Consider the following 57,671-nt stretch of genomic DNA (forward strand, 5'->3'; position numbering starts at 1 on the left):
GATAATCCAGCAAACGCTTTACTCCCATTACACCTTCATTGGCAATCACATTATTAATGTCTAATGATTTTCCGCCTTCAAAAAGCAACATTTTGATATTGGCTTTCTCACAGGTATTCCTAAACGAGCCATTGATATTTTTAGAATATAAAGTAAACGGAGCATTAAAAACATCTGCTAAAACTTTCAATTCGGGATTGTTTTCTGTAATTCTGATTTGCGGCGCATTAAATCTACTTGCACCTCCGGCATGAAAATCGACTGCATAATCTATAATTGGCAAAACTTCGGCCACGATATGATATGCAAAACGACTGGCGAGAGAACCTTTTTTACTTCCCGGGAAAACACGATTCAAATCGCGTCCGTCCGGAAACTCACGGGATTTATTCACAAAACCGTACATATTGATAATCGGAATGCAAATAATAGTTCCTTTTGCAGGACGATTGATCTTTTTGCTAATGATCTGACGAACGACTTCAACTCCGTTTATTTCGTCGCCATGAATTCCGGCTGAGAATAAAACTACCGGACCTTCAATCTTTGACCGACGCACAATAACCGGAATATTAAGTTTTGTGGTTGTGTGCAACCTCGCAATTTCGACGTTTATTGTTTTGTTTTCTCCCGGCAAAATCGATTCGCCAAAAATAACCAAGGGTGTACTATTTTTCATGTAGAATTATAAAATCTAAATATAGAAATTATTCTTTTGATTTCGTAAATTTGAAACTAAATCAGTGTTAAGCTTTTTTTTAGAATCTAAATCACTTTTAAAAAAGCTTTTCAGGTACTTCAGAAACAAAACAGAATGCAAAATCCATCTTTAGATCTTCAAATCCAAACTTTACCGGACAATCCCGGCGTGTATCAATATTATGATAAAGAGGGAAAGATCTTATATGTGGGAAAAGCCAAAAATTTAAAAAAAAGGGTTTCTTCCTATTTCAATAAAATACACGATACGGCCAAAACAAATGTATTGGTAAAAAAAATTGTAACCATCAAACACATCGTTGTTCCTACTGAAACCGATGCACTTTTGTTAGAAAACAATTTAATAAAAACCCTGCAGCCACGTTATAATGTGTTGCTTCGTGATGATAAAAGCTATCCCTGGATTTGTATTAAAAGAGAACCTTTTTCAAGAATATTTTCGACCCGCCGTATGGTCAAAGACGGCTCAGAATATTTTGGTCCCTATACCAGTTTCAAAACCGTACATACGATTCTGGAGTTAATCAAAGAATTGTATCCATTACGTACGTGCAATTATGATTTAAGCAAATCAAATATCGATTCAGGCAAATTCAAAGTTTGTCTGGAATATCATATTGGCAATTGCAAAGGTCCTTGCGAAGGTTTAGAACCACTTGAAGAATACCAAAGACAAGTTGATGCGATCCGCGAAATCCTGAAAGGGAATTTTAAAGAAAGTATGAAAGATTTCAAGCGATTGATGAACCAGTATGCGCAGGATTTACGTTTTGAAGAAGCACAAAAAATCAAAGAAAAAATAGAAGTTCTCGAGAATTACCAATCGAGATCGACGATTGTAAACCCGAAGATTACCAACATTGATGTCTTTTCGATTGTATCAGACGAAAGTGCAGCTTATGTCAACTTTCTTCAGATCTCCCACGGATCGATTATTCGTTCGCATACTTTAGAGATGAAGAAAAAACTGGACGAAACTGATGAGGAATTATTAGAATTGGCGATCATCGAACTTCGGGAACGTTTTCAGTTATTATCAAAAGAAATTATTGTTCCGTTTGAAATGAATTTGGGCGAGAATATCAAAACAACAGTTCCGCAACTCGGTGATAAAAAACAAATTTTAGATTTATCGATTCGAAACGCTAAGTTTTACCGAATCGAACAATTGAAACAATTGCAAATTGTTGATCCTGACCGACACACAAATCGTATCATGGCACAAATGCAAAAAGATTTACGTTTACCGACTGAGCCACGCCATATAGAATGTTTTGATAACTCGAATATTCAGGGAACAAATCCTGTTGCGGCATGTGTGGTTTTTAAAGATGGAAAAGCAAGCAAAAAAGATTACCGACATTTTAATGTAAAAACGGTTGAAGGTCCTGACGATTTTGCTTCGATGACAGAAATTGTCTATCGCCGTTACAAAAGATTATTAGACGAGAATCAACCTTTGCCACAACTTATTATTATTGATGGTGGAAAAGGACAACTTTCTGCAGCATTAAAAAGTATAGACGCACTAGAATTACGTGGAAAAATTGCCATTATAGGCATCGCAAAACGTCTTGAGGAATTGTTTTATCCCGGAGATTCTATTCCGTTATATCTGGATAAAAAATCGGAGACATTAAAAGTCATCCAGCAATTGCGAAACGAAGCGCATCGATTCGGGATCACCTTTCATCGTGACAAACGCAGCAAAGCAGCACTTAATTCATCGGTAGAAAGCATTCCCGGCATTGGCGAAAAAACAATGCTAACGTTAATACAACATTTTAAAAGTGTTAAAAGATTGAAACTGGCAACTGAAAAAGAAATATCTGATGTCATTGGTGTATCAAAAGCCAAAAAAATTGTCGACTTTTACAAAACCAACTAGTTATTTTGTATGCACCCAATCCAGCTGTTCATTTCAAACACTCGGTCAAAACGATTTCTTTCTACTTTAAAAAAAGGAGCTTCTAAAGCCGCTCTTTTTTCAAAAGAAAAAATATCGATTTGTCACTCGCAGTTTTCCATTTCCATCTGGGGTGCACAGTTGGTTCTTTTCACGCTTTTATTTTTCAATTCACAAAATACATTTTCACAAGAAAACACCGAAAAAGCAAAACAAGACGAAGCCAGAAGACCTAAAATTGGATTGGTTTTAAGTGGTGGCGGCGCAAAAGGATTTGCACATATCGGAGTCCTGAAAGTTCTGGAAGAAGCCGGAATAAAAATCGATTATATTGGCGGAACAAGTATGGGGTCTATCATTGGCGGTCTTTATGCTTCCGGTTACAATGCATCACAAATTGATTCAATTTTTAAAAGAACCAATTTCGACGAACTTATCAATGACTACATTCCGCGTTCATCAAAAAACTTTTATGGTAAAAAAAATGATGAATTGTATGCCATCGTTTTACCATTTAGCAAGTTTAAAGTCGGAATTCCTGAAGCACTTTCAAAAGGAATGTACAATTATAATTTATTGAGCAGCCTTACCCGAAACGTGCGTCATGTTCGCGATTTCAACAAACTGCCAACTCCGTTTTTATGTATTGGTACTAATATCGAAACCGGCGAAGAAGTTTTACTAAACAAAGGCAATCTCGTTCAGGCAATGATGGCAAGTGCCGCATTTCCCTCGTTATTTACACCAGTTGAGATAGACGGCAATTTATTGGTCGACGGTGGCGTTGTCAACAATTATCCTATAAAAGAAGTTCGCAATCTTGGCGCTGACATTATTATTGGTGTTGACGTCCAGGACGATTTACTGAGTCGAAAAAGCCTGAAAAATGCCACCCGAATATTAGTTCAGATTACCAATCTCCAGTCGATTGATAAAATGAAAAGCAAAATAAAAGACACTGATGTTTATATCAAACCAGACATTCGTGATTATGGCGTTATCTCCTTTGACAAAGGCGAAGAAATCATCAGAAAAGGTGAAGAAGCTGCTTTTGCCGTCTATGAAAAAATCAAAACACTATCAAACGAAAGCAATTTTTATAAAAAACCAAAACTTAAAATTGCAACTGATACTCTAGAAATCAAAAAAATAAACAGTGAGATCCTGGACAACTATACCAGAGAATACATTCGGGGAAAACTACGTTTTAAACCCGGAAGTACCATTACCTACGCTGACCTTAAAACAGGAATCAATAACCTGAATGCGACGCAAAACTTCAGCACTATCTCCTATTGCTTAGAACCGGACGGTAAAGAAGATGATCTGGATCTTGTACTAAAAGAAAACCCAACACAGACGTACTTAAAACTTGGTTTACATTACGACGGACTTTACAAAAGTGCGATTTTGTTGAATCTGACTCATAAAAAAACATTCCTAAAAAATGATATTACATCATTGGATATTATTCTGGGAGATAACTTTAGATATGATTTTAACTATTATGTCGAGAATGGTTTTAATATTAGTTTCGGTTTCAGGTCCCGATTAAATCAATTCAATCGTAATGTTACCACCAGTATCAGCAATTTATTTCAGGAAAATCAAAATGTAAATTTGATCAATGTCGACTTTATGGACATTACCAATCAGGCCTATTTTCAAACCATTTTTGTTCAGAAATTTTTAATGGGCGGTGGTGTTGAATATAAATATTTAAAAATAAACTCACCAACTCTTTCTAATACAGAAAATATTATTGAGAAAAGTAACTACGTGAGTCTGTTTGGCTATTTGAAATATGATTCTTTTGATAATAAATATTACCCACATTCAGGATTGTATTTTTCCGGAGACGTACAAACTTACTTAGCATCGTCAGATTACACCAAACAATTCAAGCCTTTCTCAATCGCAAAGGCCGAAATTGCTTTTGCAAAAACACTATTCAGAAAAGCAACTATTAAAATTGGAGCCGATGCCGGATTTAATATTGGCAGCGACAGCGTTCCCTTTTTTGACTTTATATTAGGAGGTTACGGCTATAGCAAAATAAACAATTTTAATTATTTCTACGGATATGACTTTTTAAGTATTGCAGGAAACAGCTTCATAAAAGCTGACATATCTTTAGATTACGAAATTTTCAAAAAAAACCACATTAACCTCTCTGCTAATTTCGCCAACTTAGGAGACGATATTTTTGCATCAGTCGACTGGGTATCAATGCCTAAATACTCCGGATATGCTGTTGGTTACGGATTAGAAACCATCATTGGCCCAATTGAGATTAAACAATCATGGTCTCCTGAAATGTCTAAAAGTTATACATGGTTTAGTATTGGATTCCAATTCTAATGTAAATCCTTTAAAATATTGCTTTAATAAGATTCCTATATTTTATACTTAAAAATATCTTTCGCATTTTTTTAACGTTAATAATTGATATAATATATAATTTAAATCAATAAAAATTACGACATTTGTTATAATGAAAACAAAATGGACAGGTTTATTAGAGTATCTTCAATTCCTTATCAAGAGAAATCCTGAGTAAAACTACCGAATTGAGATAATTAGTCAATTACAATATTGATGTAATTATCTGCTCACACAATTCAAATTTTTCGAATTATCTAATTTACAAATTATCTAATTGAAAAGCCATGCCATTATATCACAAACTTGGAAACTTTCCTCAAAAAAGACACACCCAATTCGAAAAACCTAACGGAGGTTTCTATTACGAACAACTCTTTGGTACCGAAGGTTTTCACGGACACTCGTCACTCTCTTATCATGTTCACAGACCAACACAGGTTAAAGAAATTTTAAATTCCTATTCCGTTGAACCAAAAATTGCAATCGGAAAAAACATAAAATCATTACTTTTTAAAGGTTTTGAATTAAAACCTGAAAATGACTTTTTAGACAGCCGCAAAGCCATGCTGGTCAACAAAGACTGCATCATTGGTCTGGCAGCTCCTAAAGAATCACTGACAAAATATTTCTATAAAAATGCCGATGCTGATGAAATGCTTTTCATCCATAAAGGAAAAGGAAAATTAAGAACCATGTTAGGGAATATTCCTTTTGAATATGGCGATTACCTGATTATTCCTAGAGGTATTATTTATCAAATAGAATTTGAGACTTCGGAAAACCGACTTTTCTATGTTGAATCTCACTCTCCTTTTTACACTCCAAAACGTTATAAAAACCAATCAGGTCAGCATTTAGAACATTCGCCATTTTGCGAACGCGATTTTATTTTGCCAAACGAATTGGAAACACACGACGAAAAAGGTGATTTTTTAATTAAAATCAAAAAAGAAGGCATGATTCACGAAGTGGTTTATGCCACACATCCTTTTGACGTTGTGGGTTGGGACGGATACAATTTTCCATACGGATTTTCTATTCACAATTTCGAACCTATAACAGGACGTGTTCACCAACCGCCACCAGTACATCAAACTTTCGAAACAGCCACTTTTGTCGTTTGTTCATTCTGCCCAAGACTTTATGATTATCACCCAAAAGCAATTCCGGCGCCATACAATCACAGCAATATAGATTCAGACGAAGTACTGTATTATGTAGACGGAGATTTTATGAGCCGCAATAATATTGAGCAGGGTCATATCACTTTACACCCAAAAGGAATTCCGCACGGTCCCGCACCTGGCGCAATGGAACGCAGCATTGGTCATAAAGAAACCCACGAATTAGCCGTAATGGTTGATACTTTCAGGCCACTTATGGTTACAGAAGAAGCAATGGGTCTTGATGATGGGCAATACTATAAATCCTGGACGGAAGCCCCCTAACCCCCGAAGGGGGAATTAAGAATTCTCAATACCTGATCTTTTACAATATTATTTAACTAAAATCCTATTTACCCCTAATAGGAATTCCCCCTTCGGGGGCTAGGGGGCTTATCATGAGTAAAGAACTTAAATCAGTAGAATACGGATTAGAAAAAATCTTTGAAGGAGCACAAGATTTCCTTCCTTTATTAGGAACAGATTATGTAGAATTCTACGTAGGGAACGCAAAACAATCGGCACATTATTACAAAACCGCTTTTGGTTATCAATCATTGGCTTATGCCGGATTAGAAACGGGAGTGAGAGACAAAGCTTCTTATGTTTTGAAACAGGATAAAATCAGAATCGTTTTAACGACTCCTTTAAATGCTGATTCCCCAATAAACGAACATTTAAAAAAGCATGGTGACGGAGTAAAAGTTGCTGCTCTTTGGGTTGAAGATGCCAGAAGTGCTTATGAAGAAACCATGAAACGTGGCGCGCGCTCGTTTATGGAACCAACAGTAGAATCTGATGAATTTGGAGAAGTTGTTCGTTCGGGAATTTACACATACGGAGAAACTGTTCACATTTTTGTAGAAAGAAAAAACTACAACGGTGTTTTCTTACCGGGTTACAAAGAATGGAAATCAGATTATAATCCAGCACCAACCGGATTAAAATATATTGATCATATGGTTGGAAATGTGGGTTGGAATGAAATGAATACCTGGGTAAAATTCTACGAAGATGTTATGGGATTCGTGAATTTCTTATCCTTTGACGACAAACAAATCAATACTGAATATTCAGCATTGATGAGTAAAGTAATGTCAAACGGAAACGGAAGAATTAAATTTCCAATTAATGAACCGGCAGAGGGAAAGAAAAAATCACAAATCGAAGAATATTTAGATTTCTATGGCGGACCCGGAATTCAACATATTGCCATCGCAACAGATGACATTATAAAAACGGTTTCTGATTTGAAATCAAGAGGTGTTGAATTTTTATCTGCTCCGCCACACACCTATTATCAGGCAATTCCTGAAAGATTGGGCGCACATATGGGCATGATGAAAGAAGATATAAATGAAATTGAAAAATTAGCCATTATGGTAGATGCGGATGAAGATGGATACTTGTTACAAATCTTTACTAAACCTGTTCAGGACAGACCAACGCTATTTTTTGAAATTATTCAAAGAATGGGAGCAAAAGGATTTGGCGCAGGGAACTTTAAAGCCCTTTTTGAGTCTATCGAAAGAGAACAAGAATTAAGAGGTACATTGTAAAATCGCAATATTTTTGCATTATGCAGAAAAATTCTCTATAAAACGATGGTTTTTATGCAAATGTTATGTTAAACTAGAATTTTACGATTTATTTTCTAAACTTTAAACATACCTTTGCACTCGCAAATCAAGAAGGGGTGGTTTCCTTCTGAATTGATATAAATTTCATAATTTATAGTTTTTTGGTTAGTTAATAGCATAAAAACTCAGTCATTCCTTGACTGAGTTTTTTTGTTTTGGTACATTTGGAATAGAATTTGCATTTCTTTATCTTTATAATGAAATGTAAAAATTGTACTATGAAAAAATTAATCCTCATCATATTAATTCTCACGACCCTCAGTTTCGACACTCAGAAAGAGGACGCTTTCGATACTGGAGAATACTTTAAATTCCGAATTCACTACGGAATTATAAATGCCGGATATGCCACACTCGAAATAAAAGACGCTACCGTAAACAATAAAAAAGTGTTTCATGCTATAGGTAAAGGGTACACAACCGGAATGTCAAAATTTTTCTTTAAGGTCGAAGACTTATACGAAAGCTATTTTGACAAACAAACCGGAAGTCCGTATCGTTACGTTCGAAAAATTAATGAAGGCGGCTACACAAAAGACCAGGAAGGCCTTTTTGACCAAAACGCTAACAAGGTTTTAGTAAAAGACTACAAGCGTAAAACCGAAAAAACCATTATGATTACGGATAATGTTCAGGATATTATTTCCTCTTTTTATTATCTGAGAAATCATCCTACTATCGACAAACTTAAACCAGGCGAAGCAATAACAATTGATATGTTTTTTGACGACGAAATCACAAAATTTAAGTTAAAATATGTAGGCCGTCAAGATATTACAACTAAATTTGGAACCGTTTCTACTATGATGTTCAAACCTCTGGTACAAGCAGGAAGAGTTTTTAAAGAAAAAGAAAGCGTAACACTCTGGATCACAGATGACGACAACAAAGTTCCGGTTAGAATAAAAGCAGATCTGGCAGTGGGATCACTCAAAGCAGATCTTGACGAATATAAAGGATTAAAAAATCCATTTAAAGTAAAAAAATAATGAACCTTACTGATCATTCAGAATCAATTTTAAAAGAAATTGACCTTAAATTCCAAGCTATAAATCAAAAAACTGAGGTTCAATTAGAAGGATTACTTTGGTCAAAACCAATTACTTATTGGGATTACATTCAAACTGATGCGCTATTAAGTTTACAAACACAACGCACCACACTTCCTGACGAAATGGTTTTTATCATGTATCATCAGGTAAATGAATTGATTTTTAAAATGATCTTATGGGAAATTGATCAAATTGCAGATACCCAAAATATTCAGGTAGCTTTTTTTAGCGAGAGATTATCAAGAATCACACGATATTTTGATATGCTGACAAATTCTTTCAGTATTATGGAAAACGGAATGGATGTTGACCAATACATGAAATTCAGAAATACTCTAACTCCCGCAAGTGGTTTTCAGAGCGCACAATATAGATTGATAGAATTTGCTTCGACAGACGTTATCAATCTAACAGATCGCAGATACAAGGAAAATTTTAACGAAAATACCGATTTAGAAACCAGCTTTGAACATTTATACTGGCAGGCTGCCGGAAAAGATTATCAGACAGGTGAAAAATCATATTTACTTCAGGAATTTGAGAAAAAATATAAAGGTCAGTTTTTGAGACAAATGTCGGAGTTTAAAACTAAAAACATCTGGCAAAAATTTACACAATTACCTATCGAAGACCAGCAAAGCCCAGAATTAATTGACGCCATGCGTCATTATGATAAAACTGTGAACATCACTTGGGTAATGCAACATTTAAACACAGCAAGAAAATACATTCTGGAAAGTGGCAAAGGCAATGGTGAGGCCACAGGAGGCAGTGATTGGCAAAAATATATGCACCCAAAATACCAAAGACGCATCTTTTTTCCTAAATTGTGGGCCGAAGAAGAATTGTCCAATTGGGGAAACGAAACAACCATATAATTTCCTGAAAAAAATTTTAAAGTTTGAAAAAAGCATTCGTCCTTATAATCCTGTTATTCTCAATATTTTCATGTAATAAAACTGCAGAAAAAGTTGAAATTAAAGTCACAAAACCGAAAACAAAAAAAGTAGAATTTGGCTTTAATTATGCTGATTTTAATGTTCTTCATGATACTATAAAAAAAGGAGACTCTTTTGGCTCTATTATACAGCGCCAGAATATTGGCGACAAAAAAATCTATGACGTTGTCGAACAGATTAAAGATTCTTTTAATGTAAGATCGATTCGATACCACAAACCTTACACTATTCTTCGCTCAAAAAACAAAACAAACAAACTTCAGGTTTTTATTTATCAGCCGGATGCCTTGACATATTATGTGGTTGACTTTAGGGACAGTATTGCAAAAGCCTACAAAAAAGTAAAACCTGTTACACTAAAACGTAAAATTATTGGCGGAGTTTTAAAAAGTTCATTATCTGAAACTTTAGGAAACGAAAGCGTAGAAGCAGCATTGGCAAGCAGAATTACAAAAGTATTCTCATGGTCTATTGACTTCTTTAAACTTAAAAAAGGAGATCGTTACGGGTTAATTTTCACAGAACGCTTTATAAATGGCAAAACTTATGATGGTGTCGAAGACCTCGAAGCTGCTTTTTTTGAGTACAAAGGAAAAATAATATATGCTTTTCCGTTTAAAAAAGACACGCTTTCAGGAAAGGTCGAATATTATGATGATCAGGGAAAAACCCTGAAAAACTTCTTTCTAAAAACACCTATCAAGTTTAGCCGAATTACTTCCCGATTTACTGCAAACAGATTCCATCCGGTACAACATACCTGGAAAGCGCACAAAGGAACTGATTATGCTGCACCAACCGGAACACCTATTTCAACAACAGCATCCGGAGTTGTAGAAGCAACAGGATATACAGCAGGAAACGGAAACTTTGTAAAAGTAAAACACAACGGAACTTACTCTACTCAATATCTACACATGTCGAGGATTTTAGTAAAACGAGGACAGAGAGTTACGCAAGGTCAAACTATTGGATTAGTAGGAAGCACAGGATTAGCAACAGGACCACATGTTTGTTACCGTTTCTGGCAAAACGGCGTTCAGGTAGACGCACTGAGACTGAACTTGCCAACCGGAGAATCTTTGACAGGAAATGACAGAACCCGTTTCATGGCGCAAATAGAACCATTGAAAAGAGAATTGGACAGTATTGGGAATTTGTAATCCTTTTATTAAAAATCAGTTCTAAAAATAGAAGGATCATGAAAAACACACGTCTTAAAGCAATTTATAATGAAACTTTTTCTGGTTTAAAACTATTTTACAGAGACACTACTCTTTCTGATGATTTAATTTCAAATTATAAAATTGGACAAATAATTCAGGAAAAAGGCTTTACTGACATGACTTCTATGGGCGGTGGACTTTCCGGTAATTTAAGGTATTTAATTGCAAGTGCCCATCCAAAAGATCTATCGAAATTCAATCCTGATTCAGCAAAAAACGGTCACTTTCTTTTAGATTCCATTGCTTATTTTAAAGTATTGGACGTTTATAAAATCAAAGACAAAACGCAGGTTTTTTTATTAAACATTCCGGACAATTCCATAACACTACTAAAAAACTCAACTTCGAACTTAGAGGAAGAGATTATAGAAAAAGCCCGAAAAAAATTTTCAGATAAAATTAATTTACCTTTAGTTCCTGAGCTGCAAACTGAAAAGTGGCAAGAAAGAACTAAATCCCCGATTGGAATAGATGAAAATGGCAAACTGTTTTTTGATGATTCTAAAATCAAAACCGAAGAAACAAAAAGAATAGAAATCGATATTACCAAGAAAACAATTGAGGTTAATAAAAAGCCCTGGTGGAAGATTTGGTAAAAAAAACTCGCTACTTCAAAATAACATTCAACAAATTCCCATTAATGAAACGAGCTTTATTACTATTTTTTTCAACAATAATAATTGCATGCTCTAAACCAAAGGCTTTTATTCTAAATGACACGAAAGAAAACAAATATTTCGTATTAGAATCAGTCAACAATGCCTTTGAAAAAAAACAAATTGACAAATCGCCTTTGATTGTAATAAATGGAATTCCTTTTAAATACGACAAAGAACAGGACACAATTATACTACCTCTAAAAAGAAGTGAAATACTAAGTTTAGATTTTTTAAACATAAACAGTAGCCGTATTGTATATAACGACAAAGAAAATGATGGCGCTGTTATCATAACCACAAAATCCAAAACTAAAAGTCGATAAATCGTTTTCGTAACTATTTGTTATATAATTGTGAACCCGTACCCTATTAAAACTAATTTCAGTATTTTTGTTTTTTATAACCACATTCTCAATTAAACAAATAAAATGGCTTTAAACACAACAAACCCAACCGGGACTGAAGCGTGGAAAAATCTGCAAAACCACTATAACGCAATTCACGAAACTACAATACAAGAATTATTTCAACAAGATAATAGTCGCGTTGAAAAATTCAATTTACAATGGAATGACTTTTTAGTTGATTATTCTAAAAATAATATCAATCAGGAAACGATCTCTCTTTTAGTAGAATTAGCCAATTCAATTGGATTAAAAGAAGCAATCGCTCAATACTTTGGTGGAGACATTATCAACCAGACAGAAAACAGAGCAGTTCTGCATACAGCATTACGCGCACCGGAATCTGCAGTTATAAAAGTTGATGGAGAAAATGTAATTCCTGAAGTTTATGAAGTAAAAAATAAAATCAAAAATTTCAGCCACGAAGTTATTTCTGGCGAAAGAAAAGGTTTTACAGGAAAAGCTTTTACTGACGTTGTAAATATTGGAATTGGTGGTTCTGACCTTGGACCAGTTATGGCAGTTGAAGCTTTGCAATTTTATAAAAATCACCTGAACCTTCATTTCGTATCGAATGTTGACGGCGATCACGTAAACGAAGTAATCAAAAAACTAAATCCTGAAACTACTTTATTTTTAATTGTTTCTAAAACTTTTACAACACAGGAAACATTATCAAACTCAGAAACTATTAAAGAATGGTTTTTGAAATCAGCTTCTCAGGAAGATATTGCTAAACATTTTGTGGCAGTTTCTACTAATATCCAGAAAGTAACTGAATTTGGAATCAATCCTGACAATGTTTTCCCAATGTGGGATTGGGTTGGAGGAAGATTTTCTTTATGGAGCGCTGTTGGATTAAGTATTAGCTTAGCCATTGGCTTTGATAATTATAACGATTTATTGAAAGGTGCTAATGAAATGGACGACCATTTTAAAACAGCAGAATTCGACGAAAATATTCCGGTAATCTTAGCTTTACTAAGTGTTTGGTACAATAATTTCTTTGGTGCCGAAAGTGAAGCTTTGATTCCTTACACGCAATATTTATCAAAATTAGCTCCTTATTTGCAACAGGCAACTATGGAAAGTAACGGAAAAAGTGTTGGTCGTGACGGAAAACCGGTAAACTATCAAACGGGAACTATTATTTGGGGAGAACCGGGAACAAATTCACAACATGCCTTTTTTCAATTGATTCACCAGGGAACGAAATTAATTCCGACTGATTTTATTGGATTCGTAAAACCATTATACGGGAACGAAGATCATCACGATAAATTGATGTCTAACTTTTTTGCTCAGACTGAAGCTTTGCTAAACGGAAAAACGGCAGCACAAGTTCAGGCTGAATTTGACAAACAAGGACTTTCTGCAGAAAAAGCATCTTACTTATTGCCTTTTAAAGTTTTCACCGGAAATAAACCAACCAATACGATCTTAATTCAAAAATTAACGCCTAAAAGCTTAGGATCACTTATCGCTTTATATGAGCACAAAATTTTTGTTCAGGGTGTGATCTGGAACATTTTTAGTTTTGATCAATGGGGAGTTGAACTAGGAAAACAATTAGCTAACTCTATTTTACATGAAATTAACACTAAGACGGTGGAAAATCATGATAGCTCTACTTCATTTTTGCTAAATCACTTCCTAAAGAATAAATAAAACTTAAAAAAAGTTTTTCGCAACAAACTGAAACGCCTTGATTTAACAGAAATTAAGGCGTTTTTTCGTATAAATACACCCCGAAAAACCCGTAAAGCACTGATTATTGCAAGTTTAGCACTACACCACTGTGTAAATCATTACGATTTTAACAAAAAACGGTATATAAAATTCAAAAAAACATTATTTTATGTAATAAAAAAAGAAAAAATCATTTTAATGCGCAACACATTAGATAAAACTTATTTTTCTTAACATTTTGATAACACTATCTGATTAAAATGTTATAATTTTGCCAAAAACAATAAACTAAATAACAAATGAAGACAATGAAAAATTGGTTACTCACTGGACTATTGTTCATGATTGTTTCAACCGCATTTTCTCAAGGAAAAATTACAGGTATGATTACCGACGGTAGTGGTTCATTACCGGGAGCAAACGTAGTGATCAAAGGATCTACAACTGCTACTTCTACAGATTTTGATGGTAAATTTACTCTCAGCACAACAACAAGTACAGGAGAAATCGTTATTTCTTTTTTAGGTTACGAAAACAAAACTTTAAAATTTTCAGTATCCGGTGGAACAACTAACTTAGGAACTATCGTTTTAACGTCTAATTCTAACGAATTAAGCGAAATTGTTGTAAAAAGTACAGTTGTCGATATTGCAAAGGACAGAAAAACTCCTGTAGCAGTTTCTACAATTAAAGCTGCTGAAATTCAGGAAAAATTAGGAACTCAGGAATTTCCGGAGATCTTAAGAAACACTCCTTCTGTGTATGTTACTAAATCAGGTGGTGGTTTTGGAGATTCAAGAATCAATATTCGTGGATTCAACCAAAATAACATCGCTGTTATGATCAACGGTATGCCGGTTAACGACATGGAAAATGGTTCTGTTTACTGGAGTAACTGGGCGGGATTAGCAGATGTTACTTCTGCAATGCAGGTACAAAGAGGTTTAGGAGCATCTAAACTAGCAACTCCATCAGTTGGGGGAACTATTAACATTGTAACTAAATCTTCTGACAAAAAAGAAGGTGGATCTTTCGCTTCTGGTTTTGGAAATGGAAGAAACTTTAAAATTCAGGGTTCATACAATACTGGAAAATTAGACAACGGACTTTCTGCTTCTATCTTGTTATCTCAAACAATGGGAGACGGTTATGTTGACGGAACTCAATTTGAAGGTTCTAACTATTATGTTGCTTTAGGATATGCTAACAAAAGTGGTAAACATGACTTTCAACTTACTGTAACAGGTGCTCCACAATGGCACAACCAAAGATCTACAATATCTACAATTGCTACTTACCAACAATATGGTAATAATGGTGATCCAAACATCAGATACAATGCTGATAACGGATATTTGAATGGATCTGAATATAACATCAGAAAAAATTATTACCACAAGCCTGTTGCTTCTTTCAACTGGGATTATAAAATCAACGAAACAACAAAACTTTCTTCTGTTCTTTATGCGTCTATGGGACGTGGTGCAGGAGCTAGTGCAAGTGGAGGAATTAAAGGAAAAGCGTACAGTGATGCTGTAGCTTTCAGAACACCGGACGGTTTAGTAGATTATGATAAAATCTATGCTTACAATGCTGGTCAGGCAGTTACTATTGGCGGAATGACAGGTCTTCAACAAAGACAACAAATTGGTGGGGTTTACCAAAACAGCTCTTACTTTAATACGAGTTCAAACATAAACGACTATAACCCACAAACAAATATTAATACTTCTGGTATTTCACAAACTTCATCTATCAACTCTCATGACTGGTTTGGTGCAGTAATCAACTTAAACAAAAAATTATCTAATACATTAACGTTAGATTTTGGTTTTGACGGAAGAACTTACAAAGGATACCACTATACAGTTCTAAATAACTTATTAGGCGGAGGTGAGTATTATGATAATTTTATTGCTGATCAAAAACCAGCTGGTAGACATTTGACTACAACTTATGATACAGATGTTCAATGGAATGTTTTTCAAAAGAAAGACTACGAGAAAATTTCATTCAACAGTACTGGTAATGTAAAATGGTACGGTGTATTTACTCAATTAGAATACTCTAAAGATAACCTAACAGCTTTCGTTCAGGGAGCTATATCACAACAAGGATACAAAAGAGAAGATAATTTTGTTTACAAATCAACTGATCCTTTAGCGTCTACTCCTTACAAAAACCTTACAGGTGGAAATGTTAAAGGTGGAGCTAACTACAACATCAACGAGAAAAACAATGTTTATGTTAATGCTGGATTCTACTCAAGACAACCATTCTTTAACTCAGTTTATCCTAACAACAAATCTACAGTAAACCCTAACCTTACTAATGAGGAAATCACTGGATTTGAAGCTGGTTACGGTTTCCGTTCTAGATTCTTTAATGCTACGGTAAATCTTTACAATACAACCTGGAATAACAGGTACTTAAAAGGTAATGCCCTTACTGCAACACCAACTATTCCTGCAAACTCAACTTATACAGAATTCGTAGGTCTTAACGAGGTTCACTCTGGAATTGAATTTGAAGGTAGTTCAAATATTACTCCACAATTTAAAATTACAGGTATGTTCTCTTACGGAATCTGGGAATATAAAGGAAATGCTACTGTAAATGCTTACAACCAATCAGATAACACTCCAGTAGAAGGATATACTGCTGCAACAGTATACATGGACAAAGTAAAAGTAGGTGATGCTGCTCAATTGACTGCTTCTTTAGGAGCTTCTTACGAAGTTGTTACAAGAGTAACGATTGACGCAAACTACAACTACAATGGTAATTTATATGCTGGATTAAACCCGGTAAACTTTACATCTGCAACAAACAAAGGAGCTTTAGAATTACCTTCTTACGGATTGATGGATGCTGGTTTCTCTTACAAAATGTTAACTGGTAAAAACAAAGACAAATCGGTAAACTTCAGATTAAACGTAAACAACGTTCTTGACAAAATTTACATTGCTGAGGCAAGAACTAATATTTTTGCTGATGATAACGTAAGTTCATCAAATCCTGCTTTAGGAACTTATGCTTCTAATAACAGGCTTTACAATGGAGTTGCTAACGCAAATACTGTATTCTTTGGTTTTGGAAGAACATGGAACTTTACGCTACGTTACGATTTCTAATATTTAGAATCTAAATAAATACCAAAAAACGGCATTGACTTTTAGTCTAATGCCGTTTTTTTTATGCCTTTTTTGCTATATTTGTTTTAACAAAAAAATTAATTTATGTACCATTTTCTACAAAAATTCCATTCTGGCTGGGCTTATTTAGCGCTTTTGCTTTTATTAGTTGCAGTTGTAAATGCTATCATTGGCGTAACATCAAAAAAGGATTTTACCGCTAAAGACCGCAAAATTGCATTGTTTGCTTTAATAGGAACACATACCCAATTATTAGTTGGTTTGATTCTTTATTTTGTGTCTCCATTAGGTAAAGCAGCCTTTGGACAAATGTCTAACGCAGAATTAAGACTTACTTCATTAGAACACCCATTAATCAATCTGATAGCAATCGCCCTGATTACTATTGGATGGTCTAAACATAAAAAATTAATTAATAGCGAAGCTAAATTTAAAACTTTTGCTATCTATTACGGATTAGGATTATTGCTTATATTGAGTAGAATCCCATGGAACTTATGGTTCTAAAAACCAATTAAAGCCCTAAAATTATAGGGCTTTTTTTATCTCGGCATATTATTTGTACAAACTCCCCCAAGTCTGAAAAAAAATAAAAAATGAGAAGTAAAAAACAAATTATACTTACTACACTAACAATAACTTTTTTAAGCTGTTTTACTTATGTCATAAGTCAAACAAAACCAACAGAACCTAAACCTAAAATCACCCAGGATACGGTAAAAATAGTAAGACCAGACATACTTGCCTTGCCAATTGATTCTGTATTTACAGATAAGGGTTTAAAACTAAAGCCTTATAAAAAGAATGCTCATGCGTCATACTACGCGGACAGATTTAACGGAAAGAAAACGGCTAGCGGAATCAAATTCAATAACAGTAAATATACCGCAGCGCACAAAAAACTGCCATTTGGAACCCGAATTAAAGTAACAAATGAAGCTAACGGAAAATTTGTCATAGTTAAAGTTACCGATCGTGGTCCGTTTGTAAAAACAAGAGAACTTGATCTATCGAAAAGAGCTTTTATGGAAATCGCCAAAAACAAAGGCGCCGGCGCCATGAAAGTTACAATTGAAACTATAGTAGAATAAAAATATCATATTCGATATTCAAACCCGACAGGTTTTAAAACCTGTCGGGTTTATTATTTGTAGAAATTGCGAACAGCCAAAAAATAAAGCAAAAGCTTAAACAAACTTTCTAATACTCATGACAATTCCCGTATGGATTCCTTCATGATAATTATTAAAGCTTAATGCGCCGTCTATATTTTTAAGAGTAAAACCCAAACTAGTGGTGTACTCATTGTAATCAACAAAGACTTTATTGTCGAAATCTCTTTCTGTTTGCTGCAAAGTTGTAGAAAGCAATGCTCGAATTTCATCAACCTCACCTTGTGAAACATCACCTTCCGGCTTTGTTCCTTTCCTGTATTTGGCGATAAGCTCATCTGAAACCATTGTTGGCAAACCGGATAACTTATAGATTAAAACCTGTTGTGACGATATACAATGACCAATATTCCAAATTAAATTATTGCTAAATCCGTCTGGAATTTTATTCAATTGCTCTAATGAATGATGGTCTAAAACCTTAAGAAGAATTTCTCTAATGGTCTTCTGTACTTCAAAAACTGAATTCATATTTTTTTTTCTAAAATTAGGCATTTTTCAGTTTTAAATGAATTTTCTTTGTAGTCTCTTAAATTAAAAAATCATGAATAAAATATATTACTTAGCTTCTTGCGATACGTGCCGAAAAATTATTAAAAGCTTACCTAAAGACAATAATTTGGCTTTTCATGACATTAAACAAAATCCTATTACTGAAGCTGAACTTGAGGAAATGTACCAACTTGCCGGAAGTTACGAAGCTTTGTTTAGTAAAAAAGCACAATTATATAAATCTATGGATTTAAAGAATCAATCTTTAACTGAGGATGATTATAAGAAATATATCTTAGAACATTATACTTTTTTAAGCCGTCCGGTTTTTATTATTGATGGTAAAATTTATATTGGCAATACTCAACCTGTTACATTACAGGTAACGAAAGCTTTAGAAAAATAAAGTTCTAAAGTACACGGGTTTGCGTTAGGGATTACTTCACTATAATTTTATTTTATTTTAGTGTTCAGTGAACTTCGTTTGAAGCGGAAATCCTTTTTTTGAGCTTTTTCTGCTCAAAAAAAGATTGGGAGCGGATAGCCCGTCCGCCGCGGCAGAGAACGCCCAAATTAAAATTTCAGGACTAAAAAAGTTAGCCACAAATTAGACAAATTTGCAAGAATTATTTGTTATGCTTAAAATAAAGCCACAGATTAAATGATTTTCCACTAATTAAATTCGTGATAATTTGTGTAATTCGTGGCAAAAAAACTTTAAGTTGTTCAGCATAAAACAGATTAGCGATTTACAACCCAAGACTGCAAAGTTTTATTTATCTTTGCGCCTTTATACTCAATTATATGATACAATCTATGACAGGGTTTGGCAAAGCTTCTTTGCAATTGCCTACAAAAAAAATTACCGTTGAAGTAAAATCCTTAAATAGTAAAGGTTTAGATTTAAACGTAAGAATGCCGTCGCTTTATCGCGAAATGGAATTAGGTTTAAGGACTCAGATCTCTACGAAACTTGAGAGAGGAAAGATTGATTTCGGGATTTACATCGAAAGCACTTCTGAACAAACTTCGACTAAAGTAAATGTTCCTGTTGTAAAAAACTATATTGCTCAATTAAGAGAAGTATATCCCGCAGCTGATGAAACTGAATTAATGAAAATGGCGGTTCGTATGCCTGATACGCTAAAAACGGAACGTGAGGAAATCGATGAAAACGACTGGGAACAAATTCAGGTGATTATCGAGGAGGCGCTTCAAAATATCCTGACTTTTAGAAAAGATGAAGGTGAATCTCTCGAAAAAGAATTCAACCTGAGAATTGGAAATATCCGTCAATATATGAATGACGCTTTGGCTCTTGATCCGGAACGTGTTCAGGCTATCAAAGATCGTTTGCAAACTGCAATAGCTGAATTGAAAGTGAATGTTGATGAAAATCGTTTCGAACAGGAATTGATTTACTACTTAGAGAAACTGGATATTACCGAGGAAAAAGTGCGTTTAACGAACCATTTAGATTATTTCTTAGAAACTATAAAAGGTACTGAAGCTAACGGTCGTAAACTAGGTTTTATTACTCAGGAAATGGGTCGCGAGATCAATACTATGGGTTCTAAATCGAATCACGCTCAAATGCAGAAATTAGTGGTGATGATGAAGGACGAATTAGAGAAGATTAAAGAACAGGTTTTGAATGTTTTGTAAAAACGAATGAGAACATTTCTTTTTTCACTTCTTCTTCTGATAAGTTTGAACATCAAAGCTCAAAACATTTCAGAAATCAATAAGGTTTTAGAAATACCGGACACGTTAGGATTTGAAAAAGAAATTCGTATTTATAAAGATTATTCAACATCAAGTACCATCAAAATATTGAGAATGCATGATGAGGAAAAAAACAATTGGATTGTAGAAATATTTTGGTATTCGAAAAGCTCTAATAGTGTGACTAAGACTGATCAAATACAATTTCCTAAAGAAAATCTTGGAAAATTAAAACCAAAAGATGCAAATTTGATTTGGCTTAATTTACTATTAACCAATGTAGAGTTTTTACCAAGTATGACAAGCATACAATACAAGTTTGAAAAACCTTTTATTGATACAGAAAAGGGAGAGGAAATTATAGTAAAAAAGAAATTTCTTGTTATAGATGGTGTAGGTTATCAAGTTTATGTTAAAAACGGAAAACTAAAAAATAGTTTTTCTTTTGATAATCCTGAAACTTATTTAAAACGTTATCCAAACGTTAATGAATTAATCTCATATAATGAATTGTTATCAATCCTAAAAAAAGAGTTTTATCTCTGAAACGATTGATCACTTATAAATAAAGAATGAACAAAGGAAAATTAATCGTTTTCTCGGCACCTTCAGGATCGGGAAAAACAACTATAGTAAGACACTTACTTGGGAAAGAAGATTTAAATTTAGAATTTTCAATCTCAGCGGCTTCACGCGACCCACGCGGAGATGAACAACACGGAAAAGATTATTATTTTATTTCGTTAGAAGAATTCAAAAAACACATTAAAGCAGAAGATTTCCTGGAATGGGAAGAGGTTTATCGCGATAATTTTTACGGAACCTTAAAATCGGAAATTGAACGTATCTGGGCTTTGGGTAAAAATGTAATTTTTGACATTGACGTTGCAGGCGGACTACGTATCAAACACAAATTCCCTGATCAAACATTAGCTGTTTTTGTAAAACCTCCAAGTGTAGATGAATTGAAACGCCGATTAAAAGAACGTTCTACTGAAAGTGATGACAAAATCAATATGCGAATTGCAAAAGCTTCTGTAGAATTAGCAACTGCTCCACAATTTGATACCATTATAAAAAATTACGATTTAGATACAGCAAAAGAAGAAGCATATCAATTGGTAAAAGCTTTCGTAAATAAAGATTAAAGACCACATAGACAATACTTTTTTACAAAAACAACCGTTAGAATTGGATGTAAACAGCTTTTAATATCTATATTATGATTAATTTATTTGAAATAAAAAGAAACGAGAATTACCTGAATATTATTCTTCTTGTAATTAGAATATCAATTGCAACCTTAATGATTTCGCATGGCTTGTCTAAATTGAATATGCTTTTAGCAGGAGGCGAAATACAATTTCCTGACCCTCTTGGAGTAGGAAAAACAGCTTCTTTAACTCTTGCCGTTTTTGCAGAAGTAATCTGTTCGTTTTTTCTTTTTATTGGCCTGGCAACAAGATTGGCAACACTGCCATTGATAATTACAATGCTGGTTGCAGTATTTGTTATTCATGGTGCTGACCCAATCGACGTTAAAGAAATGGGAATACTATACTTGTTATTTTATTTAGTTCTTCTTGTAACCGGAAGCGGCAAATTCTCTATTGATTATTTGATTTCAAAAAAGAGTCGTTACTAAACTATTTTAATACCACAGCATAATTTAACTGTAACAATTACTTTTTTAAATTATGAAAAAACCTTTTTTATGAAGATAGGCCTTTATTTCGGAACGTATAATCCCATTCATGTTGGCCACTTAATCATTGCCAATCATATGGCTGAGTTTGCCGATTTAGATCAGATTTGGATGGTCGTTACGCCGCACAATCCGTTAAAAAAGAAAGCCACCCTATTAGACGATCATCAACGATTAGAAATGGTTTATCTTGCTACAGAAGATTATCCAAAAATTAATCCTTCTGATATTGAGTTCAAACTACCTCAGCCTAATTATACCGTAAATACTTTGGTTCATTTGCATGAGAAGTACCCAACCCATGACTTTTCATTGATTATGGGAGAAGACAATCTGAAAACACTGCATAAATGGAAAAATTACGAGGTTCTTTTAGACCACTACGACATTTATGTTTATCCAAGAATTTCTGAAGAAGAGGAAAATATTGAATTAAAATCGCATCCTAAGGTTCATATTATTGATGCCCCGATTGTTGAAATTTCTTCTACTTTTATTAGAAACAGCATTAAGGAAGGAAAAAACATTCAACCGCTTTTACCACCTAAAGTCTGGGATTATATTGATCACAATAATTTTTATAAAAAATAAAAAAAGCTGTCCGAAAAGTGTTTTGCACAGCTTTTTTCTTTAAATCTAATTTTCACACAAACTTATCATTTTCGAGGAACGAGAAATCACACACGTAATTCGACAAAGATTGACGATTTTGATTGCAGAGTTTCTGGTGCGATTTCTCGTTCCCAGAAATGACAAACTGCTGCGATAAAGATGCATTGCGAAGGACGGATTAAAATCCATCCCTACAATATCTATTTGTTTCGACGGAACGTTATTGAAGAACGATTTCAGAGAAATGATATATTTAACTGATTTTAATCCGTTGAAGGCAACGAATGATAAGAATCGGATAGGAGCCTAGGGATTAATTCCCTAGGCGACCTTCCACACCACCCGGCATACGGATCCGTACCAAGGCGGTTCTTAATTTACGATACATTTTAAGATAGATACCTAACCTAAAGTACTTCCGTGAGGTTGTTTTCAGTTATCCCAATAAAGGTCTGCACTCCCTGGTAGCTGTCGGATTCCGTCCTATCCTTTCCAAGGTAGTTATCAAATTACTTGATATTTTCTGCATTCGTGCCTTCATAGGTAACATTCATTTACTACTCACTTAATTAAGTTCAGTCCTTCGGTACTCATTTACAGTACCTACTATGACCTCTGCTGACTTCTTATAGCAATTGTTATCCATAAGTGCTTTTCTTAAAAAAAAAAAAAAAAAACTCCCCCTATCTCTATAAGACCTCCCCAGGTAAGAACGACAACTTTCCTCTCATATACCTGCTATATTTACCATGATGTTTCCGTACAGTTTTGGACTTCAGTTTGTGTTGCAACCTTATCCAACATCTTTGGCCTTTTATATAGTTTCTGTTCGTCAGGTCAAGAGTTTGCCTACTGCTTCCTTCAGATTCCACCTCGCGATGGACACCCTTGCATTCAGCTAACACTTCCCACTGTAAAGGCGTGTTCGGGACTTACACCCTAGAGTTATCGCCCATGCTGGGCACACAACAAAAAAAAGCCTGAATTTTAAATTCAGGCTTTCGTTTTTTTATGCAATTATCACAATAAGCTCCATCGGAGCATAATATTTACAGCAAATATGTACACAAGATTAAAGCTCCAACGGAGCGATATTGCGCTTACATTTGATTGTCAAATATATCACCCCGATGGGGTTTTTCTTAGAACAATCTTTAAATTTCTATAAATATATCATCTCTCCGAGATTATTAATTCAAATAATAATCAAACTGCTTATTATGCCTCAACATTAATATCACTTTTAACTCTCGTTCTAATATCACTCAAAGACTGATCAACTAAAAGTTTTCCGTCTCTGAAAACTTCTTTCAATTCACCTTGTTTTTCTTCTTCCCATGAAACATTATCGGTTAAATGATATACACCATCAACTAAATCAATTTTCATTAATCCTTTGGCAGATTTTTTAGTTCCGTCATCCGTGATTGGATCTTTGAAAATTGCTCTTCCTTCTCCATCCACTTCTCCGTATGTTGCTTTCATCGCAAAACCAAAAGTATCCCTGGTATTGTATTGGTAAGTAAATGATCCAATTCCCAAAACAACATTAGTAGAAGCAAATCCTTTTTCTTTTAATCTTTCGCAAATTTGGATAGATCTTGCTACGGTAATACTATCACCGTAAATAGCGCCAATTTGAGGAATAAGCTCTTTATATCCTTTTGCATTCGTTGTGCCTCCAAAAACATCCCAAAGCAGCTCAATTACACCTTTCTTTTCTTCTTCAGTTTTTCCATTTGGATTTCCGCAGATGATATCAACCGGATCACCACTATCAGGACGAATGACTACTTTACCTTCTCTGGCAATAATGTCTTCTTTTAAACGTGGTAAATAATCGGTTAAAACTTTCCATAAATCCCAGGTATCAGAAACGATAGACACAATTCCTTTAGGATAAACCTCTGTAACTAATCTTTTGAAAGTTTCGCATTCACCTTCGGTAGTTCCCATACACATTACAGAGTGTTCTGTTGCTGCAACTGAACCTGCGATTAATTCCTGATCAGAATTGGCGTTGTAATAATCTTCGAAGAAATCAATTACCGGAATTGTATCAGAACCTGTAAAACTCAACAAATGTCCGGCTGCAGAAGTTATTGCTGCTTCGATTCCACCCATTCCTCTCATAGAGAAATCGTGCGCCTGCCAATCTACAAATTCAGGAACTGATGAAGTTTCATCAGCGTATTTGCCCAGAACTTTTCTATATTCTCTGGCAATTGTAGCTGAATTACATGGCAACCAAACCACGGCAGAAAGCAACGTTTCGAAATAATTGGTCAACCAGAAAAATTTCGGAATCGTATTGTACATTGTAAACATTGGTACTCTCAAAGGTACGCTTGCTCCTTCCGGCAATGCCTTAAAAACCATTGGGATATATCCTAAATCGTGTAAATCTTCGATATGTTTTGTCCCAACCTGGTTTTCACCTAAATAATTATTGATTCTGCGGGCGTATTTTTTAACTACTTCTTCTTTTGGCTGTTTGAAAAAATCAGCATCAAAATCATGAATAATATATTTTTTAATAAAATATTGCAATCCAAAAAACACCACCTCATCAATTCCTTCGATTCTTGATTTTCTAGGTGTCCAGTTAGAATATACTAATGTTGTTTTATCGGGGTATTGTCTTCTGTGGTCAACTTTGTAACCGTCTGTTAATAATAGTGGGTTCATGGTATTTTTATTTAATATTTTTTGATAATCATTCTGCTAAATCTTTTATATCATTGGCTCTTGCCAAACCTTCAATCCATTTTTGTGGAATATTTTCAATTCCGTAATAAATTCCTGCCAAACCTCCTGCAATTGCCGCTGTTGTATCTGTATCTCCGCCTAAATTAACCGCTTTTAAAACAGTTTCTTCATAAGAATCTGAGTGTAGGAAACACCACAAACTCGCTTCTAAACTATGCAATACGTAACCAGAGGACTCAATTTTATTTTCAGGATATTCGGAAATATTATTTTGTAAAATTCTATCAAATAACTGAATTTCCTTTGGATTATATTCCTTGTCTTTTAGAAATTTCGAAAGAATATTTTGCATTTCCTTATACGAATCAGCTTTGTTTTTCCCTTTTAAAATTTCGAGGCATACAACAACATAAATAAAACAAGCAAATACTGAACGAAAATGCGCATGAGTGATGGAGGATATTGCTTTTACGCTTTTATAAACAACTTCAATATCCTTTTCTTTTTGAAGATAAAATACTAATGGCAAAATTCTCATCAAAGAACCATTTCCGTTATCTTCCTCAAAAAAATTACCTGAATCCTTCGCCAAATCACCTCTGACAATTCGTGCTAAAGAATGCTTTGTCGTTCCGCCAATATCAAATACTTTATTATGCGCTCCCCAATATCCTTCCTGCATCCATTTTACAAAAGTTATTCCCATATCTTCAATGTCAAAACCTTTGCATAAACTCTCGGCAGTACAAAAAGCCAAAGAACTATCATCGCTAAATGTTCCAGGCGGCTGATGCCAGCACATAAAACCCATCATATCAATAACTGGATTTATTTTTAAATATTCTCTTGATTTAAATTCAACAGGAACACCTAAAGCATCACCAATTGCAACACCAAACAAACCAGATTCAATTTTATTTTCCATTATATCTTATTTCAATTCATCCCTAACTTCCATCAAAGCAAACCCCAAAAGATTTAAACCTCTCCATTTCGCAGGATTGAAAACATCTTTGTGATCACCAGCCATCCCGATTCCCCAAATGGCATCGACCGGACTTGCTTCTACTATAACCCTGTCTTTTGTATTGAGCAAAAAAGTTTTTAACTCCGGGTTTTGATTGAATTTATGATAATTTCCTTCCTTGACAATGTCAAATCTTGCGGCTAACCAAAGGTTTTCATTGTAATGTTTTACTTCCCTTCCAAACTTTTTGGCTTCGGCAGGAGATTTTGCCTGAAGGATTTTATCCAAAATTGTATCATCTTTAAACAATTCGGCTTTCTTGGCCATCATCCAGTGTTCTGCAGTTTGATAAGTCACATTATCGACTTCAAAAGAACTTAACCACCATTGACTAAAGCAAGTTTTAGAAATGCTTCCGTCATTATTGGGCTGGTGTCCCCAGAAAAATAAAAACTTACTTTCCGAGGTTATATTTTCTATAGTATATTTCATTTTTTCTCTTTATTGAAACAAAGAAGTTAGCTGTTTAAAATCTTTAGAATCGGGTGAAAATGATCCGTAGATTTCAGTAAATTCTGTAGTTAACTTTTCAAATTCATAATCCTTTTCAATCTGATCCATACAGGTTATCACCAGATTTCTTTTTGCGTTTGGACTATAAGCTGCATCTAACTTTAAACTATAATTTAAAAGATCATAATCTAAATCGCCAGTTCGCAATTCGCCTTGAAACTCATTATGAATACAGGTTTCTTCTTCGTTATTTTTTAATTTTAATTCTCTTTCATTACTCATCCATCCACTTCCGTGTCGGGTTGCATAACTTCTAGTCGCATAATAGATTTCTATATCTTCTATTTGCAGCTTTTTGCATATTTCATACGCATTTTTTGAAGTTGTATTGGCGTATGTTACATTCGGGAAAACACCGTGATCCATGTCGAGTAAAATACCCTGGCTTCCTTCGAAAATAAGATTTTGGTAGTTTTTTAAAAAGCTGTAATCGCTGATATTCCATTTTATTTCATCAATCACTTCAAGGAAATGACTGACTTCTTCGTCTATTTCACTTTCATTTAGAAAACCGTAGTAATAGGCTATCTTTTCCAGTTTTGCTAAAAGCATCTGTCGAGGCGCGATCAGATCTATGGCGAATAATTTGTATTGACCTTCATTACGCTTCATTGTCGCTCCAACTCCTTTTCCACAAGTTCCGTGATCGAGGTTTCTAACGTTAGTTCGGTTTTGCCAAACATCAAAAGGTGTTGTAATTTTGGCTAAAGGATGAATATGAAGTTCCGTATTTCCTTCTAATTCTTCGAGTTCTTTTCTTTCATTAAATAAAAAAACCGGATGAATCGTGCAATGTTCGCTATAATAAGAAGGTAAACCGCGAAGCGCACCACTGGCAAAACTCGAATGAACGTGCTTTTTATCGCCAATCATTACTGTATGCGCTGCTTGCTGACCTCCTGAAAACCGAATAACTATAGATTCAGGATTTTGCTTCGCCAGAAAATCTGTCGTGATTCCTTTTCCTTCATCACCAAATCCTAAACCTATAACTATTTGTGCTGTTTTCATTTTATAAAATATTTTTTAAACACATAGAAATATTTAAAGCATTTCTATATTATCTAATCCGTCAAGCGGAATTGTTCCTAAGCCTAATCCTGAACTTTTATGTTTATCACAAATGATTTTCTTAATTACATTCGGGATTTCTTTATGATCTTCGATAGACAAACAGTTTTGTCCTAATAACTCTTTCCAGGCTACATTTGCTCTTATCGCCTGATCAGAATGCAATACACTAATATGATACACTTCATAACGTTTCTGCGCTTCTTTTAATAATTCAAGATGCGTATACGTTTGCTGTCCCTGGCCCATAATTTCTTTTATGGCAGATGCCGGAAGTGTTTCTAAATTAGGTTCATCACCTACGGTAAACAACAATCCTTTTTGACCTCTTTTTTCGAAAGCATCGGTTTTGGTATGAAAAGCGGCAAAATACCAGGCTAATAAATAACTTTCGCCTGCGTTTCCTCCTCCACCGCCTTCGATATAGGTTCTCGTCAGCCACATATCCAGTTCCTGATCGCCAGACTCAAATTGTCCAACCTGCAAAGGATATCTGTCGCATTCGTGATCGCCAATTCCTAAAAACAATAATGCCGGATCCGGAACACCGCCCTGAATGATTCCTCCCATTAATTTAGGAAGTCCATCTTTGATCAATTCATGCGGAATGTGTCCCATACTTCCCGTAACATCCAATCCCAAAATAATAGGAACTGTATTAGGATGCACTTCAGAATCTCTGGCTTCTCTAAAAGTAATTCCGTTTGGATTCATAGATTCATGCGCCATTCGTAAAGAATTTTGCGTAAAAATCTCACTTGCAGATTTTGATCCGTAACCTGCTGCTGCCGCTCTGCTTGAACGAGCACCTAAATCATATCTTGTACCTCCCATAACTAAAATGTTTTACCAAATAAATACTCGAATCTCTTTTTTGTCACTTCAAACTGAATGTTTAAATTTCTGATTGTTAATGATAATTCCATATCTTTTTGAACAAATGCTTCGGGTTGAAAATCAGCAAAAGTCAAACTGTTTTTATCCAGCGGACTAATATCTATAAGTCCTTCTTGCTCTCTTTCTAATCTTTTTATTTTCAATTCAATATCTTCAACTCGGCGTCTGTATATTAATTCAGAATCTTCACCAATTGTTTTGGCTCTGTCTTCTCTAATCTGATCATTGTTTCTTTTTAAAGATTCAATAAATCTTGGTTTTAAATCATCGCTCATAATTTCTAGTTGTTTGGTTATAGTTTTTTTTGTTTCAGGTTTCACGTTCTCACGAGACTTGAAACTTGAAACCTTTTTAAACAGTAATTTTAATAACTTCGACTTCTTCTCCTTCGAAATCTTTTACTGAATTGGTGGTAAATATTTTATCGAAGCAGTTTAAAACTTCAAATCCTTTATTGAAGATTCCGTGGCTTACGGCTAAATATAATTTTCCGGCATTTTTCTTTTTTAATTCTTCGGCTAAGCCAACGAAAGTTCCGCCGCCATCGCAAATATCATCAACAATCAAACAATCGATTCCGTTTAGATCGTCTTCGTAAACTTTGAATCCAGATAATCTTCCGGTTTTTACATCACGGCTTTTACTGCATTCTACTACATCAATTCCGCCTAAAAACTCAGAAACTTTGTAGATTTTTTTAAGGGCTCCACCATCTGGAGAAATCAATTTTACGTTTTTGCCAATTTCTTTCAAAACCGTTGCGATAAAAATATGATTCGGAATCACTTCGCAATTGTTTACCAATGCAGGAGTAACTTCAGAATGCGCATCAAAAACAAAAACTTTATTCAATTGAAGTCCGTTTATGATATCAGCATACACTTTTACAGAAAGAGATTCTCCTTTGATCATCACACGATCTTGTCTTGCTGCCGGAAAATACGGAATAAACAAATCGATTATTTTAACATCCATTCTACGCAAAGCATCTACTGTGATACACAATAAACCTAAATCGTTGAATGAATTTAATCGGTGTGTAATCGTTACTTTTTGAGTGGTATCAAAATTTGGATCAATTTTGATATGTGGTTCTCCGCCAGAAAATGTAAAACTTTGAAATTTAATTTCTTCCTGATTAAGGATCGGAGTGAATTTTGGGCCTAGGTTAAGTATCATAGCTTTTTAGTTTGCGTTAATTATACGCAAATGTAGATTATTATTTTAAATAAACAATTTATTTTGTGTAAAAATTACGCAAACTTTATTTCGAAGTGAAAACCTTTGTTAATTAAATCACTATATTTCAATTGATTAAACCTAAAAAGCTTTGCCGGTCTTCCGTTTTTTATGGGCGAAAAATGATCTGTCTGATCTAAAAAACCATAACTAAGGATTTTTTTTCTGAAGTTACGTCGGTCAATTTCTTTCTCTAAAATAGTACAATAGAGATTTTCTAAATCTGAGAACAAAAATTCCTCAGGCAATAAATCGAAACCAATTGGTTCGTAAGTTAGTTTTGCCTTTAGTCTCGCGATTGCTTTTTCGATAATTAAATTATGGTCAAAAGCCAAAGAAGGAATTTCATCTATTTTGCACCATTGTACCCTTTCAGCATCTGTATCTGCTTTGATTTCTAAATTCGAAGCTTCGACTAAAGCATAATAAGCAACTGAAATAACACGGTTTCTGGAATCTCTGTGAATATCATCTCCAAAAGTGTACAATTGCTCCATAAAAGTCAACTGAACATTGGTTTCTTCATGAAGTTCTCTAATTACGGCATTACTTAATGATTCGTCTTCTTTTACCAAACCACCGGGCAAAGCCCAATATTTATCAGCAGAACCAAACTTTTGCTCAATTAAAAGCACGTACAAATTGTTGTTTTTATAGCCAAAAACAATGGCATCAACAGCAACTCTAATATTTTGTAAATTTTCCATAACTTAAAAAAGGGTTTGCCACGAATCGCACTAATTTTCACGAATTAATATTCAATTGATCAGCAAAAAATTTGTCAAAATTTGGGGCTAAAAAAATTATAATCTATTCCCTAAAAACAATTTTAACTCTTTTGTAATAGTATCAAAAAAAGAACTTAAGTTATTGTTTTTAGCGGTTAATAAATATACGTATTCCTCTGGAACGTGAAAACTATTCCAAAGCAATTGCAGCTTATTTTCTTTAATATGCTTTCTCGCATTACAATTCCAGGTTATGGCTACTCCTGAATTTTTTGACAGTATTTCGAGCATTTCAGATTCTGACGGAATAATATAATTAGGTACCATCGAGGGTCTTTTTTTATTGAAAGCGTGGAGCCAAAATATTTTTATATGCGAGATTCTGGCATCATGACAATACCATTTTTGTTCGTTCAGCCATTGTTCTGTTTCTGTAAAATTATCTGCTTTTAATTTCTGACGAAATTCTGTTGCTTCTAAATTCATAGATGCGACCATTACCAATTTAATTTTTCCAACGATCTCCTGAATCGTGTCAAATGTGTCAAATCTTTTGGTCATGATGGCGAAATCGAGTTTTTTAGCATCCACTAATGCAAAAAGGGCATCATTATCTGCGAAGGTAAAATCGATAAAATCAAAGCTGGTAATTAAAACGCTTCCCAAACTATCAAACAGATCTTTTGAAACGCCAACAGATATTAACCGATTAGAATCCTGCGCTTTAGCCCGAAAACCATTTTCGACATTTTCTAACCGATCGAGGGCATCGATAATTAAATTATTGAGTAACTTAGCATATTCGGTTGCTTCGACCCCTTTCGATTTTCTATTAAATAACTTATAACCAACATGAGCTTCAAGCATGGAGATTTGCTGACTTACCGCTGGCTGACTCATAAACAATTCCTTTGCAGCAACTGAAAAATTACCGTTTTTATAAACAGATTTAAAAGTTCTGTACCATTCAAGATTGACCATGATATAAATATTTTTATAACAAACATAGTTTATTTTATTTTTACAAATATCACTTAAGCTGTAAATTTGATAAAAATTTAAAACTATGAAAAGAATAGCATTACTCGCAATTATAGCATTCGGAGCTTCTAACATTTCAGTTATGGCCCAAAAATCAAATAAAAAAGGTATGAAAAAAGTATTATTTGTTGTAACCAGTAACGATAAACTGGGCAATACAGGGGAGAAAACAGGATTTTGGTCAGAAGAATTAGCTGCACCTTATTATGAATTATTAGATCAGGGAGTCGAAATTACAATAGCAACTCCGCTTGGAGGTCAGCCTCCAATTGACCCGAAAAGTGCTGACCCGGCATCTGCAACAGAAGATACGAAACGTTTTGATACTGATAAGGTATTACAGGAAAAATTAAAACACACGCACAAGCTTTCGACGATTAACCAAAAAGATTACGATGCTGTTTTCTATCCTGGTGGTCACGGACCACTTTGGGATTTAGTAGAGGATAAAAACTCAATCGCCTTAATCGAGTCTTTCTATAATCATAAAAAACCTGTAGCTTTTGTTTGTCACGCTCCGGCAGTTTTGAAAAACGTAAAAGTAAATGGCGAATTTTTAGTAAAAGGTAAAAACGTAACCGGTTTTACAAATGAAGAGGAAGAAGCAGTTGGCTTAACCAAAGTTGTTCCGTTTTTATTAGAAGATGCTTTGACTCAAAATGGAGCTAAATTTTCTAAAGGACCAAACTGGGCGCCTTATGCTGTAGAAGATGGTCTTTTGATTACAGGACAAAACCCGGCATCGTCTAAATTAGTAGCCGGTAAATTATTGAAAAAATTGAAGTAAAAAGGTTCTAAGATTTTGAAAAATAGCGCTTATAAATTAATTAAAAGATAATAACAAACAGATGCTCAGATTCTTAGATATTGAGTAAGCAAAAAACTTAGTCCCATAGAAACTTAGCATCTTAGAAACTTAAAAAAGGTGCTAAGGCATTAAGGTTCTAAGTTGCTAAGTTTTGAATCACTTAAAAAAAACTTAGAGACGTAAGATCTCATTGAATATTAATAAAAAAGATGTTGGGTTACTAAGATCAGAAAACTTAGCTAATCAGCACAGAAACTCTAAAAAAAAATGCTAAACTTTGAATTATACAATCCTACGAATTTAATCTTCGGAAAAGGACAAATAGAAAAACTTTCGACTTTAGTACCAAAAGATGCTAAAATCTTATTGGCTTATGGTGGCGGAAGTATCTTTAAAAACGGAATTCACGAACAGGTAATCAACAATCTAAAAGGTTTTGATATTGTAGAATTTGGCGGAATCGAACCCAACCCTCATTTTGAAACTTTAATGAAAGCTGTTGAAGTGATTAAAGCAGAAAAAATCGATTTTATCCTTGCTGTTGGTGGCGGATCTGTTATTGATGGCGTGAAATTTATTTCGGCTGCTGTGAACTTTGACGGAAATCCGATTGATATTTTGCAAAAACGTTTGCTGATTAAGGATAATGCAATGCCTTTTGGAACTGTTTTGACTTTGCCGGCAACGGGAAGCGAGATGAATTCAGGAGCCGTGGTTACGATCCAGTCAACTCAGGAAAAACTGGCTTTTGGCGGAAGCGCAATGTTCCCAAAATTCTCTATTTGCGATCCTACGGTTATTGCCTCTTTACCAAAAAGACAATTGCAAAATGGTGTTGTCGATGCTTATACACACGTAATGGAACAATACTTAACTTATCCGCACGAAGGTTATTTGCAGGACCGAATCGCTGAAGGAATTCTACAAACTTTGATTGAAGTTGGACCTAAAGTGGTAGAAAACCCAACTGATTATGCTTTGGCTTCTAACTTTATGTGGAGCTGTACGATGGCATTAAACGGATTGATCCAGAAAGGTGTTCCGTCTGACTGGGCAACTCACATGATTGGTCATGAATTAACGGCGCTATACGGTATCGATCACGCAAGAACTTTAGCTATCGTAGGTCCAAGTTTATACAACGTGATGTTTGATACTAAAAAAGAGAAACTGGCACAATACGGAAGAAGAATTTTCAACCTAACCGGTTCTGATGAAGAAGTAGCCAGAGAAGCAATCAATAAAACGGTTGAGTTTTTCCATACTATGGGCATGGATACCAAACTTTCTCAATATGTAGACGATTACAGCAAAACAGCCGATTTTATCGTAAATCGTTTTGATGAAAGAGGCTGGAAAGGCTTGGGAGAAAAACAATTGATTACTTTAGATAAGGTAAAATCGATTGTTGAGATGAGTTACTAATAAATAGTATTCAGTCGCAGAATTTAGTCTCAGTTCACACTGAAAACTGTGACCGTAAACCGTAAAATAAAAAAAGGCGTTCTTGAATTTTCAGGAGCGCCTTTTTAAAATACTAAAACAAAACTAACTAACTCAATTTTTGCTAAACTCATTAAGATTCTAATTTATAATAAGTTACAACGTAAGAGTTTTGTTTTTATTGTGTTAGTGACAAAAAAAAAAATTGAGATTCAAACAATAGCTTTCAGGAAAGCTCTTATTTAAAGCTTTCATTTAATTTTTTTTCAAGGACGGAATTCAATTTTTTTACTTCTTCCCTAATATTTTTTATATCAATATTCTTCTTTTCTTCCAAAACTTTTCCGTCGAAAAATGATTTTAGATTATAGGAAGTACTGTTGCTTTTGACTACCAGAATTCCCATTTCGGGCTTTTTTAATTCATTAAATCTTAATCCAGTTAGTACATCGGCATTATCGCCTTTACCAAACATGGCTTCTATATTTTTGCTTGTCGAAAAATCCTGTGCTATCGAATTGAAATTTTCCTCTGTTGTTTTAGAGCTATTAACCGTTGATGCAAATATTTCGTAAAACATCTCTGATTCTCGTCGGCCTTCATAATCTGTTTCTTTAGAGTCTATAACTTTAGCTTTGATTATTTGGTCTGATTCATAATACATAATACTGCCCATTTGTTCCGGCATTTCATTGTCCAGGTCGATTGACGAACTTGACATTACGACTTTATCCCCTATAATTAATTGGCTTGTATATTTATCACCGATTTTTTCTCTCGTAATTCTCCCTTTTTGTTTTTTCTTAAATTCTGTTATTTCAATACTGTTGTTTTTCAGTTCAAAATGAAAACGATTAAAGTAATGCATCGCAAAAAGATCTACATCATAACTTTGTAAAACTCCATTTTTCCAATATTTCGAAATAAACTGGCGGTCTAATTTTATGTATTCTACGCCATCAATTATTTTTCCTTCTTTATAAGTCGATTTAATATCATAATACGGATGTTGGTATTTCTCCAGATTCTCCAGATAGTTGTTAGAATACTGATACTTTTTTATACCATTTTCATAATAATCAACATAATTAAATTCACGCTGCTCTGTAGAAAAATATCCTGAATAAGGTTGTTCGTTTTTATAAATTCCCTCATAAGAATCCTGAACTTTATCTGCAATCGTAAAGGAGCTATTGACTATTTTAGTGAGTTTTCCGTTGGTAAAACTCTTAGACTTGAGAATATCATTTTCATCTGTTCTTTCATATTTATTTCTATAAAAGATTTCATCGGTAATTGCTCCTTGTTTGTAGACTGTCGCAGTTTCGCCTTCTACTAATTTTCCATTGTAAGGCAAACCGTTTTTATATTCAATCTTTCCGGTAATTTCGCCGTTGCTATAAAAAATAGTTTCACCATCTACAATATCATTTACACAAGTATACGTTTCAATAATATTATCAATATTATAATTAAAGATTTTTTGCAGACCATTTTTCTTAAAGTCTGTAACCTGAATTAACTCATGGGTATCTTCACCCGTTTTTACAATAAAGGTTCCTTTATAGGGTTTGTTGTTTTTATAAATCCCTTTAGTAACAATACTGTCTTCATCGGTTTTTACGATGGCTTCTCCTTCTTTTAAGCCTTTTACATAATTCGAATTCATGATCAGACTTCCGGAAAAATTTTCATTAAAGTTACCTTCAAATGGTTCTCCGTCTTTATAGGTTCGTTTTTGCATTACAGTACCATTTTTATCATAAACAATCTCATCGCCCACTATTTTACCATTTATATATTTAGTAAATTCCTGAATTTTACCGTTGGGATAATATTTAATTTTTTCTCCTGATTTCTCTCGTCCTTTATAAGCTGTTTTCGATTTGATGGCGACTGCAAATTGATTCTGAACATAATATTCATACACAATACCATTTGAAATGTTCCCACTATATTCTTCAAAATCAGCTTGCCCGATTGTTTGCAGTATTTTTCCCGTGACATCATAATTTACCTGTTTAAAACGATGCATCCGGTCATACTCAATATCGTACCAGGTTTCCTGCGCCAATTGTTTAGAATTAATCCAGAAGATCTTGCTCTTAATTATTTTCGTTATAACCTTTTTTTTAGTTCCGGCAGAATACTCAACTACAGGTGCCGCTTCGGTTAAAAGTTCATTTTCCTCATTAGCTTCACTTTCTGACTTATTGCTTCTGTAATCCTCCCAGTTTCTAACTTCTTCAAAATCTCCTTCAATAGGTTTTCCTTTACTGTATTTTCCTTTTATTAAAATGGTTCCGTCCTGATGATAGACAGTGTGCTCTCCGTCTTTTTTACCCTTTTTATACGGAATCGTTTTAAGCCTTTTTCCATCTGGATAATAATATGTCAAGACTGAAGCAGCTGAATTATTATAAAACTGGTAGACAGATAAGTCAAAACCGTTTTCATCATACCAGACAATATCTCCAACATAACTATTTTCGTCGTTTTGAAAAGAATATCCTTGAAATTGAGGAGTTTTATTAAGGTAGAAATCTTCGATTAAAACCAGATCATCTAATTTTTTTGATGGATTAATTCTATAAAAAGAAGCCTTTGCCTTAGAAGTTTCTTTCCAATTTTTATCAAAATAAATGGGTTCTGCGTTTTGCGAGAAAGAAAGTCCGGTAGTGAATACCAAAATAAGGCTGAAAATTTTGCTAGTCATATTTGAAAGAAATTTCATCAAAAATAATAATTTTTCATTCATTTCTCCTTTTTTGTGCAAAAGATTGTCCTCATTTATTAAAAATTAGTTTTTCTGTTTTAATGGCAAAAAAAACTTAACGTCTGTTTTGGAATTTTCTTAAATCAGATTTTGTATTATTACTACATTATTAAGTACTTTTGTTTTAAATTATTAAAATAATGAGCGAAAATTTAAAATTTGCAGTAATTGGAGGAGGAAGCTGGGCAACAGCAATTGCAAAGATGTTATGCGTGAATCTTTCAGAAATTGCTTGGTACATGCGTAATGATGCTGCGATAGAGCATATCCAGAAATACAAACACAATCCAAATTATTTAAGTTCAGTTGAATTTGACACTAAAAAACTTAAATTAACTAACAATATAAATGAAGCAATTGAATATGCCGATTATGTAATTTTCGCTATTCCGTCTGCTTTCTTAGATGCTGAACTAAAAAACTTAACGGTTTCTTTGGCTGATAAAATCATCTTTTCGGCTATTAAAGGAATTGTTCCTGAAACGAGTTTAATTGTTGGGGAGCATTTTCATATTCAATACGACATTCCTTATTACAATATTGGTGTTATTACTGGTCCTTGCCATGCAGAAGAAGTTGCTTTAGAAAGACTTTCGTATCTGACAATTGCTTGCGGTGATCCTGACAAAGCCAGTATTGTTGCTAAATCATTGTCCGGAAACTATATCAAAGCAAAAATTTCTGATGACATTATTGGTACTGAATATGCTGCTATGCTTAAGAATATATATGCCATTGCAGCCGGAATTGCACATGGTTTAGGTTATGGTGATAACTTTCAATCGGTTATGATGAGTAACGGAATTCGTGAGATGAAAAAATTCATTAAAAAAGTGCACAAAATGAAACGTAACATTAATGATTCAGCTTATTTAGGCGATTTATTGGTTACGGGATATTCTGTATTCTCAAGAAACAGAATGTTCGGAAACATGATTGGAAAAGGATATACAGTAAAAAGCGCCATGATGGAGATGAGTATGGTTGCTGAAGGTTATTATGCTACTAAAAGTGCCTACAAACTAAATCAGGGATATGGAGCTCATACTCCAATTATCGATGCAGTTTATGCAGTTCTATATGAAGGAAAAGATGCTAAATCTGTCTTTAAAAAACTAACTGAATCTTTAGATTAAGATATAGACTACTTTAATTTTTATAAAAAGAGTCAGGAAAATTAATTTTCCTGACTCTTTTTTTGTTTGCCTACTTCTTAAAAACACAGAGCAACAAGAGAAAAATCACAAGTATTAACAAGAAATACTTTCTCTTAGAATACATCAAACCTACATCTTACTCCAAAAAAAAGATCTCCTTGCTCTTACAAAACCTCCAAAACAACATTTTCCTGTTTATCAACGAGATACATCCAATTTTCAAAAACTTACCCTCTATCTTTTTCTCACAAATCACAGGTTTCACAATTCTACAATCCCTTATTTTTAGTTGCTTCGCACAAAATTATTGATACATTTGCGTTATTATTTTTATTGATTCTAATTAAAAACAATGCGTTCTATTTTACTATTCTTTCTAATTTCTACTTCTGTTTTTTCTCAAAGAGTGATAACGGGTAAAGTTATAGACAAGGAAACTTCCACAACGTTGTCGGGCGTTTTTATTCGTGATATGAAATCTGACAACTGGAGTATTTCCGATAAAAACGGAAAATTTATAATTACAATTCCTTATTTTGAAGATATAGAGCTTAATTTTTCGTTGTTAGGAAAAATGGAGTCTAATATCGTTTTAAAAAACAATGAAAACAATATTACCGTTTCTTTAGAAGATAATACACTTCGCCTTAAAGAAGTTGTGGTTACGGCTAATAAGGAAAGAAAATATTCTGAGTTGACATTGGGCACAAATGCCATTAATAACGTTCAGGCTTTCTCGCTCGATGATGTTTTACAGCAGCTTCCCGGGCAAACTACTACGAAATTTAATCTGAATGAGTTTAAAAATATTGTTTTCCGAACCGCATCAGAAACTTCACTTTCTTATGCAGCGAAAGCTTTTGGGACTTCTTTTGTAATGGATGATATCCCAATTTCCAACAACGAGAATATGCAGGCTTTTAATCCAAATTCAGGTTTAGCAAATGATTTTGGCACAAAAATCAACACTTTTACCAACACAAATAAAGGAGTTGATTTAAGAGAGATATCAACTAATAATATTGAGGAAATAAAAGTCATTCAGGGAATTGCTTCCGCCAAATACGGTGATATGACTTCTGGACTTGTTTTAATAACTACAAAGGTTGGAAATAGTCCGTACCGTGTTTCTGCATCGATAAGAGATGCAACATCACAGCTTAATTTAACCAAAGGGGTAAAACTCAATTCTAACAACGCAATGAATTTTGGCATTAACTATCTGGATGCCAAAGCTGATCCCAGAGATAATATTTTAAATTTTCAAAGGATAAACGGAAGCATATCCTGGCAGTATAAAAACAACGATGCTACTATAAAAAACACAGTAAACACTTCTTTTAGAATGAATCTGGATGATGCAAAAAGTGATCCTGATGATATTACGGCTGTTGTAGTAAAAAACGAAAAGCAAGGTTTTTCTCTATCGAATAATTTAATGTGGAAGCCTAAAAATTTATGGGTTGATGGAATTAACGTAAACGCGGGTTTGAGTTATGACCGACAGTTTAGCCGTAGAGAAAGATGGCTTAACACCTATACTTCTGCTGCAACTGATAGTCGTGAGGAAGGCATACATGAAGCTATCATTGTTCCTTCGCAGTACACGAGTATTAACACTGTAGAAGGCATTCCTATCTCGACATTTTTAACACTGGAAACGACAAAAACTTTGACCAACAAAAACAATTGGATCCATAGTCTTGTTTTTGGAATTTCGAACAGAATGAGTGCCAATAAAGGAGAAGGAAGAAAAAATGCTGCCACCGGATTAGTTAACTATTACACACTTGGAAAAGAGGGATCCGGCACTCTTGCCTATAGAGATTATGACTTTGGTCAAACAAAAACAGAATATCAGACATCTGCTTACCTGGAGGACAGAATATTTAAAAATTTTGAAAACGATCGACTTTTAAATATTGACTTCGGTTTACGCTTTGACAACCAGATGGGAAGTGTTTCTTTACAGCCCCGTTTAAATTCATCTTATACGCTCAACAAAATAGTCAGATTACGGGCCGGAGGAGGAATATCCTCAAAAGCACCCTCCTTAAACCAGTTGTACACAGGCGAACGCTATTTTGATAAATTGGTAGGAAGCGGCATTTATACTTATCCCGGAATTTATCAAAAGGCCTGGATACAAACTATTATCACTCCGGGAGATAATTTAAACTTAAAACCCAGTAAATCGTATCGAACAGAGCTTGGTTTAGATATTAAACTGCCTTTTGCTTCTGTTAATTTCACAGGGTACTACAACAAACTCTTTAATGGTTTTTCTGGTCAGCAGGTTCCGGTTTATAAAATAATTCCAAAAGCAGAGGTCATCGTTACAGGAACTGAGATTCCAACTTATAAAATTAATGGAACTGAGAAGTTTTACTACATGAGCAATGCAATAACAAACAACAGCAGCTCAGAGGATAAAGGTTTGGAAACGACCATCAATTTCAAAAAAATAAAGGCGCTTAATCTGGATATAAGTATGAATGCTTCTTATACCTCGACAAAAGATTTTTCAGACGCAAAAGAATATTACCCTTCCTCTAGTCTTCTTTCATCTGAACTATACGGCGTATATGATAAAAAAAACTATTGGATGGATAATTTTACAGCGAGTTTTAATTTTAATTATCATATTCCGGCTGTTGGTTTGCTTGTTTCTGTGAGAAGTGAACACGTTTTATTAAGAAATTCCAAATCACCTACCGGTAATTTTTTAAACGGTTATTTAGACACTGAACTTGTGTATCATGAAATTCCGCTCGAAGACAGAACAAATATTCAGAAATACGCACATCTTATAAGAGATCCCGGCCAAACGCAGAGCAAACTTCAAAACGTTCTTCATAATTTTCATTTGAGAGTTTCCAAGGATTTTTTAAATGGTTTTAGTGTTTCGCTTTATTCTACCAACTTTTTAAATCTCAAGCCCTATTATTATGACACAAGCGGCCTGAAGGTATTATCTAATATTGCCCCGCTCACATTTGGAGCAAGTCTTAATTATCAATTTTAAACTAAATATATACCATGAAAAAAACATTCCTTATTACTATAACTTTCATGTTAGGATTACTGATTCAGTCCTGCAGCAATAACGATGACGAGGCATTAAAACCTGTAAATCTTACCATAACAATTAAATACGATGAGACATTTAATAATCTTGCAGTAAAAAAATCAACTGTTCTTATCGTAAATAACGAAACAGGAAATAAATACACTGTAGAAAGCGACAATAATGGTACTGCACAATTCAATCAGATTTTGCCTGGTGTCTATTCTGTTTCTGCAACAAAAGTGATGCATACTGATGAGTTTACAGCAACTTTTGGCTATACGCCAACTGAAGCCGAAGTTAATTTTAATGGTGCCGCGGCAAGCTTAGTGGTAAACACAGAAACTGCTCCAATAAATATTACACTGAAAACGTCAAAAGTGGGTGACTTTGTGATTAAGCAAATTTACTATGGTGGTTCTGACACTAAAAAAGGGGCTGTTTTTAGAGATCAGTTTATTGAAATTTACAACAATTCAAACGCAGTACAATATGCTGACGGATTGTATATCGCACAATTATATGGTACGAATGTTACAACAGTATTTGCTTATACACTATCTACAGGTCAATTTGACTGGAGCAAATCTGAAGAAATGACAATGGGTGATCCTGCAAATAAAGATTATGTATATGCTTCTAATGTTGTGCAAATTCCAGGAAACGGAACACAATACCCGGTACAGCCAGGAAAAAGCATTGTAATTGCACAAAATGCTATTAACCACCAATCGAACTATATCGACAATACAGGAAAATCTGTAAGTATATTAAATCCTGAATTAACTGTCGATTTAAGCAATGCTGATTTTGAAGCCTTTTTAGGTACTTCTGTAGGTGATCTTTATCAATTTGACATTCAAAATCCGGCAGTGCCAGATTTAGGAATTGCGTATTGGGGAAATGGAAACAATGATTTAATTCTGGATCCAAGCGGAAGACAGGCTTTTGCCATTTTTAATATGAATGCTATTGAGTTTTCAAGTCTAAAGAAATACAAAAACCCTAAAGGTGAGAAGAATGCATATTTACAGATTCCAATTACAAAACTTACAGACGGTGTTGAGCTTACAAAAGATCTAGGATCTGGTCTAGTACCCAAAAAGATGCCTGCACACATAGATGGAGGAAATACTTATTTACCAAGCGGCTCTTATTCTTCAAAATCTGTAATGAGAAAGACAAAAACAACAATTGGAGGAAGAATTATTTTACAAGACACCAATAACTCAACTAACGATTTTGTTGAAACAAAAGCAAATCCAAGAGGATTCAACTAAAATTTTCATTAATGAAAATCATAACTCCTACACTCATTAATACCACAAGTAATGCCCTGAAATATTGGGCATTACTTCTTTTCGTTATTATTAGTCATTTTTCAGTACAAGCTCAGGACAGTATCATTGTGACCAATCATCTTATTGATGCCCAGCTTAAAAATCAAATTTTTAAATATCCTATCAATTATACCAGGCAGTATATCAAAGATTTCACTTTTACAGAAGTATCATACGAGTACCAAAAAAATGAATTTGCCAGAAAACAGATAGCAAATGAAATTAATTCTTATCAGTTTTTGGCTCAGGGATATTATACAACAAAATCTAAATGGAATTTGTTTGGTAATTTATCTCTTAAAAAAACAGATGAAAAAGATTTGGGATGGGTACTTTCTGATGATCGTTCTGAAGACCACGAGGTTATTCTTCCTCATTATTTTTACGTTCCAAGAAAAGCCAACTGGACCAATCAGGAATATAAAATTAGCGGGGGAATTTCTAAGGATATTACAAATAAGATATCTATTGCTGCAAAACTTAATTACAATACCGGAAAATACAGTCGAAATCTGGATCCGAGGCCTGAAATTATTTCACGAAAAATTGGGGGAGAATTACAGCTGGGATATCAGTTCAAAGAAAACCATAACGTTTTTGCTCTGGCAGATTACTCAAGATCTGATAAAGATTTTTCATATAAATACAAGGATACACATTCAAATGTCGAAGGTAATCCGGAGACATATTTACGATTCAATACAGGATATGGCAGAATTATCAATTATTTCAAATCTAATTATTACAACAGTACACGATTTCTTTATAAGGATATTCAAAACAAACTTGGTTTAGGGTATAACTTTAGCAATAAGAACACCCGGTTCACTGTTTTATATTACAATCAGAAATCAGATAATACTTTCTATACTGACGTTTTTGACAACGAAGACAGTCAAAGACTGACTATTAAAACAACTACTAATCATGCTGAGCTATTTGCTTTGCATCAATGGGATAAAAAAGAGATCAAATCAACATTAAAATTTGACAAAAGCAACGCTCAAAATTACGATTTGAAAAACAATGGTTATAATTACAAAAACAGTTTAAATGCAATTAGTTGGTTAAGCTCCGTTTCGCAAAAAACAGGCTCACATATTGATTATTTATTTGGTTTGGATATCCTTTACCAGCAAAATCAGTACAGTGATATCATGGCGACAAATGATATTGAAATAAACTCACTTAATACAGGAATATTTGCAAGCAAAGATTTTTCATTCGGAAAAAGTAAATTAAACTCCACCGTAAGTTTTAATATGTATTTCCCGCTTCCGTCAAAATTAGAATATTATGATACTTCCGGCGGTACAAATGCAGCTTTTCTAAACGAGGTCATTATTCATGATTACGTCGTGAGTACAACAAATTATTTTGCTCCGGCAATACGATTAGAATACAGCTATCCTGTAAAAAACAACAAAACAGTGGTTTTCTTTACCAATTTTAAAGAAAAAATAGCACTAAAAAAACAAAATGACTACAATGCCACTATCAATACCAATAGTACCTATTGGATTCAGTGTGGTGTACAATTAAATTATTAAAAATGAAAACAAAGTTTATTGCCATTGGGGTAATGGTACTATCACTTATTATCGTTTCTTATACTAAGATTAACCCAACGCTTTCTATTTCTGAATTAAAAAAACTATACAGCAGCGGGGATTATCAAAAATGGCCAAAACCAGAAGTAGATTCTCTTGTTTATGCGCAAGGTTTTGAAGACATCGGCGTTTTAGGCCAACCTGAATTTCCTCAGGACAATCAATATACTGAGGAAAAAGCAGCATTAGGTAAAATCCTCTTTTTTGATCCCAGATTATCGAAATCAGGGCAGATTTCGTGTGCCAATTGCCATGATCCTGAACTCAATTGGGGAGACGCCAGAAGAGTTTCTTATGGAGAAGGAAGATTGCAAGGCATTAGAAATTCTCCTAGTTTAATGAATATCGCCTACGCGAAAGTTTTCTTTTGGGACGGAAGAGCAACAACGCTCGAAGATCAGGCGAGCTTTCCTATAAAGGATACTAAAGAAATGAACTTTCATATCGATTTAGCAACAAAAAGACTCAATAAGATAAAAGGCTACAAACCTTATTTTCAAAAGGCGTTTGGAAAAGAAAAACTATCTCAAACCGAAATTCTAAAAGCCATTGCTACTTTCGAAAGAACCTTAATAAGCCCAAAAAGCCGATTTGATAAGTTTGTCGCGGGAGATTCTACACAATTAAACAATAAAGAAGTCGAAGGTTTGCATTTATTCCGTACCAAAGCACGTTGTATCAATTGCCACAATACCGCTAATTTCTCTGATAATAAATTCCATAATATAGGTTTGACTTATTACGGAAGAGAATATGAGGATTTAGGAAGATATAACGTAACCGGAAGAGCTGAAAATGTAGGCGAATTTAAAACCCAATCTCTAAGAGGTGCTGCTCAAAATGGGCCTTATATGCACAATGGTTTGTTCCCGAATTTACGTGGCGTCCTGAATATGTACAATGCCGGAATGCCACAACCCAAACGAAAAGAAAGCCAGGAGAATGATACTTTGTTCCCAACAACTTCGAGATTAATCCAAAAATTACAATTGAAACAATCAGAGGTTAATGCGCTTGAAGCTTTTATTACAAGCTTGTCAACCGGAGCTTATAAAATGAGACCACCTGAATTACCGAAGTAATTTTTAGTTTTCAGTTGCAGTAAACAGTTACCGTTTTCAGTGGCATTATTTAGATTTTAAACAATAAAAAAGAGTCCGAAAAATAAATTTTCCGGACTCTTTTTATTTAAATTATTCCAACTTTATAAGCTATGATAAAAATTGAGACTGAGACTGAGAACTAACCTACTTGACCATCACGCCTTCAACAAACAAAATTGGCACTTCTTCAGTATCATTTTCATTGATTAGGTTTGATTTGAAGATGAATTTCTTATCGAATAGTTTATTGTCGATAAAGAAAGTTACCATGAATTCGTTATTTAAAACTAACAAACTCTTTTCGACCATTTCGATTTTTACTACAGAAACTGCCGGAACCTCTACAAAGGCATGACGAAGAACTGATGTTTTTTTCATTTCGCCATCGATAGTCCCAAATGCTTTAGAGACTACCATTACGCTGTCTAAATTAAAGTCGCTGTCGTTTACAAGATAGGCGTACCACACTTTCTCCATAAAATCGTCGCTCCATTCCTGAACAGCGGCAAGAAATACGTTTTCTACTTCGGGGATTGTTATATCTGCTTTCATATGTGTCAAAAATTTAAAAGTCAAAAGTCATAAAGTCGAAAGTCATAAAGCCAATACTATGAGACTTTCAACTTTCGACTTTATGACTTTCGACTTAAATTATATATTTGCTTTGAATTGCTCTAAGAAACGAACGTCGTTTTCGTAAAACATACGAATATCACCAATTTGGTATAATAACATTGCGATACGCTCTACTCCCATTCCGAAGGCAAAACCATTAAATTCGTCCGGATTGATATCGCAATTTTTAAGAACGTTTGGATCAACCATTCCGCAGCCTCCAATTTCTAACCAACCAGTTCCTTTTGTGATACGGTAATCGGTTTCGGTTTTTAAACCCCAATAAATATCAATTTCGGCACTTGGTTCTGTAAACGGGAAATATGACGGACGTAAACGAATCTTTGATTTTCCGAACATTTCTTTAGTAAAATAAAGCAATGTTTGTTTTAAATCAGCAAACGATACGTCTTTGTCAATATACAATCCTTCTACCTGATGGAAGATACAGTGCGAACGTGACGAAATTGCTTCGTTACGAAATACACGTCCCGGAGAAATAGTACGAATTGGTGGTTTGTGATTTTCCATATAACGCACCTGAACAGATGATGTATGCGTACGCAACAAAACGTCAGGATTGGTCTGAATGAAAAATGTATCCTGCATATCACGCGCCGGATGGTATTCCGGTAAGTTTAATGCGGTAAAATTATGCCAGTCGTCTTCGATTTCCGGACCTTCGGAAACGTTGAAGCCAATGTTGGCAAAAATATCTATAATCTGATTTTTAACGATCGAAATTGGGTGACGGGAACCAATAATTACCGGTTCAGCAGCACGTGTCAAATCGCCAAAAATTCCTTTTACTTCTTCTTTACTTTCCAGTTCTTCCTGAATAACTCTTACTTTTTCTTCAGCAACAGCTTTTAAAGTATTTATTACTTGTCCGAAGTCTTTTTTCTGGTCGTTTGGGATATTCTTGAACTCTGTAAAAAGTTCTTTCAACAATCCTTTACTGCCTAAATACTTAATACGGAATTGCTCTAAGGATTCTTTATTTTTATCATTAAAGGCTTTAGCTTCCTCTATATGTTGTTTTATCTTATCTATCATCGATCTTACTTTGAAGGTGCAAATTTAAGGATTTTAGTTGAAAGTCTTTAGTCTGAGTTGCAGTTTTCATTGCTAACTCAGGTAAATTCTGAAAACTGTGACTGGAACCTATTCTATAAGTTCTCTTTCTAAAAAATAATTTACAATCGCCTCTTTCATCAAAACCGATTGTTCTCCTGCTCTTAATGATGGCAATTCTTCTTTTACCTTGTAATGTGGCCATCCTTCTGCATCAAAAAAGTCGAATTCATAAAACCCATAAGGCTCTAATAATCGGCAAATAGCAATGTGCATCAGGTTTAATTTTTCGTCTTTTTTGAATTCACGGTGTATTTTTCCGAGTTCCTGAACTCCAATTAGGTAAATTATGGCATCTAGATCTAAATCTTCTCCTTGCGAAAACTGATTAGATAGTATATCGACGAGCTTTTCCCATCGTTCTTTTAGTTGTGTATCTCTGGACATTTTAATTGTGTTTGTGGATTTTAGTCCCGAAGTTATCGGGAGATTCTAGACTGAAGCATGATTTAAAGGTTATTTAAATCTGAGTTTATCAATCTTAACTTTAAAAATTATTATGGCAAAGATAGGAAGTTCAAGTACAAAGACCTAAAATTAAAGATTTCTCATACAGTTATTTGTAAATGGTTCACGGATTATACGGATTTAATATATTAACGCAGGTTATAATTCTGTTGACAAACCCGACAGGTTTTAAAAACCTGTCGGGTTTAGGAACCTAAAGCCTTAAGAAAAGCAGATAATTCTTTTATATTTGCGCTTTAATTAAACAAACAGAAAACATGAGTTTTTTTGATATTATTGTTGGTGCTCTTTTGGCTTTTAGTTTATACAAAGGAATCCAAAATGGTCTTTTTGTAGAAGTTGCTTCTTTTATTTCTTTATTATTGGGAATTTATATTGCGATTAAATTCTCTTCTTTTATGAAGGAAGTGATTATGAAACACGTTTCATGGAATCCAAATACGATACAAATCACCGCTTTTATCCTGACTTTTATTCTGGTGGTAATTGGCGTTTATTTCCTTGCCAAAATCCTTACCGGAATTGCTGATTTTGCTTTCCTTGGATGGGCAAATAAACTGGGAGGGGGGTTCTTTAGAATCTTAAAAACGGTCCTGATTCTAAGTATATTCATTGCCCTTTTTGAGAAAATGAACTTCAATGAAACTTTTGCCAAAAAAGAAACTTTCGATAAATATTTCTTTTATAATCCGATAAAAAAAGTAGCTGCTTTCGTTTATCCTTCTATCGAAAAATGGTATGATGTTTTTAAAGAAGAACATGCTAAAACTTCTGAAGAGAAGTCTAATGAAAATGCTGAGAATAAAAAAGAATAATTGAATTGTCAGGCGGAGTCGAAGCCCGTTCCTATAATCAAGCCTTCGACTTCGCTCAGGATGACATTCGTTTTTTAATGCAAAACCCGACAGGTTTTTCAACCTATCGGGTTTGACAAAGATTGAGTTTAGAACTATTTTACCAGTTAACTTCTAATTTTTCTCCTTTTTTCAACGTGATATTCTGTTTTTTATCTCCATTAATTAAAGTTGTTTTTCCTCCTCTTTTAGAAAAAATCGTAACTTTCTTCAGGGTCTTATTCTCCCAGTTCATTTCGATTTCAAATCCGCCGCGGGCGCAGATTCCTTTTACTGAACCAGTTTCCCAAGCGTCTGGTAAAGCGGGCAATAATCTGATTTCGTTTTCATCTGACTGAACGAGCATTTCTGCAACGGCTGCGGCTCCGCCAAAATTTCCGTCGATTTGAAAGGGCGGATGTGCGTCGAATAAATTCGGATACGTTCCTCCTCCTCTTCTTGGTTTCTCGGTTTTCTTTCCGTCCGGATCAACATATCTTAATAATTCGCGGAACATTTTATAGGCACGATTTCCGTCCCAAAGCCTTGCCCAAAGATTGATTCTCCAACCTTTTGACCAACCTGTCGTTTCATCACCTTTTATTTCTAATGTCTTTTTTGAAGCTTCGGCTAAATCTGGTGTTTTTTCCGGTGTAATATGATCGCCAGGAAAAAGTCCGAATAATTGTGATTGATGACGGTGTTTTGGATCTTCGTCATTCCAGTCAAAATACCATTCTTGCAGATTCCCTTTTTTACCAATTTGGTACGGATGGAATTTCGCAAGTGCCGTTTCCAGTTTCGATCTAAAATCAGCATCGGTATTTAATACTTTTGAAGCTTTTATTGTTTTATCAAAACATTCTCTAATCATGGCCAAATCTGCCGTTCCGCCATACATGGTTGCTCCAATAAATCCGTCTGGGGCAATGTATTTGTTTTCCGGAGAAGTGGATGGCGATGTAATTAGATTCCCATTTTTATCCGTAATCATCCAGCCTAAAAAGAATTGCGCCGCCCCTTTCATGATTGGATATCCTTCTTTTTTTAGATAATCTTTATCCTGAGTAAAAATATAATGTTCCCAAATATGTGTACTCAACCAGGCTCCGGATAATGGCCAACACGCCCAACTTGGATCTTCTTTTCCAAATTGTCCCACCGGATTTGTCATTGCCCAAATATCAGAATTGTGAGCAGCAGCCCAACCTTCGTTAACACCATAAAAAGTCTTTGCCGTTACTTTTCCGGTTACCGAAAGATTTTTGATGAAGCTTAAAAGTGGTAAATGCATCTCTGAAAGATTGGTGTTTTCAGCCAGCCAGTAATTTTCTTCGAGATTGATATTCATGGTATAATTACTGCTCCATGGCGGGTTTAAATGCGGATTCCAAATGCCTTGTAAATTCGCTGGAACGCCCAAAGTTCTCGAAGAGCTGATTAGTAAATAACGTCCAAAATTGAAATAAAGAATTTCAAGGTTTTTATCTTCTTTACCATCAGCGTAGCGCAGTAAACGTTCGTTTGTAGGCAGATCCGGAGCAGTTGTTTTTCCCAGATCTAAAGTTACACGATTGTAGAATTTTTGATAATCAGCAACATGAGCTTCTTTTAATTGATCGAATGATTTTAAGTATGATTTATTCAGGTTTTGCAATGCAATTGATACATCATCTAATCCTTCATTTGCGGGATTTTTATCAAAACCATTAAAACTTGTGGCAACAGAAACGTAAATAATGGCTTCCGTCGCATCTTTTAAAGTTAACGTTTCTCTGGAGCTTGTAATTTTCCCGTCTGTTTTTTTGATTTGAATTAACGTTGTAAATCTTGTTCCTCTTTCGTTTATTTTTTCATATTTTGGCAAAATCGTATATCCTGCATTTTCATGCATTGGAGCAAATCCTTTCATTACCAAAATATTATTTCTTACTTCGACATTTGATTTTAGCAGACTCTTTAAATTAATATCAAAATTCAAACCTCCTTTTGCACTGCTTGTCAATTTGATTACCATGATTTGGTCCGGTGCCGAAACAAAATATTCACGGGTAAATTTTATACCGTTCATTTCGTAACTCACCTTTGATAGTGCTTTCGAAATATCGAGTTCTCTATAATAATTAACCGCTTTTCCTTTCTCGGAATTATTGATTTCTAATGTTCCTAAAGGTGCAAATGATTCGGAATTTTTGCCTTCGATCTTTTTGTTTAATTCGTCGGCTAGTTTGTAGTTTTCGTTTTTGAGCGCTTCGCGAATAGCCGGAATATTTTTATATGCTTCCGGATTCATATTGGCATTTACGGGTTCGCCTGACCAAAGTGTGGCATCGTTCAGATATATTTTATCTGAATTTGCGCCGCCAAAAACGGTTGCGCCCATTTTTCCATTTCCTAAAACCAAACTTTCCTCAAAAAATTCTGCAGGTTGATTGTACCATAAAACATGACTGGATTGCGCTGACATGTTTAGGCAGAAAGAGGTGAATAATAAAATAAAAAATGTCTTAATGAGATTTGACTTCATGTATTCTTTTGTTTGTTTATGATATCCTAACAGGTTTTTTCAACCTGTTAGGTATTATTATTATTCGCTCCAATATTACATTATCATACCTAACAGGTTGAAAAAAACTGTTAAGATATCGGAAAATCAGCTTTATATATTCTGATTTTTGGCTTCTTTTAACAATTATACCTAACAGGTTTTGGAAACCTGTTAGGATACGCAACCCCAATATGCGCGCGTGAGGGAGAGGATCTGGCTACCGAAGTAGCGCGGATAGCCCGATCTGATTATTATTTTTATCGCTAATATAAACATTCTGGAATTACCTATAATATATCTAAAAGGTTCTGGAAACCTGTTAGGAAATCAAGATTATCTATTTAGTCACCTTATATATTGCGTTTGCTGTAATCATTTCCCAATTATCGGTTCTGAATGGCGATGCGGGAAATTTTTCTTTGTTGAAAAGATTGATTTCGGTATCATCATCTGCCCAACCGTAATGAACGGCTACGGGATTTTTTACGTTTTCGCTTGAAACGATGACTTTGTTGTTTTTTATTATCACTTTCGCGGAATGAAAAACTTTGTCGGTTCCGGCGATTTCGAATCCTTTTATGTTTTCTGAATTGTCAGAAGTTGATAATCCGCTTCCTAGATTGTCGAAAGTAAGGATTATTTCGTTTCCTTTTATTTCCTGAGACTTAAAAGTTGGTCCGCTGTAAACTTGCTTTTTGCCGTAAACATTATTCAAAGCAATTGCCGCCAAACGCAAACCAACGTCTTGCTTATTTGTAGGGTGAATGTCTTTTGCGTTACCAATATCTGTGGTTACAACCATTCCGGTGTTTTTTAATTTTAGGGTTTCGGCTTGTGCTTCGCGAAGTTCTGCCCAACGACTTCCGACTTTACTATTGCCTTTGAATTCATCAAAAGTGGATAATTGTACAAAATAGAAAGGGAAATCACCCTGATTCCATTTTGTGCGCCAATCGTTGATCATTAACGGAAATGATTTTTTGTATTGCTTTGCTCGCCAAACATTGGCTTCGCCCTGATACCATAAAACGCCCTGAAAAGCATACGGAATTAACGGATTTACCATCGCATTGTATAATAATGACGGATAACTGTTTGGTGAAACTGCGATTTTTACATCCACAACATTGAATTTCCAAAGTCCTTCAAGCGAGATATTAGTGTCTTTGAACTGAATTTTAAGATCGGCAGGATCGCCGTAGATTCCGCCGCCGCCAGAATAATCTGCGATTCTTACGGCAATTATGTTTTTACCTTCTTTTAAAGTTCCTGCCGGAATTTTATAAATTCTTAATGCTTCCCAGATTTTATTCGTCCCTACTTCAACACCGTTTACATAAGTAATATCTTCATCGTCGACTTTTGATAAATGTAAAATGGCTTCGGATTTGGCTTGTTCAGCGGATAAAATGATTGTTTTTCGCATCCAAACTACACCATCGACATTGCCTATTTGCTGGTTTTCCCATAACGATGGTACTTTTATTTCCGGCCAATTTTTATCATCGAAACTGAATTCTTTGAATTGATTTTCATTTTCCATGGAAACATCAAAACCCTGAACTTTTTTCACATTATCAAGAACCGATTTTTTATACACTTCAAAAACGGCATCCATATCTACTTGCGGAACATCGGCAATCATGGCTTGGAAATCATTACTTTTTTCGAAAGCTTCGTGACTTGTCCAGGTTTCGACATTCGTACCGCCCCAGGAAGTATTTATGATTCCGATTGGGATTTTTAGTTCTGCATATAATTTCTTGGCGAAGAAAAATCCTGCGGCTGTAAAATCACGGATATTGTCTTTGTTAGCGACCAGCCATTTTCCGGCTTTTAAATCTTCTTTTGGTGTTCCGCTTAAATCCTGAGCAACGCCAAAATGCCGAATCATAGGATAATTGGAATCTGCCATTTCTTTATCAGCGTTCATGGTTTTGTACATCTGAAATTCCATGTTAGATTGTCCGCTGCAAATCCAGACTTCACCGACTAAAACATCTTTGATTACGATTTTATTTTTTCCTGTAATGGATAACTCAAAAGGCCCACCCGCTTTTTCAGCAGAAAGTTTAATTATCCATTTACCGTTTTTATCGGCTTGGACAGTTTTGGTTTGTTTATTGAAATGCACTTCCACTTTTTCATTTGGTTCTGCCCAACCCCAAACCGGAATTTCTTTGTTGCGCTGCAAAACCATTCCGTCAGAAAATAATATAGGCATTCTAACATTGGCATTTACCAAGATATTGCACATTATAAAAAGAAAGATTATGCTTTTCTTCATTGTCTTTATTGTTTTAAATCATATAAGTGATATAAGATAATTTAAGTTTTACTCATAGGCTGAACTCATGTTTACTTATATCACTTATATGGTGAATTTCTATTTTATTGTAATCCTTCGATCATTGCATTCATTGCCTGAGTGTCCGAAACAGTATTATTAGATCGATTAATTATTCCGAAACTATTGTCGCCAAGACTTCCTTCATCCCAATAAAAAGGTAATAATCCATTTGCTTTGGCTGTTTTTACCACCGTTTTTAAATAATAAGCTCTTGAAGCCAAATGCAAAGTCAAAGCATCCCCAGTTAAGGTTGTTCGACGAATGGCGCCAAATTCTCCTAACAAAACAGGAATACCTTTATCGACAAATTGGGTTTTCATTAATTTGAAATATTTCTCTAAATCTGCTTCTTCGCCCCAGCTTGCATTTCGATCTGTATCTGTTGCTGAGTGATAACCTGTTCCCCAATAATAGAACATTTTTCCCCAGGATTCATCTTTAGTTAATCCCGCAAAATTCCATGGTGTATAATAATGAACTTCGACCATCATGCGATTTGCTTGTGAATCAGTTGGCAAAGTCAGCATTAGTTTATTTGTTTTTTCGATATCTGTTGTTGGTCCCTGAACTACCAAAGTTCTGTATGCGTTTTTTCCTCCTGTTGAACGAACAGCATCAATAAAGGTTTGATGGTACGAAGTTAAAACGGCCATTTGTGCCGCATCTTCAACCGCTGGTTCATTTGCACTTGCAAAAAGTAAATGCTCGTCGAATCCGCGTAAATGTGTTGCGATTTGTTCCCAGAATGCTTTTTGTTTGGCGTTGTTTTCTTCTTTTTTAGCTTCGGTAATATTGTTTTCTAACCATCCACCATCCCAGTGAATGTTTACTACAACATACATATTATTATCAACGCAATATTGTACCACTTCTTTCACTCGGTCTAACCATTCGGTTCTGATTTGAGCTGTTGCTGTATTGGCCAGATATTGATTCCAAGAACATGGAATTCTAACGGCATTGAAACCACTTGCTTTAACTGCATCGATTAATGCTTTGGTTACTTTTGGATTTCCCCAAGCAGTTTCTCCGTTTGTCGCTTCTAAAGTGTTGCCAATATTCCAGCCTAATTTTATTTTTGCTGCCAATTGAACTGCGGTACTGCTCATTGCTGAAGCATCAGCCGCAAGAGGGTTTGTATTGTAACTTGGGTATAAACCTGTATTAACAGTTCCTCCTGCCTGTGAAATTGAAATTTGAACTGACGGCGCTTCAGATGAACTTAAAGTTAGAGTTGCTGTTCTTGCTTCGGCAGTTGTATTTTCTAAAGCCGTTATTTTAACGATAACCGTTCCTGTAACTCCTGATGTCTGGCTTAATTGTATCCAGTTGGTATTAGAACTGGCAATTGTCCATGTCTGTACATTCGTATTGATTTTTACAATCGCATCGTTTCCTTTGCCTAAAAAATCAATTTTATTGGTATCTGCTGTTAGTGTTTTTTCTGCTGGTGTTGGATTGGTTATGTCTTTATCTGAACTACATGCCCAGATCGTAAGAAAAGACAAACATAAAATGGCACTAAACAGGTAACTCTTAATTGTATTTTTCATTTGGTTTGGTTTTGATAGTTAGTTCTAAGTTTTATTCACGCGACTTCATTTTTATTTATTAAAATAATGCTCTTTAATAAAAATCAAAGAGCATTAATGTTTCAAAGTATTATTTAATTGTTATAACAACTTCTTTCTTGATATCTCTTGAAGAGTTTCCTAATTTCAAAGTGTATTTTCCTGGTTCAACAGTCCATTTTTTAGTGGCAACATCGTAATAAGCCAATTCTTTTACGGGAACTTTTATGGCTACGGTGTTTGAACTTCCTGATTTTACCAATACTTTTTGGAAACCTTTTAATTCTTGTGCAGCACGTGTAATTTTCGAATCAGATTTTGAAGTATACAATTGCACTACTTCTTTACCGTCTACTTTTCCTGTGTTTTTTACGGCTACAGAAACAGTGATTGTTTCATTTTCTGCATAAGAAGTTTTGTCTGTTTTTGCATTATCGAAAGCAAAAGTGGTGTACGACAATCCAAATCCAAAAGGATATAATGGCGCGATGTTTTTAGTATCAAACCAACGGTATCCTACCAAAATTCCTTCCGCATAACTTACTGTTTTTCCTCCGGGGAAACTGTTTGTAGCATGCGCAGGAGAATCCATAATTTGTTTCGGCATTGTCCATGGTAATTTTCCTGACGGGTTTACTTTTCCTAAAATTACATCGGCTAAAGCGTTTCCTCCTTCAGAACCATTGAACCAACTCCACACCAGAGCTGAAGTTTTTTTGCTGACAGCATCAATATCAAAAGGCGCTCCGGCAACCATAACTACAATAGTTCTTGGGTTAACGGCCAATACTTTCTGTATTAATTCTTCTTGTCCGAATGGTAATTTTAAAGTTCTACGATCTGAAGCTTCTGTTTCGTAATCACGATTTGAACCTGCAAAAATAATTGCAACATCTGATTTTTTAGCTGTTTCTATGGCTTCTTGTAATTTAGCAGGATCTAAGTGATCAATTGTTACAGGACCATTTGAAGTAATATTTCCTAAATTTCCTTTGTTTTTTTCATCATAACGCTCTAAATATCCTTCGGCATAATTGATTGTAATTGAAGATGGCAATCTATTTTTTAAACCTTCAAGCGGTGTAACTTCTCTTTTGGTTTTTACTCCTGCACCAAATCCGCCCAGAGCGTTTTTCTTTGTTGCATTGTTTCCAATTACGGCAATAGATTTTACTCCATCTAGTTTTAATGGCAATGCGTTATTCTCATTTTTCAGTAAAACGATATCTTCTGCAGCGATTTTATAAGCATCCTGATAATGTGCTTCGGTTGCGATGCTACCTTTTGCACGGTCTTTTCCGCCCATTGCTTTTACCTGAAATAAAGTGCGCAGGATTCTTTTTACGTGAATGTCAATTTCTGCTTCTGAAATCTCTTTGTTTTTTGCGGCAGCGATTAATTTATCGGCAAGAAAAAATTCATTGAAAGGTTTTGGAGTTCCCATTTCAATATCTAATCCGCTTTTTAAAGATTTTACTGTAGAGTGAACCGCAGCCCAATCTGAAACTACAACGCCTTTAAATCCCCATTCGTCACGAAGGATTTTGTTCAGCATATAATCGTTTTCACATAAATATTCTCCTCTAAATTTGTTGTAAGCGCCCATTACACTATACGCATGAGCCTCTTTTATAGAAGCTTCGAATGCCGGAAGGTAAATTTCACGAAGCGTACGCTCGTCAATTTGTACGTCGACAAAATCACGATTGGTTTCCTGATTGTTTGCGGCAAAGTGTTTTACGCAAGCCATAACATCATTATCCTGTAAACCAACGATCAAAGGCACTGCAATTTTTTTGTTCAAAAACGGATCTTCAGACATATATTCGTAAGTTCTTCCTCCAAGCGGTGTTCTTACGATATTAATCGCCGGCGAAAGTAACATGTCTTTGTCTCTTGCACGCATTTCCTGTCCAAGGCTGTTTCCGAAAGTATACGCCATTTCAGCATTCCATGTTGCAGCTAGTCCTCCACCTGCCGGATAATACGTTGCAAAGTCATTTGTTAATCCTGCCGGAGCCCAGTTGTCACGAGAAATTTCTTCACGAACCCCTAAAGGTCCGTCGGCCATTTTAAGTTCGGGAATTCCCAAACGTTTTACACCGCCGGAAGTAAACATGCTGTTACCGTGCAGCATTCCGATTTTTTCCTCCAATGTCATTTGAGACACTAATTTATCTATTTCGGCATCGTGTTCTGATCCTATTTCTTTGCCTTTGTATTCTTTTGGTTCTCCTGAATCAGAACGTGATTCACTTTTTGCATCATTTTTACAAGAAGTAAATACTGCAAAAGCCAACGCCGCTGATAGGTATATGATTTTGTTTTTCATGCTTAGTACTTTTTTTTTAGTTTTTGATAGTTATTTTTTTGTTTAGAAGAATGGCATCTGAAGCACTTCCAACCTGAATTTCAATTACATTATTTTCTAATTCAAATTGTTGTTTTCCGGTATTCCAATATTCTAAATCTTTAGCTTTTAAAGTTAAAAAAACATTCTTAGTTTCTCCGGCTTTAAAGAAAACTCTCTGAAATGCTTTTAACTCTTTTTCAGGACGTTCTACTTTTGAATTTAATTGCTTTACGTATAGCTGAATTACTTCGTCTCCATCTTTATTTCCAGTATTAGTGATCGAAACAATTACTTTTACTTCACCATTTTTAGCAATAGTTTCTGAATTGGTTTCAATAGAATTGTATTTGAAAGTGGTATAACTCAATCCGTGACCGAAAGCATATAAAGGTTTTCCTTTGAAATACATATAGGTTCTGCCATTTCTGATATTATAATCTAATAATTCAGATAAATCTGTAATGGCTGCCACCCAAGTCTGTGTCAGTCGTCCGCCAGGATTATAATCTCCAAATAAAACATCGGCCAAAGCCGTTCCTGTTTCCTGACTGTTTTGCGTCATGTGCACAATTGCCGGAACGTGTTCTTGTGTCCAGTTTATCGCAT

At 34.6% G+C, this 57,671-nt stretch carries 47 protein-coding genes (2 of these 47 cut by a window edge); 27 read left to right on the plus strand and 20 right to left on the minus strand.

What is annotated here, in order from left to right:
* Positions 1-679 carry the 5' portion of a succinylglutamate desuccinylase/aspartoacylase family protein gene (locus tag QLQ94_RS03705; protein ID WP_271337218.1) on the minus strand. Its footprint begins 302 nt before the window's first position, so the window shows 679 of its 981 coding nt (coding positions 1-679); the start codon lies at positions 677-679; its stop codon lies off the left edge, out of view.
* Between the two features lie 135 nt (positions 680-814).
* Between QLQ94_RS03705 and uvrC the strand changes: the two genes are divergently transcribed.
* The 13 genes from uvrC to QLQ94_RS03770 all read left to right on the plus strand — a co-directional run bounded on the left by uvrC (position 815) and on the right by QLQ94_RS03770 (position 18,049).
* Positions 815-2,608: an excinuclease ABC subunit UvrC gene (gene uvrC, locus QLQ94_RS03710; protein ID WP_271337217.1), complete on the plus strand. Its 1,794-nt coding sequence runs from the start codon at positions 815-817 to the stop codon at positions 2,606-2,608.
* Between the two features lie 9 nt (positions 2,609-2,617).
* Positions 2,618-4,987, plus strand: coding sequence for a patatin-like phospholipase family protein (locus QLQ94_RS03715; RefSeq protein ID WP_427401243.1), 2,370 nt, complete (start codon positions 2,618-2,620; stop codon positions 4,985-4,987).
* Positions 4,988-5,295: 308 nt separating this feature from the next.
* Positions 5,296-6,459: a homogentisate 1,2-dioxygenase gene (locus QLQ94_RS03720; protein WP_427401242.1), complete on the plus strand. Its 1,164-nt coding sequence runs from the start codon at positions 5,296-5,298 to the stop codon at positions 6,457-6,459.
* A 113-nt stretch (positions 6,460-6,572) separates the two neighbouring features.
* Positions 6,573-7,733, plus strand: a complete 1,161-nt coding sequence (hppD, locus tag QLQ94_RS03725; protein ID WP_271337214.1) for a 4-hydroxyphenylpyruvate dioxygenase — start codon at positions 6,573-6,575, stop codon at positions 7,731-7,733.
* A 299-nt stretch (positions 7,734-8,032) separates the two neighbouring features.
* Positions 8,033-8,803: a DUF3108 domain-containing protein gene (locus QLQ94_RS03730; protein WP_271337213.1), complete on the plus strand. Its 771-nt coding sequence runs from the start codon at positions 8,033-8,035 to the stop codon at positions 8,801-8,803.
* On the plus strand, positions 8,803-9,744 hold the full coding sequence (locus tag QLQ94_RS03735) for a tryptophan 2,3-dioxygenase family protein (RefSeq protein WP_271337212.1): 942 nt from the start codon (positions 8,803-8,805) through the stop codon (positions 9,742-9,744). The genes QLQ94_RS03730 and QLQ94_RS03735 overlap by 1 nt, the downstream gene beginning before the upstream one ends.
* Before the next feature lie 23 nt (positions 9,745-9,767).
* Complete coding sequence (locus QLQ94_RS03740) at positions 9,768-10,988, plus strand: M23 family metallopeptidase (protein ID WP_271337211.1); 1,221 nt, start codon at positions 9,768-9,770, stop codon at positions 10,986-10,988.
* 38 nt (positions 10,989-11,026) lie between these two features.
* Complete coding sequence (locus QLQ94_RS03745; protein ID WP_482499219.1) at positions 11,027-11,647, plus strand: hypothetical protein; 621 nt, start codon at positions 11,027-11,029, stop codon at positions 11,645-11,647.
* Between the two features lie 44 nt (positions 11,648-11,691).
* Entirely contained in the window at positions 11,692-12,033 is a 342-nt protein-coding gene (locus tag QLQ94_RS03750) for a hypothetical protein (protein ID WP_482499220.1), read from the plus strand.
* A gap of 105 nt (positions 12,034-12,138) precedes the next feature.
* Positions 12,139-13,782, plus strand: a complete 1,644-nt coding sequence (gene pgi, locus QLQ94_RS03755) for a glucose-6-phosphate isomerase (RefSeq protein ID WP_482499221.1) — start codon at positions 12,139-12,141, stop codon at positions 13,780-13,782.
* 320 nt (positions 13,783-14,102) lie between these two features.
* Entirely contained in the window at positions 14,103-16,937 is a 2,835-nt protein-coding gene (locus tag QLQ94_RS03760) for a TonB-dependent receptor (RefSeq protein ID WP_271337208.1), read from the plus strand.
* 105 nt (positions 16,938-17,042) lie between these two features.
* Complete coding sequence (locus QLQ94_RS03765; protein ID WP_271337207.1) at positions 17,043-17,465, plus strand: hypothetical protein; 423 nt, start codon at positions 17,043-17,045, stop codon at positions 17,463-17,465.
* An 89-nt stretch (positions 17,466-17,554) separates the two neighbouring features.
* The gene (locus tag QLQ94_RS03770; RefSeq protein ID WP_271337206.1) at positions 17,555-18,049 is read left to right on the plus strand and encodes a septal ring lytic transglycosylase RlpA family protein; all 495 of its coding nucleotides are present in this window, start codon (positions 17,555-17,557) and stop codon (positions 18,047-18,049) included.
* Positions 18,050-18,145: 96 nt separating this feature from the next.
* Here the strand turns inward: QLQ94_RS03770 and QLQ94_RS03775 are convergent, their stop codons facing one another.
* The gene (locus QLQ94_RS03775; RefSeq protein WP_271337205.1) at positions 18,146-18,601 is read right to left on the minus strand and encodes a DinB family protein; all 456 of its coding nucleotides are present in this window, start codon (positions 18,599-18,601) and stop codon (positions 18,146-18,148) included.
* A 73-nt stretch (positions 18,602-18,674) separates the two neighbouring features.
* Here QLQ94_RS03775 and QLQ94_RS03780 point away from each other — a divergent pair, with 73 nt between their 5' ends.
* The 6 genes from QLQ94_RS03780 to nadD all read left to right on the plus strand — a co-directional run bounded on the left by QLQ94_RS03780 (position 18,675) and on the right by nadD (position 22,643).
* Entirely contained in the window at positions 18,675-19,028 is a 354-nt protein-coding gene (locus QLQ94_RS03780) for an arsenate reductase family protein (protein WP_482499222.1), read from the plus strand.
* Between the two features lie 398 nt (positions 19,029-19,426).
* The gene (locus tag QLQ94_RS03785) at positions 19,427-20,287 is read left to right on the plus strand and encodes a YicC/YloC family endoribonuclease (RefSeq protein ID WP_271337203.1); all 861 of its coding nucleotides are present in this window, start codon (positions 19,427-19,429) and stop codon (positions 20,285-20,287) included.
* 6 nt (positions 20,288-20,293) lie between these two features.
* Entirely contained in the window at positions 20,294-20,893 is a 600-nt protein-coding gene (locus QLQ94_RS03790) for a hypothetical protein (protein WP_271337202.1), read from the plus strand.
* A 26-nt stretch (positions 20,894-20,919) separates the two neighbouring features.
* The gene (gene gmk / locus QLQ94_RS03795; protein WP_271337201.1) at positions 20,920-21,495 is read left to right on the plus strand and encodes a guanylate kinase; all 576 of its coding nucleotides are present in this window, start codon (positions 20,920-20,922) and stop codon (positions 21,493-21,495) included.
* Between the two features lie 74 nt (positions 21,496-21,569).
* Positions 21,570-21,992, plus strand: coding sequence for a DoxX family protein (locus tag QLQ94_RS03800; RefSeq protein WP_271337200.1), 423 nt, complete (start codon positions 21,570-21,572; stop codon positions 21,990-21,992).
* A gap of 69 nt (positions 21,993-22,061) precedes the next feature.
* The gene (nadD, locus tag QLQ94_RS03805; RefSeq protein ID WP_271337199.1) at positions 22,062-22,643 is read left to right on the plus strand and encodes a nicotinate (nicotinamide) nucleotide adenylyltransferase; all 582 of its coding nucleotides are present in this window, start codon (positions 22,062-22,064) and stop codon (positions 22,641-22,643) included.
* A gap of 1,239 nt (positions 22,644-23,882) precedes the next feature.
* Here nadD and QLQ94_RS03810 read toward each other — a convergent pair.
* The 9 genes from QLQ94_RS03810 to QLQ94_RS03850 all read right to left on the minus strand — a co-directional run bounded on the left by QLQ94_RS03810 (position 23,883) and on the right by QLQ94_RS03850 (position 31,829).
* The gene (locus tag QLQ94_RS03810; protein ID WP_271334111.1) at positions 23,883-25,352 is read right to left on the minus strand and encodes a nicotinate phosphoribosyltransferase; all 1,470 of its coding nucleotides are present in this window, start codon (positions 25,350-25,352) and stop codon (positions 23,883-23,885) included.
* 28 nt (positions 25,353-25,380) lie between these two features.
* Complete coding sequence (locus QLQ94_RS03815; RefSeq protein WP_482499223.1) at positions 25,381-26,298, minus strand: ADP-ribosylglycohydrolase family protein; 918 nt, start codon at positions 26,296-26,298, stop codon at positions 25,381-25,383.
* Between the two features lie 6 nt (positions 26,299-26,304).
* On the minus strand, positions 26,305-26,832 hold the full coding sequence (locus QLQ94_RS03820) for an NADAR family protein (protein ID WP_271334109.1): 528 nt from the start codon (positions 26,830-26,832) through the stop codon (positions 26,305-26,307).
* A 9-nt stretch (positions 26,833-26,841) separates the two neighbouring features.
* On the minus strand, positions 26,842-27,924 hold the full coding sequence (locus tag QLQ94_RS03825) for an adenylosuccinate synthetase (RefSeq protein ID WP_427401232.1): 1,083 nt from the start codon (positions 27,922-27,924) through the stop codon (positions 26,842-26,844).
* 33 nt (positions 27,925-27,957) lie between these two features.
* Complete coding sequence (locus QLQ94_RS03830; RefSeq protein ID WP_271334107.1) at positions 27,958-28,818, minus strand: hypothetical protein; 861 nt, start codon at positions 28,816-28,818, stop codon at positions 27,958-27,960.
* A gap of 2 nt (positions 28,819-28,820) precedes the next feature.
* The gene (locus QLQ94_RS03835) at positions 28,821-29,156 is read right to left on the minus strand and encodes a hypothetical protein (RefSeq protein ID WP_031455095.1); all 336 of its coding nucleotides are present in this window, start codon (positions 29,154-29,156) and stop codon (positions 28,821-28,823) included.
* A gap of 76 nt (positions 29,157-29,232) precedes the next feature.
* Positions 29,233-30,060 (minus strand): ribose-phosphate diphosphokinase, encoded by an 828-nt coding sequence (gene prs / locus QLQ94_RS03840; RefSeq protein WP_271334105.1) that lies wholly within the window; start codon positions 30,058-30,060, stop codon positions 29,233-29,235.
* A gap of 74 nt (positions 30,061-30,134) precedes the next feature.
* Positions 30,135-30,827: an NUDIX hydrolase gene (locus QLQ94_RS03845; RefSeq protein ID WP_271334104.1), complete on the minus strand. Its 693-nt coding sequence runs from the start codon at positions 30,825-30,827 to the stop codon at positions 30,135-30,137.
* 96 nt (positions 30,828-30,923) lie between these two features.
* Positions 30,924-31,829, minus strand: a complete 906-nt coding sequence (locus tag QLQ94_RS03850) for a LysR family transcriptional regulator (RefSeq protein WP_271334103.1) — start codon at positions 31,827-31,829, stop codon at positions 30,924-30,926.
* 85 nt (positions 31,830-31,914) lie between these two features.
* Here QLQ94_RS03850 and QLQ94_RS03855 point away from each other — a divergent pair, with 85 nt between their 5' ends.
* Together QLQ94_RS03855 and QLQ94_RS03860 are read left to right on the plus strand one after the other, a co-directional pair.
* Entirely contained in the window at positions 31,915-32,676 is a 762-nt protein-coding gene (locus QLQ94_RS03855) for a type 1 glutamine amidotransferase domain-containing protein (protein ID WP_271334102.1), read from the plus strand.
* A gap of 288 nt (positions 32,677-32,964) precedes the next feature.
* Positions 32,965-34,122, plus strand: a complete 1,158-nt coding sequence (locus QLQ94_RS03860; protein ID WP_271334101.1) for an iron-containing alcohol dehydrogenase — start codon at positions 32,965-32,967, stop codon at positions 34,120-34,122.
* Positions 34,123-34,378: 256 nt separating this feature from the next.
* Here QLQ94_RS03860 and QLQ94_RS03865 read toward each other — a convergent pair whose 3' ends face one another.
* Positions 34,379-36,856 (minus strand): toxin-antitoxin system YwqK family antitoxin, encoded by a 2,478-nt coding sequence (locus QLQ94_RS03865; protein ID WP_482499224.1) that lies wholly within the window; start codon positions 36,854-36,856, stop codon positions 34,379-34,381.
* 200 nt (positions 36,857-37,056) lie between these two features.
* On the opposite strand from QLQ94_RS03865, the gene QLQ94_RS03870 reads away from it, so the two are divergent.
* From QLQ94_RS03870 to QLQ94_RS03890, 5 genes are all read left to right on the plus strand, one after another.
* The gene (locus QLQ94_RS03870; protein ID WP_271334099.1) at positions 37,057-38,052 is read left to right on the plus strand and encodes an NAD(P)H-dependent glycerol-3-phosphate dehydrogenase; all 996 of its coding nucleotides are present in this window, start codon (positions 37,057-37,059) and stop codon (positions 38,050-38,052) included.
* Positions 38,053-38,425: 373 nt separating this feature from the next.
* On the plus strand, positions 38,426-41,098 hold the full coding sequence (locus QLQ94_RS03875) for a TonB-dependent receptor (protein ID WP_482499225.1): 2,673 nt from the start codon (positions 38,426-38,428) through the stop codon (positions 41,096-41,098).
* 14 nt (positions 41,099-41,112) lie between these two features.
* Positions 41,113-42,420: a DUF4876 domain-containing protein gene (locus QLQ94_RS03880; protein WP_427401228.1), complete on the plus strand. Its 1,308-nt coding sequence runs from the start codon at positions 41,113-41,115 to the stop codon at positions 42,418-42,420.
* A gap of 11 nt (positions 42,421-42,431) precedes the next feature.
* A complete protein-coding gene (locus QLQ94_RS03885) occupies positions 42,432-44,030 on the plus strand; it encodes a DUF6850 family outer membrane beta-barrel protein (protein WP_427401227.1) in 1,599 nt (532 codons plus the stop codon).
* Between the two features lie 2 nt (positions 44,031-44,032).
* On the plus strand, positions 44,033-45,172 hold the full coding sequence (locus QLQ94_RS03890) for a cytochrome-c peroxidase (protein ID WP_427401226.1): 1,140 nt from the start codon (positions 44,033-44,035) through the stop codon (positions 45,170-45,172).
* A 165-nt stretch (positions 45,173-45,337) separates the two neighbouring features.
* Here QLQ94_RS03890 and QLQ94_RS03895 read toward each other — a convergent pair whose 3' ends face one another.
* The 3 genes from QLQ94_RS03895 to QLQ94_RS03905 form a co-directional block, all read right to left on the minus strand.
* Positions 45,338-45,745: a hypothetical protein gene (locus QLQ94_RS03895; RefSeq protein ID WP_271334094.1), complete on the minus strand. Its 408-nt coding sequence runs from the start codon at positions 45,743-45,745 to the stop codon at positions 45,338-45,340.
* Between the two features lie 99 nt (positions 45,746-45,844).
* Positions 45,845-46,864 carry a phenylalanine--tRNA ligase subunit alpha gene (locus tag QLQ94_RS03900; RefSeq protein ID WP_131423455.1) on the minus strand — a complete coding sequence of 340 codons (1,020 nt, stop codon included), beginning with the start codon at positions 46,862-46,864 and terminating at the stop codon, positions 45,845-45,847.
* Positions 46,865-46,972: 108 nt separating this feature from the next.
* Positions 46,973-47,329: a hypothetical protein gene (locus tag QLQ94_RS03905; RefSeq protein ID WP_271334093.1), complete on the minus strand. Its 357-nt coding sequence runs from the start codon at positions 47,327-47,329 to the stop codon at positions 46,973-46,975.
* A gap of 338 nt (positions 47,330-47,667) precedes the next feature.
* Between QLQ94_RS03905 and QLQ94_RS03910 the strand changes: the two genes are divergently transcribed.
* Positions 47,668-48,225 (plus strand): CvpA family protein, encoded by a 558-nt coding sequence (locus QLQ94_RS03910; protein ID WP_271334092.1) that lies wholly within the window; start codon positions 47,668-47,670, stop codon positions 48,223-48,225.
* A 139-nt stretch (positions 48,226-48,364) separates the two neighbouring features.
* Here QLQ94_RS03910 and QLQ94_RS03915 read toward each other — a convergent pair whose 3' ends face one another.
* From QLQ94_RS03915 to QLQ94_RS03935, 5 genes are all read right to left on the minus strand, one after another.
* Complete coding sequence (locus tag QLQ94_RS03915; protein ID WP_271334091.1) at positions 48,365-50,710, minus strand: glycoside hydrolase family 95 protein; 2,346 nt, start codon at positions 50,708-50,710, stop codon at positions 48,365-48,367.
* 418 nt (positions 50,711-51,128) lie between these two features.
* Positions 51,129-53,078 carry a sialate O-acetylesterase gene (locus QLQ94_RS03920; protein WP_271334090.1) on the minus strand — a complete coding sequence of 650 codons (1,950 nt, stop codon included), beginning with the start codon at positions 53,076-53,078 and terminating at the stop codon, positions 51,129-51,131.
* 104 nt (positions 53,079-53,182) lie between these two features.
* A complete protein-coding gene (locus QLQ94_RS03925; protein ID WP_271334089.1) occupies positions 53,183-54,694 on the minus strand; it encodes a cellulase family glycosylhydrolase in 1,512 nt (503 codons plus the stop codon).
* A gap of 109 nt (positions 54,695-54,803) precedes the next feature.
* Entirely contained in the window at positions 54,804-57,044 is a 2,241-nt protein-coding gene (locus QLQ94_RS03930) for a glycoside hydrolase family 3 C-terminal domain-containing protein (RefSeq protein WP_482499226.1), read from the minus strand.
* 16 nt (positions 57,045-57,060) lie between these two features.
* On the minus strand, positions 57,061-57,671 hold the 3' portion of the coding sequence (locus QLQ94_RS03935; RefSeq protein ID WP_271334087.1) for a glycoside hydrolase family 3 C-terminal domain-containing protein. Its footprint extends 1,549 nt past the window's final position; the window shows 611 of its 2,160 coding nt (coding positions 1,550-2,160); the start codon falls outside the window, past its right edge; it ends in the stop codon at positions 57,061-57,063.

This window comes from Flavobacterium sp. B114r (assembly GCF_056824125.1).

Excerpts from the sequence above, each read along its gene's own strand:
- QLQ94_RS03810 (WP_271334111.1), bottom strand. The coding sequence starts at position 25,352 with ATGAACCCACTATTATTAACAGACGGTTACAAAGTTGACCACAGAAGA.
- QLQ94_RS03900 (WP_131423455.1), bottom strand. The coding sequence starts at position 46,864 with ATGATAGATAAGATAAAACAACATATAGAGGAAGCTAAAGCCTTTAAT.
- QLQ94_RS03895 (WP_271334094.1), bottom strand. The coding sequence starts at position 45,745 with ATGAAAGCAGATATAACAATCCCCGAAGTAGAAAACGTATTTCTTGCC.
- QLQ94_RS03930 (WP_482499226.1), bottom strand. The coding sequence starts at position 57,044 with ATGAAAAACAAAATCATATACCTATCAGCGGCGTTGGCTTTTGCAGTA.
- QLQ94_RS03790 (WP_271337202.1), top strand. The coding sequence starts at position 20,294 with ATGAGAACATTTCTTTTTTCACTTCTTCTTCTGATAAGTTTGAACATC.
- QLQ94_RS03800 (WP_271337200.1), top strand. The coding sequence starts at position 21,570 with ATGATTAATTTATTTGAAATAAAAAGAAACGAGAATTACCTGAATATT.
- QLQ94_RS03925 (WP_271334089.1), bottom strand. The coding sequence starts at position 54,694 with ATGAAAAATACAATTAAGAGTTACCTGTTTAGTGCCATTTTATGTTTG.
- QLQ94_RS03875 (WP_482499225.1), top strand. The coding sequence starts at position 38,426 with ATGCGTTCTATTTTACTATTCTTTCTAATTTCTACTTCTGTTTTTTCT.
- QLQ94_RS03870 (WP_271334099.1), top strand. The coding sequence starts at position 37,057 with ATGAGCGAAAATTTAAAATTTGCAGTAATTGGAGGAGGAAGCTGGGCA.
- QLQ94_RS03765 (WP_271337207.1), top strand. The coding sequence starts at position 17,043 with ATGTACCATTTTCTACAAAAATTCCATTCTGGCTGGGCTTATTTAGCG.
- uvrC (WP_271337217.1), top strand. The coding sequence starts at position 815 with ATGCAAAATCCATCTTTAGATCTTCAAATCCAAACTTTACCGGACAAT.
- prs (WP_271334105.1), bottom strand. The coding sequence starts at position 30,060 with ATGATACTTAACCTAGGCCCAAAATTCACTCCGATCCTTAATCAGGAA.
- pgi (WP_482499221.1), top strand. The coding sequence starts at position 12,139 with ATGGCTTTAAACACAACAAACCCAACCGGGACTGAAGCGTGGAAAAAT.
- QLQ94_RS03815 (WP_482499223.1), bottom strand. The coding sequence starts at position 26,298 with ATGGAAAATAAAATTGAATCTGGTTTGTTTGGTGTTGCAATTGGTGAT.
- QLQ94_RS03750 (WP_482499220.1), top strand. The coding sequence starts at position 11,692 with ATGAAACGAGCTTTATTACTATTTTTTTCAACAATAATAATTGCATGC.
- QLQ94_RS03830 (WP_271334107.1), bottom strand. The coding sequence starts at position 28,818 with ATGGGAGGTACAAGATATGATTTAGGTGCTCGTTCAAGCAGAGCGGCA.
- QLQ94_RS03910 (WP_271334092.1), top strand. The coding sequence starts at position 47,668 with ATGAGTTTTTTTGATATTATTGTTGGTGCTCTTTTGGCTTTTAGTTTA.
- QLQ94_RS03920 (WP_271334090.1), bottom strand. The coding sequence starts at position 53,078 with ATGAAGAAAAGCATAATCTTTCTTTTTATAATGTGCAATATCTTGGTA.
- QLQ94_RS03720 (WP_427401242.1), top strand. The coding sequence starts at position 5,296 with ATGCCATTATATCACAAACTTGGAAACTTTCCTCAAAAAAGACACACC.
- QLQ94_RS03780 (WP_482499222.1), top strand. The coding sequence starts at position 18,675 with ATGAATAAAATATATTACTTAGCTTCTTGCGATACGTGCCGAAAAATT.
- QLQ94_RS03745 (WP_482499219.1), top strand. The coding sequence starts at position 11,027 with ATGAAAAACACACGTCTTAAAGCAATTTATAATGAAACTTTTTCTGGT.
- QLQ94_RS03730 (WP_271337213.1), top strand. The coding sequence starts at position 8,033 with ATGAAAAAATTAATCCTCATCATATTAATTCTCACGACCCTCAGTTTC.
- gmk (WP_271337201.1), top strand. The coding sequence starts at position 20,920 with ATGAACAAAGGAAAATTAATCGTTTTCTCGGCACCTTCAGGATCGGGA.
- QLQ94_RS03905 (WP_271334093.1), bottom strand. The coding sequence starts at position 47,329 with ATGTCCAGAGATACACAACTAAAAGAACGATGGGAAAAGCTCGTCGAT.
- QLQ94_RS03770 (WP_271337206.1), top strand. The coding sequence starts at position 17,555 with ATGAGAAGTAAAAAACAAATTATACTTACTACACTAACAATAACTTTT.
- QLQ94_RS03715 (WP_427401243.1), top strand. The coding sequence starts at position 2,618 with ATGCACCCAATCCAGCTGTTCATTTCAAACACTCGGTCAAAACGATTT.
- QLQ94_RS03855 (WP_271334102.1), top strand. The coding sequence starts at position 31,915 with ATGAAAAGAATAGCATTACTCGCAATTATAGCATTCGGAGCTTCTAAC.
- hppD (WP_271337214.1), top strand. The coding sequence starts at position 6,573 with ATGAGTAAAGAACTTAAATCAGTAGAATACGGATTAGAAAAAATCTTT.
- QLQ94_RS03880 (WP_427401228.1), top strand. The coding sequence starts at position 41,113 with ATGAAAAAAACATTCCTTATTACTATAACTTTCATGTTAGGATTACTG.
- QLQ94_RS03860 (WP_271334101.1), top strand. The coding sequence starts at position 32,965 with ATGCTAAACTTTGAATTATACAATCCTACGAATTTAATCTTCGGAAAA.
- QLQ94_RS03915 (WP_271334091.1), bottom strand. The coding sequence starts at position 50,710 with ATGTCAGCGCAATCCAGTCATGTTTTATGGTACAATCAACCTGCAGAA.
- QLQ94_RS03835 (WP_031455095.1), bottom strand. The coding sequence starts at position 29,156 with ATGAGCGATGATTTAAAACCAAGATTTATTGAATCTTTAAAAAGAAAC.
- QLQ94_RS03785 (WP_271337203.1), top strand. The coding sequence starts at position 19,427 with ATGATACAATCTATGACAGGGTTTGGCAAAGCTTCTTTGCAATTGCCT.
- QLQ94_RS03885 (WP_427401227.1), top strand. The coding sequence starts at position 42,432 with ATGAAAATCATAACTCCTACACTCATTAATACCACAAGTAATGCCCTG.
- QLQ94_RS03850 (WP_271334103.1), bottom strand. The coding sequence starts at position 31,829 with ATGGTCAATCTTGAATGGTACAGAACTTTTAAATCTGTTTATAAAAAC.
- QLQ94_RS03820 (WP_271334109.1), bottom strand. The coding sequence starts at position 26,832 with ATGAAATATACTATAGAAAATATAACCTCGGAAAGTAAGTTTTTATTT.
- nadD (WP_271337199.1), top strand. The coding sequence starts at position 22,062 with ATGAAGATAGGCCTTTATTTCGGAACGTATAATCCCATTCATGTTGGC.
- QLQ94_RS03890 (WP_427401226.1), top strand. The coding sequence starts at position 44,033 with ATGAAAACAAAGTTTATTGCCATTGGGGTAATGGTACTATCACTTATT.
- QLQ94_RS03775 (WP_271337205.1), bottom strand. The coding sequence starts at position 18,601 with ATGAATTCAGTTTTTGAAGTACAGAAGACCATTAGAGAAATTCTTCTT.
- QLQ94_RS03865 (WP_482499224.1), bottom strand. The coding sequence starts at position 36,856 with ATGACTAGCAAAATTTTCAGCCTTATTTTGGTATTCACTACCGGACTT.
- QLQ94_RS03760 (WP_271337208.1), top strand. The coding sequence starts at position 14,103 with ATGAAGACAATGAAAAATTGGTTACTCACTGGACTATTGTTCATGATT.
- QLQ94_RS03735 (WP_271337212.1), top strand. The coding sequence starts at position 8,803 with ATGAACCTTACTGATCATTCAGAATCAATTTTAAAAGAAATTGACCTT.
- QLQ94_RS03825 (WP_427401232.1), bottom strand. The coding sequence starts at position 27,924 with ATGAAAACAGCACAAATAGTTATAGGTTTAGGATTTGGTGATGAAGGA.
- QLQ94_RS03845 (WP_271334104.1), bottom strand. The coding sequence starts at position 30,827 with ATGGAAAATTTACAAAATATTAGAGTTGCTGTTGATGCCATTGTTTTT.